The following is a 57,671-nucleotide window of genomic DNA, read 5'->3' as shown; positions in this document are numbered from 1 at the left end:
GTGCCCGTCGACGGCCGCGGTGCCAACACCGAGGCGTCGGCCGACACCGTCCGCACCTGGCTCGACGCGAAGTCCACCGAGGTGCTGCTCGGCGAGGCCCACAAGGCCTACCGCACGCAGATCAACGACCTGCTGCTGGCCGCGCTCGTCCGGACGCTGGGCGAGTGGGCGGGCACCGGCGACGTGACGATCGACCTCGAGAGCCACGGCCGCGAGGCGATCGCCGACGGGGTCGACCTGTCCCGCACCGTCGGCTGGTTCACGTCGATCTTCCCGGTGCGCCTGCGCCACCAGCGGTTCGGCGACACCGGTGAGCTGATCAAGACGGTCAAGGAACAGCTGCGCACCGTGCCGCGCCGCGGTGTCGGCTACGGAATCCTCCGCTATCTGGAACGCGACGACAATGTTGTCGAAGCGCCCGCGCGGCCTGTTTTGTTCAACTATCTTGGAGCGTTCGACGCTGCGGGCGACGACGCGGTCGGCCTGATTCGTGAAGAACTTTCAGCCGACCTGTGCGGACCGACGGAGAACGAACAGGGGAACCGTTCGCACCTGCTGCACATCGAAGCGGAGCAAACGTCGGACGGCCGGCTCCTGGTCGAGTGGTATTTCAGCACCAACGTGCACAGGGAGGCGACCGTGCAACGGCTCGCGACCCGCTACGTGACCGTGCTGAAGGAGCTGGTCGAGCACTGCCAGTCGGGAGCCGGCGGCGTGACTCCGTCCGACTTCCCGCTGGCCAACATCGATCAAGCCAGTCTCGCCGCCGTGCTCAAGCAGATGGGAGGGTGATCAGGTCCAGCACGGGGGCATACAGCGCACCGGGTTCTGCGCATCTGGGGGAATGAATTGAACGGTGATGAACGGTTCTATTCGGCGTGCCATTTTAAATTAATCATGGCCACCGCGAATGACCCTCATGTGAATGTCTTATGACTGCTCGTCGGGAATAGCTTGACCCTGTAAATGAAGATTGTGTAAAAATGACGCCAGGGGAGGGGCTCATCTGTGATCGAAGATATGTATCCGCTGGCGCCTGTTCAGCAGGGCATGCTGTTCCACGTCCTGGAAGCGCAATCGGACAAGGGCGTCTACTGGGCGCAAGGGCTCTACGAGTTCGACGGGGTGCTCGACGTCGACGCCATGCGGCGCGCGTGGGAGCTGGTGGTCGCCCGCCACGCCGTGCTGCGCACCGGATTCGTGTGGGAGGGCGTGCCCGAGCCGCTCCAGGTCGTCATGGGTGATCTCCAGGTGCCCTTCGAGGTGCACGACTGGACCGCCGTGACCGACCAGCAGGCCGCGCTCGACGAGCTGCTCGCCCGCGACCGCGCCCAGGGCTTCGACCTCACCAAGCCGCCGCTGATGCGCGTGCACGTCATCAAAGACGGCACCAGCCACCACCGGATGGTGTGGGCCCTCTACTCCGGCCTGTGCGACGGCTGGAGCGTGCCCGTCGTCCTCGAAGAGGTCGGCGCCACCTACGACGCCCTGTGCCGCGGCACGACCCCCGATCTCGAGCCCGTCCGGCCCTACCGCGACTTCATCGCCTGGCTGGGCAAGCGCGACCGCGCGGAGGCCGAAGCCTTCTGGCGCGACTACCTGGCCGGCTTCGACGCCCCGACGGCGTTGCCCGTCGACCGCTCGGTCCGCGAGCACTGGGCTCAGGGACGCCGCCGCGCCGAACTGCCGGAGGACCTGACCACCTCGATCATGGACCTCGCCCGGCACAGGCGCGTCACGCCGTCCACGGTGATCCAGGCGGCGTGGGTGCTCCTGCTGTCCGCCTACTCGGGTGACGACGAGGTCGTCTACGGCCTCACCGTGTCCGGCCGTCCCGCCGACCTGCCCGGCGTCGAGTCGATGGTGGGCGTCTTCATCAACACGCTGCCCGTGCGCGTGCGGGTGTCGTGGGAACGCTCCTTCGCCGACTGGCTGGGAGAGCTGCAGGCGAACCAGGTCGCGGTGCAGCGCTACGAGTTCACCGCGCTCTCGGACATCAAGCGGTGGTCGGACCTGCCCCGCGGCAGCGGTGTCTTCGACAGCATCGTGGTGTTCGGCAACTACCCGCAGGCGCTGCTGTCCGAAGAGGACGAGGAGGGCGACGGTGACGAGGACCGCTTCGGCGCCCTCGACTCCGTCGAGCAGGTCAACTACCCGATCGCGTTCGCGGTCGACCTGGAGGACACGCTCAAGATCGAGGCCGAGTTCTCCACCGGTGCGTTCGACGAGGCCACCGTTGACAGGCTGCTGGACCAGCTGCAGGCCGTCCTGGCCGCCGCGGTGGCCGGACCTGACCGGCCCGTTCGCGAGGTGACGCCGACGCCGGTGACCGGCTGGGGCACGGGTCCCGCGTTCGACGAGCCGTACGCCGGCCTGGCCGAGCGGTTCCGGTCGGCTGTCAGCGAGTTCGGCGACCGTCCGGCCGTGCGTGACGGTGCCCGCGAGCTGACCTATGCCGAGCTGGGTGAGCTCGTGGCGCGGGTGGCGTCGGGCTTGCGTGCCGCTGGTGTCGCTGAGGAGACGCGGGTCGGGCTGTGGTTCGAGCGGTCCGTGGATCTCGTGGTGGCGGTTCTCGCTGTGACGCAGGCAGGTGGGACGTATGTGCCACTCGATCCCGCGTTGCCGCACGGCCGTCTGCGTGACGTGCAAACAGCTGCCGGGGTCGAGCTGGTGGTGTCCCGTGGTGACTACGCACTCGACGGTCCGCGCGTGGTCGAGTTCACCGAGCTGGTGACCGGGGCGCCCGCATGGCCGGAAATCGTTGCCACGCCCGAACGCCTGGCCTACACGATGTTCACGTCGGGCTCGACCGGTGTGCCGAAGGGCGTCGAGGTCACCGAGCAAGGCGTTGTGCGGGTCGTGCTCGACCCGGCGGTGACCGCCGTGCCCGGTGACGTGGTGGCGCACATGGCCGCGGTGTCGTTCGACGCGTCGACCTGGGAGATCTGGACCGCGTTGCTGAGCGGTGCGACGCTCGCCGTGGCGTCCGCGAACCTCGCCGAGCGGCTGGACGTCGCGAAGCTCTTCACCGAGCACGGCGTGACGTTGTCGTTCATGACCACCGGTCTGTTCCACCAGCTCGCGGACACCGATCCCGGCGTGTTCTCCGGCCATCGCAAGGTGCTGGCCGGCGGCGAGGCGATGTCGCCTCTCCAGGCGCGCAAGGTGCTCGACGCGAACCCGGCCGTGGCGATCTACAACATGTACGGCCCGACCGAGTCCACCGTGTACGCGTCGTTCCACGACATGCACGCCGGACGGCTCGGGCCGTCGTCGGTCCCGATCGGCATCCCGTTGCGGGGCCTGCGCTTCTACGTGCTGGACCGCTGGCTCCAGCCGACCCCTGTCGGCGTGCCCGGCGAGCTGTACATCGGCGGCACGGGCTTGGCACGCGGCTATGCGGGTCGTGCGGACCTCGCCGCCGAACGCTTCGTCGCTGACCCGTACGTACCGGGTGCGCGGATGTACCGCACCGGCGACCTGGTGCGCTGGGGTGCGGACGGCGTGGTCGACTTCGTCGGCCGCACCGACGACCAGGTCAAGATCCGCGGCTTCCGGGTCGAACCGGGCGAGGTCGAGCACGTGCTCGTCGGCCACCCCGACGTCGCCAACGCCGCCGTGGTCGTGAACGACAAGCGCCTGATCGCCTACGTCGTGAGCACCGCCGAGCAGGCGGAACTGAGGCGCTTCCTCGCCGGACGGCTGCCGGAGTTCCTGGTGCCGTCGGCGATCGTGCCGCTCGACGAGCTGCCGTTGAACAGCAACGGAAAGCTCGACGTGCGCGCACTGCCCGACCCCGGCGCACCCGAGACCACCACCGCGTACGAACCGCCCAGCACCGAAGCCGAGCGCACGCTCGCCGAGGTGTGGTCGCAGGTCCTCGGCGTCGAACGGGTCGGTGTCCACGACAACTTCTTCGAACTGGGTGGCGACTCGATCGTCAGCCTCCAGATCGTCTCGCGGTCCCGTGCCGCGGGACTGCGGCTGGAGATCGCCGACCTCTTCACCCACCAGACGGTCCACGAGCTCGCCGCCCGCGCCGGCACGTCCGAGCCCAGCTCGGCCGACCAGGGCACCGTCAGCGGACCTGTGGCCTTCACGCCCATCCAGAGCTGGTTCCTCCGCGAGAACCTGCCGCACCGCGACCACTTCAACTGGTCCGGCATGTTCGAGCTGGCACAGGGAACCGACGCGGGCACGATGCGGGCCGCGCTCGCCACCGTCGTCGCCCACCACGACGCCCTGCGCCTGCGCCTGAACCGCGACACCCAGGAGAACGCGCCCGCCGAGACGGCCGAACTCCTGACCGTGCTCAGGACCGACCTCGACGGCACGGCCCTGGACGAGGCCGTCACCGCGGCCATGACCACGGCGCAGACGTCGCTGAGCCTCGCGGACGGGCCGCTGCTGCGTGCCGTGTACGTGGACCGCGGCGACAAGCCGGCTTGGTTCGGCCTCACCGCGCACCACTACGTCGTGGACGCGGTCTCCTGGAACGTCCTGCTGGAAGACCTCGACACCGCGTACTCCGCGGGCGCGCTGGCGCCGAAGACCACGTCGTACCAGGAGTGGGCCGCCGCGCTGGAGGCGTTCGACCCCCAGGACGAGCTGCCCTGGTGGCGTGAAGTCGTCCGGACGGCGACGCCCGTGCCGACCGACCTCGACGGTCCGAACACGGAGGACTCGACCGAGTCCGTTTGCGTGACCCTCGACGCGGCCCGCACCTCGGTGCTGCTCACCCAGGCCCACCGCGCCTACCGCACCCAGGGCCACGAACTGCTCCTCGCCGCACTGCTGCAGGTCCTCGGGCGGTGGACCGGCACCGGCGCCGCCGCCATCGACCTGGAGAGCCACGGCCGCGAGGCGATCGCCGACGGCATCGACCTCAGCCGCACCGTCGGCTGGTTCACCGCCATCCACCCCGTTGGCCTGCACCACGACGACCTCGAGGACGTCGCCGGTCTCATCAAGAGCGTCAAGGAGCAGCTGCGGGCCGTGCCGCGCCGCGGTGTCGGCTACACCGTGCTGCGCGAACGGGACGAGCAGCTCCGCGACGCCCCGGCGCGCCCGGTCGTCTTCAACTACCTCGGTGGTGTCGACGCCGCGGAGGACGAGGCCGTGGGCCTGTTCGCCCGCGAGCTGCCCGAGGACCTGTGCGGTCCCGCCGAGGGGGACGGCGGCCTGCGCTCGCACGTGCTCGGCGTCGAGGTCGTCCAGGCCGCCGACGGGACACTGGCCGTGGAGTTGCAGTACAGCACCAACCTCCACCTGCGCTCGACCGTCGAACAGCTCGCCGAGGCCTACGTGGCCGCGCTGGCCGGCATCGTCGACCACTGCCGGTCCGGCGCGCACGGCCTGACACCGTCCGACGTTCCGCTGGCCGCCCTCGACCAGTCCTCTGTGGACGCCCTGGTCGCCGGGACGCCCGGACTGACCGACGCCTACCCGTTGTCGCCGTTGCAGCAGGGCATGCTCTTCCACGCCGTCGAGTCACCGGACAGCGGCGTCTACTGGACGCAGGACGTGCGGGAGCTGACTGGCGAGCTCGACGTCGACGCCATGCGCGCGGCCTGGCAGCTCGTGCTCGACCGGCACCCCGCGCTGCGCACCGGCTTCGTCTGGTCGGGTGTGCGCGAGCCGCTCCAGGTCGTCGTGGGTGACGTCGAGGTGCCGTTCGAGGTGCACGACTGGTCCGACGTCACGGATCCCGACGCCGCCGTCGAGCAGCTGCTGGCCGACGACCGCGCTCGCGGGTGCGACCTCACCACCGCGCCACTGCTGCGCGTGCACGTCGCCCAGGGCCGCGGCCGCCACTGGATCCTGCTGGCCTTCCACCACCTCTACGCCGACGGCTGGAGCATCCCGCTGCTGTGGGACGAGGTCACCGCCGCCTACCAGGGCGAGCCGCTGCCGCCGGTCCGGCCGTACCGGGACTTCATCGCGTGGCTGGCGCAGCGCGACTCCGCCGAGGCCGAGGCGTTCTGGCGCGAGTACCTCGCCGGGTTCGACTCGGCGACGCCGTTGCCGGTCGACCGGGTGGTGCGCGAGCACTGGGCCCAGGACCGCCGGGAACTGGGGCTGCCCCGCGACGTCACGACGGCGCTCGTCGCCCTGGCCCGCGACCGGCGGATCACCCTGTCGACGGTCGTGCAGGCGGCGTGGGCCGTGCTGCTGTCGGCCTACTCGGGCGAGGACGACGTCGTGTTCGGCCTGACCGTGTCCGGCCGTCCGGCCGACCTGCCCGGGGTGGAGTCGATCGTCGGCCTGTTCATCAACACCCTGCCGGTGCGGGTGGAGGTGGCGTGGGAGCGGTCGTTCGCGGACTGGCTCGGAGACCTGCAGGAGAACCAGGTCGCCGTGCAGCGGCACGAGCACACACCGCTCGCCGACATCCAGCGCGTGGCCACCGGTGGCCTGTTCGACAGCATGCTCGTCTTCGGCAACTACCCGCAGGGCGAGGCGCCGGAGGAGGGTGAGGAGGACCCAGGGGAGCTGTTCGCCTCGACCGACTCGGTCGAGCAGATGCACTACCCGATGATCCTCGCCGTCGACCTCGAGGCGACGCTGAAGGTCGAGGCCAACTTCTCCACCGGCGCGTTCGATCCATCCACTGTGGAGCGCCTGCTCGGTCAGCTGGCCGAGGTGCTCACCGCCGCCGCCCGCCGGCCTGCCGCCGCCGTGCGCGAGGTGACTCCCGAGCCCGTGACCGGCTGGGGCCTGGGGCCCGCGGTGGACGAACCCTTCATCGGGCTGGCCGAGCGGTTCCGCCTCGCTGTCGCCCGCTACCCCGGTGAAGTCGCCGTGCGTGACGGTGACCGCGAGCTGACCTATGCCGAGCTGGGTGAGCGGGTAGCTCGAGTGGATTCGGGTCTGCGTGCCGCTGGTGTCGGTGTGGAGACGCGGGTCGGGCTGTGGTTCGAGCGGTCCGTGGATCTCGTGGTCGCGATTCTCGCTGTGACGCAAGCGGGTGGGACGTACGTTCCGCTTGATCCCGCGTTGCCGCACGGTCGGTTGCGTGACGTGCAGACGGCCGCCGGGGTCGAGCTGGTGGTGTCCCGTGGCGACTACGCCCTGGACGCGCCGATCCTCGGCGTGGCCGAGCTGGCCGATCTCGCCGCGGAGCCCGACGACCGGCTGGTGCCGTCGTTGCCCGAGCGGCTCGTCTACACGATGTTCACGTCGGGCTCGACCGGTGTGCCGAAGGGCGTCGAGGTCACCGAGGAAGGTGTCGTGCGGGTCGTGCTCGACCCGGCGGTCGCCGCTCGCCCCGGTGATGTCGTGGCGCACATGGCCGCGGTGTCGTTCGACGCGTCGACCTGGGAGATCTGGACCGCGTTGCTGAACGGTGCGACGCTCGCCGTGGCTCCCGCGAACCTCGCCGAACGCCTGGACGTCGCCACGTTCTACCCGGCACACGGCGTCACGTTGTCGTTCATGACCACCGGTCTGTTCCACCAGCTGGCGGACACCGACCCCGGCGTGTTCTCCGGGCACCGCAAGGTCCTCGCCGGGGGCGAGGGCATGTCTCCGGTCCAGGCGCGCAAGGTGCTCGACGCGAACCCGGCCGTGGCGATCTACAACATGTACGGCCCGACCGAGTCCACTGCGTACGCGTCGTTCCACGACATGCACACCGGCCGGCTCGGCCCGGCGACAGTGCCCATCGGCGACGCCTTGCGCGGCTTGCGCTTCTCGGTGCTGGACCGCTGGCTCCAGCCGACTCCGGTCGGCGTGCCCGGAGAGCTGTACATCGGCGGCACCGGTCTGGCCCGCGGCTATGCGGGTCGAGCGGACCTGACCGCCGAGCGGTTCGTTCCCGACCCGTCCGTGCCGGGCGCTCGCCTGTACCGCACCGGTGACCTGGTGCGGTGGGGCGCGGACGGCGCTGTCGACTTCGTCGGCCGCACCGACGACCAGGTCAAGATCCGCGGCTTCCGGGTGGAACCGGGCGAGGTCGAGCACGTGCTCGCCGGCCACCCCGACGTCGCCAACGCCGCTGTCGTCGTGCGCGAGCTGCCGCAGGGCAAGCGCCTCGTCGCCTACGTCGTGAGCACCGCCGAACCGGCGGACCTGCGGGCGTTCCTCGGTGAACGGCTGCCCGAGTTCCTGGTGCCGTCGGCGATCGTGCCGCTCGACGAGTTGCCGTTGAACAGCAACGGAAAGCTCGACAAGCGCGCACTGCCGCTGCCCGAGGCGCCGGACTCCGCGAGCCACGAGGCACCCTCCACCGACGTCGAACAAGCCCTCGCCGCCGTGTGGTCGGAGGTGCTCGGGGTCGAACGAGTCGGCGTCCACGACAACTACTTCGAACTGGGCGGCGACTCGATCGTCAGCCTCAAGATCGTCGCCAGGGCCCGGGAAGCGGGTCTGGAGCTGAAGATCGCCGACATCTTCACGCACCAGACCATCCGGCAGATCGCCGCCCACACGGGCGTCGCCACCGTCTCGCAGGCCACCGCGAAGCCGTTGGCGGACTTGGAGCCCCTGCGGGCACGGGTGCCGGACCTGGTGGACGCGTACCCGTTGTCGCCGATGCAGCAGGGCATGCTCTTCCACGTCCTGGAGGCGCCCGCCGACACCGCCGTGTACTGGGCGCAGGACGTGCGCGAGCTGCGCGGACCGCTCGACGTGGCGGCCATGCGGGAAGCCTGGCGCACCGTCGTCGGCCGCCATCCCGCGCTGCGCAGCGCGTTCGTGTGGGAGGGCGTCGAGGAACCGCTGCAGGTCGTCGTGGGCGGCGTCGACGTGCCGTTCGAGGTGCTCGACTGGACCTCCGTCGCCGACCCCGCCGCCGCACTGGACGAGCTGCTCGACGCCGACCAGCGGCGCGGGTTCGACGTCACCACGGCGCCGTTGCTGCGGGTGTACGTGGCCGACCGGGGCGACCGCCAGTGGGTCGTGTTCACGTTCCACCACCTGTACCTCGACGGCTGGAGCATCCCGCTGGTCTGGGACGAGGTGTTCGCGGCCTACCGGGGGCGGTCGCTGCCGCCGGTGCGTCCTTACCGCGACTACATCGCCTGGCTTCAGGAACAGCCCTCCGCCGACGAGTTCTGGCGCGAGTACCTCGACGGCTTCACCTCGCCCACGGCACTGCCGGTCGACCGCACCACCCGTGTGCACTGGGAGCAGGGCAGGCGCCACCGCGAACTGCCCGAGAGCGTGGCCCTGGCACTGGAAGGGCTCGCACGGACCGAGCGCGTCACGATCAGTGCCGTCGTGCAGGCCGCGTGGGCGTTGCTGCTGGCTGCGCACAGCGGTGACGACGACGTGGTCTTCGGCCTCACCGTGTCGGGGCGGCCCGCCGAGCTGGCCGGTGTCGAGTCGATCGTCGGACTGTTCATCAACACGCTGCCCGTGCGGGTCCAGGTCCCCGGCGACCGCACCCCGTTCGACCGGTGGCTGCGGACCGTCCAGGACGGACAGGTCGCCGCGCAGCGGTTCGAGCACTCGCCGCTGGTCGACATCCAGCGGGTGGCCGGTGTGCCGAGGCTGTTCGAGAGCATCGTCGCGGTCCAGAACCTGCCCGGCGGGTTCGACGACGGTGACGGTGACGACGCCGACGAGTTCGACTCGCCCGCGTTGCTGGAGCAGGGACGCTATCCGCTGAAGCTCGTCGTCGACGTCGACGGTCAGCTGGCCCTGTTGTGCGAGTACTCCACCGGCGCGTTCGACGACGCCACCGTCGAGGCGCTGCTGGACCAGCTCGAACGCATCCTCGTCACGGTCGCCGCGCGGCCCGGCACGCCCGTGCGGGAGATCGCCCTGCTCGACGCCGCCCAGCGCGCTGAGGTGCTCGGGTGGAGCTCGTCCGAGGCCCGCCAGATGCCGTCGGCCCACCTGGCCGAGCTGTTCGGCCGGCAGGTCGCGGCGCATCCGGACCGTCCTGCTTTGCGCGGCGGCACCGACCTCACCTACGCCCAGCTCGACCGCAGGGCCGCGGGTGTCGCCGAGTGGTTGCGCGCCAACGGCGTCGGCACGGGCACCAGGGTCGGACTCCACCTCGACCGCGGCCCTGAGCTGATCATCGCCATGCTCGGTGTGATCGGCGCCGGAGGCAGCTACGTCCCGCTCGACCCGGCGCAGGGCACCGCCCGGCTCGCCCAGATGATCGGCACGGCCGGGGTCGGAGTCGTCGTCACGGCAGGGGAGTGGCCTCTCGACATCCCTCGGGTGCGCGTGCTCGACGCGACCGTGCTCGACCTGCCCGAGGCCAAGGGGTCCCTGCCGGTCGTCGGGGGTGCTGGCAGCGAGCTGTACGTGCTGTTCACCTCGGGTTCGACAGGCGTGCCCAAGGGCGTGTCACTGACCCACGAGGGCGTGGCCAGGGTGTGCACCGATCCCGCCGTGCGGGTCGGACCCGGTGACGTCGTCTCACACCTCGCCGGCATCGGCTTCGACACCGGAGCGTTCGAGATCTGGCTGGCGCTGCTCAACGGCGCCACCCTCGTCGTCGGCCCCGCGGACATCGCCGAACGGATGGACGTCGGGAAGTTCCTGCGCGAGAACGGCATCACGGCCTCCCTGCTCACCACCGGCCTCTTCCACCAGCTGGTCGAGACCTCGCCCGACGTCCTCGACGGCCTGCGCCTGCTCGTGGTCGGCGGTGACGCCCTGCAGGCCCAGCACGCCCGCACGGCCCGCGAACGCCGTCCGGACCTGCGCATCGTGAACGCCTACGGGCCCACCGAGACCACCATGACATGCACGATCCACACCCTCGGCGACATCGGCGCGCAGGTGCCCATCGGCAGGCCGTTCGCGGGCATGCGGGCCCTGGTCCTCGACCCGTGGCTGCAGATCGTGCCGGCGGGCGTGGCGGGCGAGCTGTTCGTCGGCGGCCCTGGTGTGGCCCGCGGCTACGTCGGCCGCGCGGATCTCACGGCGGAGCGGTTCGTCCCCGACCCCACGGGATCCGGGGAACGCCTGTACCGCACCGGTGACCGCGCTCGCTGGCGCTCCGACGGCATGCTGGAGTTCCTCGGCAGGGCCGACGAGCAGGTCAAGATCCGGGGCTTCCGGGTCGAGCCCGGCGAGGTCGAGGCGCTGCTGGGCACGCACGAGGACGTGCGGGCCGCGGCTGTCGTGGCCACGTCGTCCGGAACCGGGAAGCGCCTCGTCGCCTACGTGGTCACGAGCACGGGCACGGCAGAACTGCGCGCGTTCCTGCGCGAGCGGCTGCCCGACCACCTGGTGCCGTCGGCGTTCGTCGAACTCGACGCGCTGCCCCTGACGCCCAACGGCAAGCTCGACCGCCGTGCACTGCCGGAACCGGCGGCACCGGAGTCGGAGGGCGCGTACCTCGCCCCGCGCACCGACGCGGAACGAGCGCTGGCGGGCATCTGGACGAAGCTGCTGGGTGCCGACCGCGTCGGCGTGCACGACAACTTCTTCGACCTGGGCGGCGACTCGATCGCCTGCCTCCAGGTCGTGGCACGGGCGCGTGCCGCGGGCCTCGGCCTCGCGGTCGCCGACCTGTTCACGCACCAGACGGTCGCCGAGCTGGCCGCCGTGGCCACCGCCCCCGTGCTGGTCGAGGAGGGCCCGGTCACCGGACCCGTGCCGCTGACGCCCATCCAGCGGTGGTTCACCAAGGCCGCCATCGACGACCGGAACCACTGGAACTGGTCGGGGCTCTTCGAGCTCGCGCCGGACGTCGACGCCGGCAGGTTTTCCGCCGCGCTCGACGCGCTGGTGACCCACCACGACGCCCTGCGCACCCGCCTGCACCACGGGCCCGACGGCTGGCGGCAGCACGTCGCCGAGCCGGGCGAGGCCGCGGCGTTCAGGGTCGTCCAGGGCGATGTCCGGGAGCACATGGACGCGCTGCAACGTTCGCTGGACCTCGCGAACGGCCCTCTCGTGGCCGCAGTTCTGTTCGACCGCGGCGACGAGCCCGCGTTGCTCGGCCTCGTCGTGCACCACCTGGTGGTCGACGGCGTCTCCTGGAACATCCTGCTGGAGGACCTCGACTCGGCCTACCGGGGCGAACCCCTCGGGGCGAAGACCACGTCGTTCCGGAGGTGGGCCGAGTCCGTCACGGCCTTCGCGGACAGCGCCGAGGTCCGCGACGAGCTGCCGTACTGGCTTGAGCGGGTGGAGACCGGCTTCACGCTGCCGGTCGACGCGACGGGGGCCAACACCGAGGACTCCGCCGCCGTCGAGGAGGTCACCGTCGGCGCCGCGGGGCTGCCGAACGCGAAGGTCCTCGACGTGGTCCTGGCCGCGCTGCTGCAGACGCTGGGGGAGTGGGCCGGCACCGGCACCGTCGTCGTCGACCTCGAACACCACGGCCGCGAAAGCCTGGCACCGGGCACGGACCTGTCCCGCACGGTCGGCTGGTTCACCTCGGTGCACCCGGTGGTGCTCCGGCACGACGACCTGGGCGACGCCGCCGGAGTCGTCGCCGCGGTGAGCGAAAGCCTGAAAGCCGTGCCACGGCACGGAGTCGGCTACGGCGCGTTGCGCCACCTGACGGCCGAAGACCCGGAGGTGCTCCGCCTCCGTGCCGCGCCGGACCGTCAGATCAACATCAACTTCACGGGCGGAACGGACTCCGTGAACGACGACGAGGTCAGGGGCCTCATCGTCGACGAACTACCGGGTGACCTGTGCGGCGAGAGCACCAGCCGCGGACTGCGTCCGTACGCGCTGCACCTCGAGATCGAGCGCACCGGCGAGGGAGAGCTCCTCGTCGAATGGCACCACAGCACCAACCTGCACCGCACCGAGACCGTGCGACGGGTCGCATCCCGCTTCCGGGAAGCCGCAGAGGCCCTGATCGCACACCTGAACCGGAATTAGGGGGAGCAGTCCTTGTCCACATCCAAGCGGATCTACGCCCTGTCGGCCGAAGAAGCCGCCGAGGCCGAGAACCTGACACTGCGCATCGCCAAGGAGTACTCGGGCCCGGCGGACGAGCAGCTGCTGCGCGACCTGCCGCTGCTCGCCGCCGAACTGCCCGTGGGCCAGCGCCGCTTCCTGCGCGACTTCGCGCTGGAGGACGAGCTGGGCTACGCCGTCGTCCGCGGTCACAACATCGACGACTCGCGCATCGGCCCGACGCCGCAGCACTGGCGTGGCCGGCCGACGCCGACCCCGGAGTTCGCCGAGGAGATCCTCCTGCTGCTGCACGGCTCCCTGCTCGGTGAGCCGTTCGGCTGGAAGACCCAGCAGGACGCCCGGCTCGTGCACGACATCTTCCCCATCAAGGGCTTCGAGACCGAGCAGATGGGGATCGGCAGCACCGACACGCTCACGCTGCACACCGAGGACGCGTTCCACCCGTGGCGCGCCGACTACCTGCTGCTGGAGTGCCTGCGCAACCCCGACGGGGTCGCGACGATCGTCTCCGAGCCCGACCTGCGGTCGCTCGACGCCAAGCACCTCGAGCTCCTGCACGAGCCGAACTTCCTGATCCGGCCGGACGACTCGCACCTGGCCAAGCACAACGAGACCAAGGGCGTCGACGCCGAGTTCTCGGAGATCGACCAGATGAAGGCCGACGACAACCGCGTCGCCGTCCTTTACGGATCGCGCGAGCACCCGTACATCCGCATCGACCCGTACTTCATGGAGACGCCCGCGGACCCCGCCGCGCGCGAGGCCCTGCAGGCGGTCAGCGACCTGCTGGAGGCGTCCTGCCTGGACGTCGCCCTGGAGCCGGGTGACGTCCTCATCATCAACAACCACCGCCTCGCGCACGGCAGGCAGGCGTTCCAGGCGCGCTACGACGGCACGGACCGCTGGCTCAAGCGGGTCAGCATCACGACCGACCTGCGCAAGTCCCACGAGCGTCGCGCCTCGGCGACCGCCCGCCTGATCTGACGGATACGGAAGTCATGCCGAACCCGCTCCACAGCCTCCCGCCCACCGCCAAGGGCATCCTCGCCGTTCTCCGGGTCCTGCCACGGGTCAGCCGGCCTCGCACGGTGCTCCTGGCCGGCGGCGTGGTGGTGGGCGCGGTCCTGCCCATCGGGATCGCCGTCCTCACCGGTCTGCTGATCGGTGCCATCCCCGACGCCGCGCGCGACGGTGCCGGCTCGCCCGCCGCGGGCCGGGTGGGCACCCTGCTGGTCGCGGTCGCGATCACGATCCTCCTCGAGCGCCTGACGTCCCCGCTGCTGCGGGCGGCGGTGTCCACGCTCGGCCGCGACCTCGACCGGTACCTGCAGGAGGTCGTGCTCACCGCGCTGGGCAAGCCCAGGGGCATCGCTCACCTCGAGGACTCCGACGTGCTCGACGAGGTCCGCATCGTGCGGGGTCTCGGCATGAGCGCGCACCGGCCGGGCCAGACCGTCGAGGCCCTGCCCGAGGTGCTCACGTCGTGGCTGCGGGCGATCGGCTCGGCGGCCGTGCTCACCTGGTTCCACTGGTGGCTCGGCCTGGCATGGCTCGTGATCTGGCCGATCATCGTCTACCGGATGCAGCGCGACTACCTGCGGGTCGGCGAGGAGGGGTTCGGGCAGAGCGCCCAGCTCCGCCAGGCCGAGTACGCCAGGGACCTCGCGCTCGATCCGGGCCCGGCCAAGGAGGTGCGCCTCTGGGGCGCCCTCGACTGGCTCGTCACGCGGTTCGACGCGTTGTGGCAGGCGGGGATCGGCCCGATCCGCAGGGCGCGCCGCCCGCGGGCCGGCATGGTGCTCGGCTCCGCGTCCGCGATCCTGGTCATCAACGTGCTGTCGTACGGCCTGCTGGCCTACGCGGCGGTGCAGGGCGACCTGACGCTCGCCGCCCTCGCCGTCTTCGTGGAGGCGCTGGCCAACGCCAACGAGTACGCCGTCGGCGACGAGCACCTGTACCTGTCCAACGCCGCCGTCACCGTGCCGAAGCTCCTCTCCCTGGAGAAGCGGCTCGCCGACGGTGCGCCGCCGCAGACGGGGCTCCCGGTCAGCGCGGACGTGCCCTCGCAGGAGATCCGCTGCGAAGGGGTGTCGTTCCGCTATCCCGGCGGCGAACGCGACGTCCTGAACGGTCTGGACCTGGTGATCCCGGCCGGGCGGTCGCTGGCGATCGTCGGTGACAACGGGGCGGGCAAGACCTCGCTCGTGAAGCTGCTCGCCGGTTTCTACGAACCCACCGGCGGCAAGATCAGCATCGACGGCGCGGACCTCGCCAGCCTCGATCCCGAGGAGTGGCGCAGGCGGGTGGCGGTGCTGTTCCAGGACTTCACGCGCTACCACCTGCCCGTGCGCGACAACATCGGCCTCGGTGCCGTCGAGCACGCCGGTGACGAGGAGATGCTGCGCCGCGCCGCCGAACGGGCCGGGATCGGCGACCTGATCGAGTCGTTGCCGAACGGCTGGGACACGGTCCTGTCGCAGACCTACTCCGACGGCGTCGACCTCTCCGGCGGGCAGTGGCAGCGCGTCGCGCTGGCGCGTGCGATGTTCGCCGTCGAGGCGGGCGCCAAGGTCCTCGTGCTCGACGAGCCCGCGGCCGCGCTCGACGTGCGGGCGGAAGCCGAGCTGTACGAACGGTTCCTGGATCTCACCCAGGGCCTCACCACGATCATCATCTCGCACCGCTTCTCCACCGTGCGGCGCGCGGACCGGATCGTGGTCGTGTCCGACGGCCGCGTCATCGAGGCCGGCGGCCACGACGAGCTGATCGATCGCGACGGCCGTTACGCCCACCTGTTCCGCCTGCAGGCGGAGCGCTTCCAGCCGACGGGAGGAGGCACCGATGCGTGACACCTGGCGGGCATTCCTCACCACCATCAGCTTCGGGTTCCGCGCGGCGCGCTGGCACGCGGTCTTCCAGATCCTCACCGAGATCGCGCTCGCGCTCACCGGGCCCCTGATCGCCTACAGCGCCGGCGTTCTCGTCGACGCCGCGAGCGATCGCGACCTGGACCGGGCGCTCACGGCCGGGTTCGGCATCGCCGCCGCCACCGGGCTGCTCATCGTGGCCCAGTACTACAACGCCCACTGCGTGTTCGCGGTCCTCGAACGCACCCAGGCGCTGTCCGACCGGACGCTGATGCGCCTGCTCGGCGGGATCGGAAGCCTTGCCCCGCACGAGAACCCGAAGTACCTCGACCAGATCCAGCTGCTGCGCGAGGAGCGCGAGAGCCTCGCCGAGATGACCAACGCGACGGCTGGGCTGATCAGCGCGTTCGTCGGCTTCGGCACGACGGCGCTGTTGCTCGCCGACGTCCACCCGGCGCTGATCTCGCTGGCGCTGCTGGCGTTCATCTCGTTGTGGATCACCAGCCGGGCCAACGACCTCGCGGTCGACGCCCAGGAGGACACCGGCGAACCCGAGCGGCTGCGCCGCCACCTGTTCGACATCGGCACGACCGCCGGTGCGGGCAAGGAGCTGCGCGTCTTCGGGCTCACCCGCGAGCTGGTCCGCCGGCACCACGAGGTCTCCGACGAGGTGCTCGACACCCGCAACCGCGCCGCCTGGCGCGGCGCCGTGCTCAAGAGCATCGACGCGGTGATCAACGCGGCGGGGTTCTTCGGCGCCATCGCACTGGTGGTCTGGCTCGCGATCCAGGGCAGGGCCACCCCCGGCGACGTCGTCATGGTCGTCGCGCTCACCATCGAGATGGCCGCGGTCGTCGCCTCCTCCGTGGGCTACAGCGGCGACTTCCTGTGGTGCCTCAAGCAAGCGCGGCGCTACGTCTGGCTCGAGCGGTTCGCCGAGACCGAGGTCAAGCGCACGGAAGAGCCGGCCGCGCCGCCGGCGTCGCTGAGCCACGGCATCGACCTCGTCGACGTGACCTACCGCTACCCGGCCAGCGAGCGGGCCGTCCTCGACGGCGTGTCCCTGCACCTGCCGGCCGGGTCCGTGGTCGCGCTGGTGGGGGAGAACGGCGCCGGCAAGTCGACGCTCGTGAAACTGCTGTGCGACTTCTGCGAACCGGACGGCGGCGAGATCCAGGTCGACGGAGTCGACCTGCGCCGCATTCCCAGTGCCGACTGGCGGACCCGGCTCACCGGCGCCTTCCAGGACTTCGTCGAACTGCAGTTCGCGGCCCGCGAAACCGTCGGTGTGGCGGACATCGGCCGGATCGACGACGACGCCGCGTTGCACGGGGCGCTGGAACGGGCCGGTGCGAGGTCCGTTGTGGACGGTCTGCCGCGGGGTCTCGACACCCAGCTCGGCCGGTCCTGGGAGGGCGGCGCCGAGCTGTCCGGAGGGCAGTGGCAGAAGCTGGCACTTGCCCGCGGACTGCTGCGGACCGACCCGTTGCTCGCGGTCTTCGACGAGCCCACCGCCGCGCTCGACCCGCAGACCGAGCACGCGCTGTTCGAGCGCTTCGCCCAGGCCGCCCGGGAAGGGAAGCAACGGGGAACGGTCACCCTCCTCGTGTCGCACCGCTTCTCGACGGTGCGCATGGCCGATCTGATCGTGGTCCTCGACGGCGGGCGCGTCCGCGAGGTGGGCAGCCACGAGCACCTCATGGCCCACCCCGACCTCTACGCCGAGCTGTACGACCTGCAGTCCTCGGCCTACCGCTGAAAGGAGTCGCCCTGATGAAGTTCGAACCAGCGCCCCTCGAGGACTGGATGCGTCTGTACTACTTCGCGGTGGACGACGACATCGGCAGCAGCGGGGTCGAGGACTACTCGCTCGCGGAGCTGCGCGCGTTGCTCGGCATCGGCAACGACGAGCTCGACGCCGTCGTGTTCCGCGACAGCACGTCGTTCGGCGGCGAGGAAGTGCGCACCGCCATCGCCGCGCAGTGGGGGACCGGTGACCCCGACAAGGTCATGGTCACGCACGGCGGCAGCGAGGCGATCTACCTCGTGCTCAGCACGTTGCTCGAGCCGAGCGACGCCGTCGTCGTCACCGAGCCGACCTACCACACGCACACGTCGATCGCCCGGACCATGGGCTGCGATCTGCGCGTGTGGCCGTTGCGCCCGGAGAACGGCTTCCGCCCGGACCTCGACGACCTGCGTGCGGTCATCGACGGCGCCAAGGCCGTCGTCGTGAACTTCCCGCACAACCCGACCGGCGCGTCGCTCACCCCGGAGCAGCGCGACGAGTTCGTCGCCATCTGCGCGGAGGCGGGTGCGTACCTGGTGTGGGACCAGGCCTTCCGCGAGATGGTCATCGAGGGCGAGCCCTTGACCGACCCGGTGCACGACTACGACAGGGCCATCTCCATCGGCACCCTGTCGAAGGGCTACGGCCTGCCGGGTCTGCGCGTCGGCTGGGCGATCGGGCCCGAGGACGTCCTGCGGGGCACCCTCGACCTGCGCGACCGCATGACGTTGCACCTCTCGCCGCTGGTCGAGCTGCTCGCCACCCGCGTCGCCCGGCACGCCGGCCTGCTGGTCGGCCCGCGCATGGAGCAGGCCCGCCGCAACCTCGGCCTGCTGCGCCAGTGGGCCGCCGACCACCCGGACCTGATCGACCTGCCGGTGCCGATGGGCAGCGCCAGCACGTTCCCGCGGCTGCTCGGCCACACCGACACCACCGGCTTCTGCCACGACCTGGCGAGGGAACACCGCACGCTCCTCGTCCCGGGGTCGTGCTTCGGGGACCCGACCCGCGTCCGGCTGGGCTACGGCGGCCCCACCGCCTCGTTCACCCGAGGCCTCGACACGCTCGCACTCGCAGGGGAGAAGGCCCGTGTTCAGAATTGACCTGTCCGAATCCGACGTCGCCGAGGCCGGCGCGCTCGTGGAGTCGCTGGCCGAGCGGTACCGCACGGTCGAGGACCCCGCGTTCGTGCGCGAGGCCACGGTCATCGCCCACGAACTGCCGCGCGCCCTGCGCGCCGGCCTGCTGGAGTTCCGCCTCACCGAGCCCCACCCGTTGTGCGTGGTCGGCGGCTACCCGATCGACGACGACCGCATCGGCCTCACGCCCGCGCACTGGAAGGACTGCGGCGGCGAGGGCAGGCCGACGCTCGCGGAGGACCTGTTCTTCTACCTCTGCGCGTCGTTGCTGGGCGACCCGATCGCCTGGTCCACCCAGCAGGACGGCCGGCTGCTGCACGACGTGTTCCCCATCGAGGAACACCAGTACGAGCAGCTCGGCTCGGGCAGCGAGGAGCTGCTCACGTGGCACATCGAGGACGCGTTCCACCCGATGCGCACGGACTACGTGGGCCTCATGTGCCTGCGCAACCCCGACGGCGTCAACACCACCTACGGCTCGCTGGAAGGCATCGACCTGCCCGCCGACGTCGTCGAGGTGCTGCGCCAGGAGCGCTTCCCGATCCGCCCGGACCGCTCGCACCTCGCAGCCAACCGCCAGAACGACGGCGACGAGCAGCTGCGCCGCCTGCGCGACCGCAGCTACGAGTGGATCTCCGGCCTGGACGCGAACCCGGAGCCCATCGCCGTGCTGTTCGGCCCGCAGGAGAACCCGTACCTGCGCCTCGACCCGTACTTCATGGAGGTCCCGGCCTCCGACCCCGAGGCCGCCGCCGCGCTGGACACGATCGTCAAGGCGATCGACGCGAACATCGCGGGCTACGCCCTGAAGCCCGGCGAGGTCCTGTTCCTGGACAACTACCGCGGCACCCACGGCCGCGAGCCGTTCACCGCCCGCTTCGACGGCACCGACCGCTGGCTCACCCGCCTGAACATCGCCCGCGACCTCCGCAAGTCGCGGGCACACCGCCGCACCGCCGACGACCGCACCATCTACTAGTCAGGAATTGTTGATGCGCACGAGCCCATTTGATGACGAGGACGGCCGCTTCTTCGTGGTCGTCAACGACGAGGGTCAGCACGCCCTCTGGCCGGCCACGCTGGCCGCCGTTCCCGACGGCTGGACCGTCGCGCACGGCGAGGACACCCGCCAGGCCTGCCTCGACTACGTGAACCAGCACTGGACGGACATGCGGCCGCGCAGCGTGCGGGAGCAGCTGGACCGGCAGGCTGCCGGGAGGTGACCGTGTGGCGCAGCCCTGCCGGACTTCGGTGAGGCTGCGCCCGGCTTGCCCGGGGTGAGCGGGCGTGGGCATGTCCGGCGTGCCAGGGGAGTGGGCATGGCGGGCGGGCTGCCTTCGGGCGTGCTCGCCGTGTCACGCGTGCTCCTGCCCGGCGCTTGAGCGTGCTGTGTTCCGCTGGGGCCTGGTGCGGCTGCGCCCGGAATGGCTGGGATGCGCGTGTGTGGCCGGTGAGGCCGCCTCCGCCGTGCTCGCGTTGGTCGTGTCCGGCGTGGCTCTGCCGGTGCTGGGGAACGTGGGGCTGTGTCCTGTCGGATTCCCGATGGGATGCGCTGGGCGTGCCTGCCGGGGCCCTGCCCGGCGCTTGAAGCGTGAGGTCGTGTCCTGCCGGATTCCCGGTGGGCGTGCCCGCTGTGTTCGGCGCGGCCCTGCCCGGCGCCTGGGACATACAGGCCACGTCCGCCGGACCCCGGCGCAACCTGCACCTGAGGTCCGCGAGGCATGTCCGGCCCGCCCGCCGCACCCACGCCGTCTCAGTCCCAGTCCCGCCGCCCCCGGTGAGGCCGAGCCCGCCCTGTCCGGGAGTGCCCCCACGTGTCCGGGTTGGACGTTCTAGGCTGTCGCGGTGATCACCGGGTGGCGGCATCCCGCCCGCCTAGTCGTACTCGCCTTCCTGGCGGCCACCGCGGCCGGCACGGCGCTGCTGATGCTGCCGGTCTCGTCCGAGTCGGGTCAGGCCACGGGGTTCATGGCCGCGCTGTTCACCGCGACCTCCGGCATCAGCGGCACGGGGCTCGCGGTGGTCGACACCGGCTCGCACTGGTCGGTGTTCGGCGAGGTCCTGCTGCTGGTCCTGTGGCAGGTCGGCGGTTTCGGCATCATGACGCTCGCGTCGGTGCTGGCGCTGCTGATCTCGCACCGGCTGAACCTGCAGATGCAGCTCACCGTGAAGACCGAGACCAACACGCTGAACCTCGGGCACGTCCGCGGGGTCGTCGCGGGGGTGGTGACGATCAGCCTGGTCGTGGAGGCGATCGGCGCGGTCGTGCTGGCCCTGCGGTTCTGGCTCGGCTACGGCGAGCCGTTCGGGCGGGCGGTGTACTCCGGGGTGTTCCACTCCATCTCGGCGTTCAACAGCGTCGGTCTCTCGCTCCACCCCGACAACCTCGTGCGGTACGCGACCGATCCGTGGGTGTGCCTGCCGGTCGTGGCGCTCGCGGTGACGGGCGGGCTGGGGTTCCCGGTGCTGTTCGAGTTCCTGCGCCGCCGGCGCAAGCGGTGGTCGCTGCACACCAAGATCACCGTGCCGGTGTACCTGGGCCTGATGGCGTTCGGCACCCTGGTCGTGCTCGCCGTCGAGTGGACCCGCGCGGGCACGCTCGGCCCGTACGGCTTCGGCGACAAGCTCCTGATCGGACTGTTCCACGGCGTCATGCCCGGCACGGCCGGGTTCAACACCCTCGAGGTCGCCCAGCTGCAGCCCGCCACGCTGCTCGTCAACGACGTGCTGATGTTCATCGGCGGCGGGAGCGCGGGGACGACGGGCGGCATCAAGGTCACGACGTTCGCGCTGCTCGCGTTCGTGCTGCTGGCGGAGGTCCGCGCCGAGCCCAGCGTGCACGTCATGGGCCGCCGGCTGAGCGCGGAGGTGCAGCGCCAGGCGGTCACGGTCGCACTGCTGGGCGTCGGCGTGGTGATGGTCGCGACGATGGTCATGCTCGCCACCACCTCGTTCCGCCTCGACGCCGTGCTGGTCGAGACCACGTCGGCGTTCGGCGGCGTCGGCATGTCCACCGGCATCACTCCCCAGCTGCCCCTCTCCGGGCAGCTCGTCATCATCGTGCTCATGTTCATCGGCAGGGTCGGTCCGATCACGCTGGTCTCGTCCCTGGCGCTGCGGGAACGCCGCCGGCGCTACGAACTACCCGAGGAGCGACCCATTGTCGGATAAGCAGACACCCCGCGTCGTCGTGCTCGGACTGGGCCGCTTCGGCAGTTCGGTCGCGGTCGAACTGATCGGTCTGGGCACCGAGGTCATGGCGATCGACTCGGACTCGAAGCTGATCCAGCGCCACGCCGACGACGTCACCCACGCGGTCGTCGCCGACAGCACCGACGCCGAGGTCATGCGCCAGCTGGGCGTCGACGAGTTCGAGCGCGCGGTCGTCGGCATCGGCAACAACCTCGAAGCCAGCATCCTGACCACCGCCGTGCTGGTCGACTTCGGCATCCCCGACATCTGGGCCAAGGCGATCAGCCGCGAGCACGGCCGCATCCTCGAGCGCATCGGCGCCCACCACGTCGTGCTCCCCGAACACGAGATGGGCGAACGCGTCGCGCACGTCGTGGCCGGCCGGGTCCTCGACTACATCGAGATCGAGAACGACTACGCGATGATCAAGGCCCGGCCGCCGGAGGAGGCGATCGGCAAGCCGCTCGGCACGAGCAAGCTGCGGGCCAAGTACGGCGTGACCGTCGTGGGGGTGAAGCGTCCGGGCGACGAATTCACCTACGCCACCGCGGAAACAGTGATCGAGAGCGGTGACGTGCTGATCCTCGCCGGGAAGGTCGCCGACGTGGAGCGCCTCACGGACCGGAAGTGACCGGCTCGTTCTGGTGGGACCTGCTGATCGGAGTGGCGGCCGCGCTGGCGCTGACCTGGCTGGCGTTGATCATCGCTCTGGTGGTCGTCCGCCCGCGCGGAGGCCTGCTGCGCGAGGCGTTGCGCCTGCTGCCCGACGTGCTGCGCCTCGTGCGCAGGCTCGCCGCGGACAAGTCCCTGCCGCGTGGCGTCCGGGTCCGGCTGTGGTTGCTGATGGTCTACCTCGCCATGCCGATCGACCTGATCCCCGACTTCATCCCGGTGCTCGGGTACGCCGACGACGCGATCGTCGTGACGGCCGTGCTGCGCGGTGTGGTCCGCCGCGCGGGCATCGACGCGGTCCGCGCGCACTGGCCCGGCACCGATGACGGCTTCGCCGCGGTCGTCCGCCTCACCGGGCTGTGACGGGGGACCGTCACCAGGGAACGACGCCGTCGTCGTCGAAGAAGCCGCCGCGCGGCCCGTCGTCCGGCAGGGTGGCGAGCCGGATCGCGATCGCGGCACCCTGCTCCGCCGTGCGCGGCGCGGCGAAGCCGGTGAAGTCGGTGGCGACGTAGCCGGGACAGGCGGCGTTCACGATGACGTTCGTGTCCGCGAGTTCGCGCGCGTACTGCGCGGTGATGCTGTTGAGCATCGACTTCGACGGCGCGTAGGCGGCGAGCGGCGGCCCGGTCTGCAGCGCGAGCGACCCCATGTTGCTCGACATGTTGACGATGCGCGGTGACTCCGCTTCGCGCAGCAACGGCAACATCGCGTTCGTCACGCGCACGACGCCGAACACGTTGGTGTCCAGCACGGTGCGGACGACGTCCAGATCCAATGTGGACGGGTTCTGCGCACCGCCGTCGGTGCGTCCGGCGATGCCCGCGTTGTTGACGAGCACGTCGAGCCGGCCCGTCGTCTGCTCGATGGTCTTCGCCGCGGCGGCGGCGCTGTCGTCGGAGGTCACGTCGAGCGCGACCCCGAACGCGTCGACGCCGTCGGCGCGCAGGCGTTCGACGGCGTCCGCGCGCCGGACGTCGTCGCGTGCCCCGACCGCGACCGTGAACCCGATCGTCCCGAGGCCGCGGGCGATGGCGAAACCGATTCCCTTGTTCGCGCCGGTGATCAGCGCGGTCTTCTTGTCGCTCACGTGCTCCATGCTCGGTGCGGGGAGCACGGGCTGTCCAAGATCGATCCAGTACCCTGTGATACTCCACGGGTATCAGTACGCTGAGGTGCGTGCACGATCTCGAAACGCGCGAACTCCGCTACTTCGTCGCCGTCGCGGAGGAGCTGCACTTCGGCCGCGCCGCCGAACGGCTCGGGATCGCCCAGCCGCCGCTGTCCCGCGCGATCCGGCAGCTGGAACACCGGCTCGGCGTCCAGCTCCTCGACCGCGACCGCCGGGGCGTGGCGCTCACCGAGGCGGGCCGGGTGCTGCTGCACGAGGCCCGCCCGGCGCTCGACGCGGTCGCGGCCGCCGCCCGCCGGACGCGCCGCGCGGGAGACCCCCGCCGGCCACTGGTGCTCGTGACCAAGGCGGGGGCGTCCCACGAACTGCTGCGACGGCTGCTCGGCGCGGCCGAGGCCGAGACGCCGGTCGAGGTGTTGCTGTGCGAGGTCGGCGAGCAGGCGGGGTTGCTGCGCGACGGGAGCGCCGACGTGGCGATCATGCACCGCCCGGTCGACGACCTCGCCGGGTTCGACACCGAGGACCTCCTGACGGAGGGCCAGGTCGCGATCCTGCCCGCGGCGCACCCCCTGGCGGCACGTGATCAGCTCACGCTCGCCGAGGTCCGCGACGTCCCGGACCTGCCGATGGCCCGGTGGCCGCGGCTCGACGGGTCCTATCCGGACGGACCCGGCCCGGAGGTGCGCACGCAGTCGAAGCTCGCTCAGCTGGTGGCGCTCGGCAGGACGTTGCTCGTCATCCCCGCCTCCAGCCGTGCCTGGCAGTGGCCGGAGCACGTCGCCGTGCCCGTCCTCGACGCTCCCGACATCACCACGGTGCTCGCGTGGCAGCCGGGCAACCGGTCGCCGGCCCTGGCGTCGTTCGTCCGCACGGCGGCAGCGCTCCGGCCGTGACGGTCACTCGGTGCCCTCGAAGGTCACCGCCGAGTCGGTGCGGGCGGGCGTGCCCCAGACGAAGTCACGCGCCGCCGCGTCACCGGAGAGGTAGTGGCGGAACCACGACGTGATCACCCGTTTCGCCGCCACGAGCTGAGCGGCCCTGGTGATGGAACCGTTGTCGCAGAACAGTCCCGAGGAGTCCATGAAGCCGCAGTGGAAGCCGCCGGTGACGGTGCGGAGCTGCTTCGACGGCGGCTTGGCCGCGAACATCGGCCGCTGGTGCTCGCCGACCGGGGTGATCGTGTCCTGGGAGCCGGCGAGGAACTGCGCCGGCACCCCCAGCGTCGCGGCCGCCGCCTTCGCGGAGGGGTTCGTCTCCGCCGCCGCGTAGGTCGAGACGGTCGTGATCTTCGGGTTGCGCGCGGCGGCGAGGACGGCGGCGCCTCCGCCCATGGAGTGCCCCGAGACGCCCAGCGCCGTGGTGGTGATGTGCTCGCGGAAACGGGAACCCGCCGTGCCGTCCTGGGCGACGAGCCACGTCAGCCCGGTGTTGAGGTCGTCGGCGAAGGCGCTGTGACTGGGGCTCAGGCCGCCCTGGGGCGTGGGCACCACGACGACGAAGCCCCAGGAGGCGAGGTGCGTGCTCGTGCTGGTGTACTTCGACGTGGCCTGGAAGAAGCCGTGCCCGAAGGCGATCGCGGGGAACCTGCCGGTGGCGACAGGCTGGTTCACGCCCGCGGCCGTCGCCGGGTAGTGCACCCGCGCCGGGACGGACCTGCCGCCCGCCACGGCCGTGACATCGCTGTACGCCACCGGGTACGTGCCGGGCAGGCCGTAGTCCGGTGGCGCCGCTAACGCAGGTGTGGCCAGCGTCGAGGCCACCAGGGCGAGTGTGATCGCGAGAACGCGCATGTGCTTCTCCTCATGAGATCGTCAGGGAGATCCGAATCGCATGTGCAGGGTGGAGACGGCCAGGTGCAGGCGTGGCCGCGCCGCGTCGAGCCAGCCGAGTTCGCCGTCCGGTGTGATGCGCCAGTGCAGGCGGGTGGGGCTGACACGAGCGGACGTGCGTAGTTCCGTGCGATGCGTCTTGCCGTTCAGGGTCTGCCAGATCGACGTGGTCAACCGGACGGGAAGCGCTCGCGACGACCTGCGGGTCTCGGTCGCGGAAGCGATGACGTCGCCGTCGTCGTGAGCTGTCGCGTCGAGGTGCGGCGTGGCGGAGAAGGTGAAGCCCGCCAGCAGTTTCGGGATGCCCCACAGTGCTCGCGCACCCTCTTGAGAGGTGCTGTCGTCCACCATGATGTCCAGAATGGACAGACCGATGCGTGCTTTCCGGCGTACCACCACCGCGGCCATCACCTCGTGGTAGGCCAGGACACCGGGTGGCTGGTAGTCGACGAACGCCGACACCACCAGCACGCGGCCGAACAGGCTCAACGGCACCACGTCCGGCGGTGGCAGGGGCACGGCCGAACGTGGTGCCGTCCACAGGGTGAGCCAGCCCTGCCCGTGCAGGTTCCACGGCTCGGTGGGCCACTCACTGGGCATCGCGCACCTCCACGTCGTGACGCAACGCGGCGGGCGCGCCGTCCGGGACCGCCGGACTGCGCGGTGCCACGGCGTTCAGGCGCAAGTATGCGGCGCCGGGCTGCGGGCGCGGGTCCGGCTCGCCCTTGTTGGGCCACAACGACATCGCCCGCTCCGCTAGCGCGGTGATGGTCAGCGCCGGGTTCACGCCGAGGTTCGCCGGGATCGCGGACCCGTCGACGACGTGCAGGCCGGGACAGCCGTACACCCGCTGGTACGGGTCGACCACGCCCGTAGCGGGGGAGTCGCCGATCACGCAGCCGCCGATGAGGTGCCCGGTCAGCGGGATGTCCGCCAGGTCCGTCCACGCTCCTCTGGCCACCCCGCCCGCCTTGGCCGCGAGCCGCCGCGCCACGTCGTGCCCGGCGGGGATCCAGGACGGGTTCGGAGCGCCCTCGCCCTGCGTGGTGGTCATCCGCCCGCGCCGGGACACGGTGGTGAGCGAGTTGTCGAGGCTTTGCATGACCAGCAGGGCGATCGTCTCCTCGGACCACGCGCGTGGCGTGTGCATCCGCAGCACCGAGCCGCGTTCGCGGAACAGCTGGGCGAGTCCGCGCCGCAACCGCGCGGGACCGCCGTCGACCAGCGTCGTCATCAGCAGCCCCATCAGGTTGCTGCCTCTGCCGTACCGGACCACCTCGACGTGCGTGTCGGCGTTCGGGTGGATGGACGACGTGATGGCGAGACCGCGGGAGTGGTCCACCACGCCGCCGGGTGTCCGCACGGCCACGACGGCCTCGGAGTTGGTGCGGCACAGGAACCCGAGCCGTGGCGAGAGACCGGGCAGGCCACCGCGGTCGCGGATGCGGTGGAGCAGCCGCTGCGTGCCCAGCGACGCCGCGGCGAACACGACCTGGGCGCTGGTGAACGTGCGCGTCGCCCGTCCTCCGGTGCGTCGTGCCATCACCTTGTACCCGCTCAGATGCGGCCGCACGTCGACGACGGTGGTCAGCGGCCACACGTGCGCGCCCGCTCGCTCGGCGAGGTGCAGGTAGTTCTTCGGCAGCGTGTTCTTCGCGTTGTGGCGGCAGCCCGTCATGCAGGAGCCGCAGCCGACGCAGGTGTTCCGCCGGGGTCCGGCGCCGCCGAAGTACGGGTCCGCGCCGCCGGGTCCGAAGTGGACTCCGACCCGGGAGGCGCGGAACGTGGGTTCGACACCGAGGTCGATCGCCACGTCCCGCAGGAACCGGTCACCGGCGGTGCGGTACGGGTTGTCGGCCACCCCGAGCATCCGGGAGGCCTGGTCGTAGTGCGGGGCGAGCTCGGCCTCCCAGTCGGTGATGTGGCCCCAGCGGGAGTCGCGGAAGAAGGACGCCGGTGGCCGGTACAGGGTGTTGGCGTACACCAGTGATCCGCCGCCGACACCCGCTCCGCTGAGCACGGCGACGTCGCGCAGCGCGGTGATCCGCTGGATGCCGGTGCAGCCGAGGGCAGGGGCGAACAGGTAGTCGCGCACCTGCCAGGACGTCCCGGGCAGCTCGTGGTCGGCGAAGCGCCGTCCCGCCTCCAGGACGCCGACGCGGTAGCCCTTCTCCGTCAGCCGCAACGCCGTCACCGCGCCGCCGAACCCCGACCCGATGACCAGCACGTCGTAGTCCACGGGTCACACCTCCACGGCGCTGTGAACGGGTTCGAAGTCCGCTGTCCGCAGCCGCGCGGTGCGGCGCAGGTACTCCCGCGTCCCTCCCGGCCAGTTGGTCGTGATCGACCCGTCGGCGGCGCGGTACCACGACGAGCACGTGCTCCACACGCCCCTGGCCAGCCTGGCGGTCATCTCGCGGTCGAACGCCGCCGCGACGTCGCGCCGCACCTCCAGCACCGTTCCCGTCTCCGCGAGGTGGCGCACGGCGGACACCACGTACCGGCACTGCGCCTCGATCATGGTGATCACCGAGTTGCCCCCGAGGTTGGTGTTCGGGCCGTAGATCAAGAAGAGGTTCGGGAAGCCGGGCACGGTCAGGCCCAGGTGGGCGCGGGGACGCCCGGCCCACGCCTCGGCGAGGTCCTGACCGCCGCGCCCGGCGACCCGCAGGGGGAGGCCGAAGCCGGCGACCGTGAACCCGGTGCCCCAGATCAGCACGTCCGCGGCGTGGTGGCGGCCGTCGCCCGTGCGCAGGCCGTTCTCGGTGACCTCGGTGATCGGCTCGGTCACCACGCCGACGTCCGGCCTGCTGAGGGTCGGATACCAGTCGTTGCTGAACAGCACCCGCTTGCAGCCCGGCTGCGTGGTGGGCCGCAGCGCCGCCCTCAGCTCGGGGTCGCGGACCTGGAGTCGCCGGTGCGCGGCGGCGACGGCCCCGACGAGCGAGCGGGACAGCCGCCCGGCGTTGAGCAGCCCGGTCAGGGCCTCGCCCGCGAGCCACACCCCGCCTCGCGCGGCACGCAGCCTCGACGGGTGCGACCGGCCGGTCAGCCGCGCGTCGGGCTTCGGCAGCACGTGCGGGGCCGACCGCTGGAACACCGTCAGGTGGCCCGTGACCGGCGCGATCTCCGGCACGAACTGGGCCGCGCTCGCACCCGTGCCGACCACGGCCACCCGCCGGCCGCGCAGGTCGACGTCATGGCGCCACGCGGCGCTGTGGAAGACCTCTCCGGTGAAGCGGCCGAGGCCGGGCAGCGCCGGGATCGACGGCGTGCTGAGCTGTCCCACCGCGCAGACCACCACGTCGGCCTCGACGGTGCCGCCGTCCGCGAGGTCGACCCGCCACCGGTTGCGGGTCTCGTCGAACGACGCCGCGACCACCTCGGCGCCGAACCTGATGCGGTCGCGCACCACCGCCGCCGTGGTGCGCAGGTAGCGCAGGATGTCCGGCTGGGCCGAGTACCGGCGTGGCCACGAGGTGCTGGGGGCGAAGGAGTACGAGTAGAGCGAGGACGGCACGTCGCAGGCGGCGCCGGGATAGGTGTTGTCCCGCCACACGCCGCCGGCGTCGCTCGCCCGCTCCAGCACCGTGAAGCGGTCGAACCCGGCTCTGTGCAACGACAACGCGACACCCAGCCCGCCGAACCCGGCACCGATGACGACCACCTCGGGTTGTGCTCTCACGTGATCGACGCTAGGAACAACCACCCGTTCGCACCAGGACAACACCGGCCGCGCAGTTGACAATCGCGGCCATGAGGTCGTTGGCCGAGCCGGTCGTCCGGCACTGGGACTTCCCCCGCGGCGTTGCGAGCGTCGCGCTTCTCCTGCGCTTCGGCGCCGAGCACGGGCTGCGCGCGGACAGCCTGCTCGACGGCAGCGAGATCGACCCCGCGCTGCTCGCCGACCCGGTCGCGGAGATCGAGGCCCGCCAGGAGCTCGCGGTCGTGCGCAACCTCGCCGGCCTGCTGCCGCACGCGGGGGTCGCCGCCGGACGCCGGTACCACGCCACCACGTTCGGCGTGCTGGGCTACGCGTTCCTCAGCGCGGCCACGCTGCAGGACGCGATCACCACCGCCCTGCGGTACCTCGACCTCAGCTTCGCGTTCACCGCCCCCACCGCCGTGATCGACGGCGATCGGCTCGTGCTGGCCCTCGACAGCGCCGCGCTGCCGGACGACGTGGCGTCGTTCCTCGTCGAACGCGACCTCGCCGCCATCCACACCGTCGTCGGCGAGCTGCTGACCGGTGCCGTGCCGGTCCTGGGCGTCGACTTCGCCCACGCCGAACCTGCGGACGTCCGCGAGCACGAAGAGGTCTTCGGTGTCCGGCCGCGCTTCTCAGCGGGCGCGGACCAGTCCGTTGTGGACGTCTCCGTGCTGGCCGAGGCCCTGCGCCTGGCCAGTCCGGAGACGACGGCGTTGTGCGAGGAGCAGTGCCGGACCCTCGCCGAGCGCCGCAGGGAGAGTCCGGGAGTCACCCAGGAGGTGCGCCGCCTGCTCGAGTCCTCGGTGAGGTTCGAGGAGAGCATGCCGTCGGTGGCGCGGGCGCTGGGCATCAGTCCGCGTACGTTGCGCCGTCGCCTGGCCACGTCCGGCACGAGCTACCAGGCCCTGCTGGACGAGGTCCGCGCGAAACGAGCCGTGCGGCTCCTGGCCGACGGTGACCTGTCGGTCGAGGCCGTCGCCGAACGGCTCGGGTTCGCCGAGGCCGCGAGCTTCATCCACGCGTTCCGCCGCTGGTTCGGCGTGACTCCGAGCAGGTACGGCCGGCTTCGGCCCTGACCGTGAACGCCTGCCGGACGAGACCGATCCACCAGAGGAACGTGAGCGCCACGACCGTCGGGTTCTTCAGGAACAGCAGAACGGCCAGGTAGGTCTGCCGGGCCGACGCGGGCAGCAACGCGGACACGACGTGCTCGGCGAGCACCTCGAACACGGCGAACGCCACGCCGAGGAACAGGACCTGCCACAGCAGGCTGCGCCAGTGCCGGCCTGCGAACTCGCGCCCGGCGCTCCACCGCAGCGTCCGCCCGCTCATCGCGATCCGCCAGACCAGCACCACCAGGGCGATCCGGGCGGCGAGCACGACGAACTCGGAGGCCGTCGCAAGGCCGGGGCTGATCTCGTCCGTCCAGTTCACGGTGACCAGCCGCTGGACCGAGGCGACCGAGGACAGTCCCACCACCAGTCCCAGATGACGGGTGTAGCACCACCAGGTCCACCTCGGCACTTCCAGCGCCAGCTTCAGCTCGCTCACGGTTCCCCCTGATGTTTCAGTTGACTGAACAATTTAGTTCAGCATACTGAAATGTCGCCTGAGGTAAAGTGGTGGGGTGGAAGGTCGAGATGCCGGACGTGAGCTCAGCACCGCCGTGGTGGCGTTCCACGAGGCGGTGGGCGCGAGCCTCGGGGTCACGGCCGTCGACCAGCGCGCGCTGGCCGTGATCATGGGAGCAGGATCGGTGTCCGCGGGGGAGCTGGCCCGGGAGATCGGCCTGACCCCCGGCGCGGTCACGGGGGTGGTCGACCGCCTGGTGCGGGCCGGGCTCGCCCGCCGCGAGCCGGACCTGGAGGACCGCCGCCGTTTGGTGATCACGGCGGTCCCCGGCGCGTTCGGTGACACCTTCGCCGGGCTGAGCAAGGCGATGGCCGAGCTGACCGATCGCTACACGCCCGCCGAGCAGGCGGTGATCGCCGACTGGGTGGCGAACACGATCGGCGTGCTGCGCGAGCAGACGCGCATCCTCACCGGGGAGCGAGCGTCACCTCCCAGTCGCCGGTGACGCGCTCGGGGATGACGGTGATCTTGACGGCCTGCCCCTCCGCGACGTCGAGCCCGTAGGACTTCTTCCAGTCGTCGGGGAAGATCAGCGAGCTGCCCGCGCTGTAGGACCAGTGCGAGAAGTCGATGACGACGACGTCGTCGACGAGCACCCGGATCCTGCCGGGTGTGTTCGACCGCACCTCCATGAAGTTGATGCCCGGCCATTCGACCGTGAACTCCCTCTGCTCAGCCGGAGCCGCCGGATCGGCCCGCAGCACGATCGTCGGCTCCGGTGAGACGGCGGGGAACGTCGCCAGCGTCTGGGGGCGCGGGGGGAACGGGTACTCGCTCACCGGTACCGCCTCACCGATGCCGATGGCGAACGTGCCCTTCGTCGTCGTGTGCTGGGGTTCCACGGTCAGCGTGATGACGGACGGCTGTCCCACCACGACGTCGAAAGCGCCCCAGTCGCGCACCCTGCGCGAGCCGCTGCATCCGTTGCGTTCGGTGTAGGTGTGGCCGTTGACGACCACGGTGACGAGCAGGCTGTCGCCCTGCCCGGTCTCGCAGTGGGTGAACAGCAAGAGGTCCAGCGACTTGGGCACGAACCGCACGGTGGCGCTCGTGGAGGGGAGGTCGCTCCACGCCTGGGCGATGAGCCGGGTGCCCTCCTGGTACTCCGGCAGGCTGCGCGGCGGCACGGCGGGTTCGGGCTGCTCGGCGCGGGGGAGCACCGCGAAGACGATGCCGACGAGCGCGAGCACCACGCCGGCGACGCCCAGGACGGCACGGCGGCGCTTGCCCGCGGACACCCTCGCCCGCACGCCCGCCATGCGTGCCTCGTGGGAGGAGTCGGTGAGTTCGGCGCGCTCGCGCAGCACCTCGGTGAGGTCGCTCAGGTTCATCGCCACACACCTTCGAACGTGATCGTGTCGTCGAGCCGCAGCTTCGCGAGCGCCTTGCTCGCCTGGCTCTTGACCGTGCCGACGGAACAGCCGAGCAGCCCGGCCACCTGCGCCTCGCTGAGGTCCTCGTAGAACCGCAGCACCAGCACGGCGCGTTGCCTGCGCGGCAGCCGGCCCAGCGCCTGCCAGAGCCACTCGCGCTCGCCGACCGCGTCCTGCGGCGACTCGCCCGCCCGTTCCGGCAGCTCACCTGTCGACTCCTCGCCTCTCCACCGGCGCCTCCACCAGGTCGCGTGGGAGGTCACGATGATCCGCCGCACGTAGGGCTCGGGATCGCCGTCCACGCGATGCCACGCGCGCCACGCCTTGGCCAGCGCCGTCTGCAGCAGGTCCTCCGCGTGGCCCGCGTCCCGCGTCAGCAGAAAAGCCGTTCGCAGCAGCCGTGGCGACGCGACCGCCACGAACTCCTCGAATCCCTCAGGTGAGTGCAGCAACTGTCACGGCCCTTCCGCTGTGTCCGTCACTGCTACTACCAGTCGGGTGGCGCGAACGGTTGCCTCGCTCGAGCACGCCCCGAGCCCCCTCTGCTGAAGTGTCCAAACGACTACTGACTGATGATCCGAATCGAGAAGCAATGGACAAGGCATCCGTCGCGCGCTTCCTGCTGCTGGCGCTGCTGTGGGGAAGCAGCTTCACGTTCATCAAGGTGTCCCTCGAAGGTCTGACACCGGGACAGCTCGTGCTGAGCAGACTCATCCTGGGCGCGGCCGTGCTCCTCTCGATCGCGGCCATCCGCAAGGTCGCCCTCCCGAGGTCCGTCCAGGTCTGGGGCCACATCGCGGCCGCCGGCCTGTTCGGCAACGTGATCCCGTTCCTGTTGTTGTCCTACGGCGAGAAGACCACCGGCGCCGGCATCGCGGGCGTCCTGATCGGCGCCACCCCGCTGCTGACGCTGGCACTCGCCACGGCCGCGCTGCCGACCGAGCGGGCGACCTCGCGCAAGGCCATCGGCCTGGCGCTGGGCTTCGTCGGCGTGGTGCTGCTGATCGGCCCGTGGCACGAGTCGCTGGGCTCGCTCAGCGGGCGCCTGGCCTGCTTCGGCGCGGCCGTCAGCTACGCGATCGGCTTCGTGTACGTGCGGAAGTACCTCTCACCGCTCGGCCTGGCCCCGTTGTCGCTGGCCGCGTCGCAGCTCGTGTCGGCGGCCGTGCTGCAAGCGGTCGTCACACCGTTCCTGGGCTGGCGGACGCCCGACTTCACCGGCCCGGTGACGCTGAGCATCGTGCTGCTCGGACTGTTCAGCACCGGTCTGGCGTACGTGCTCTACTTCCGCCTCATCGGCGACGTCGGCGCCACTACGGCATCCGCGGTGAACTACGTGGTGCCGGTGTTCGCGGTGCTCGTCAGCGTGCTGTTCCTCGGTGAACACGTGACGTGGAACCTCCTGGCCGGCGGCCTGGTCGTGCTCGTCGGCGTGGCCTACGCGGAGAACAGGATGGGCCAGCTCCGCAAGGAGAAGGAGACCGCGGGGGCGGTCCGGTGAACGCGAGGGCGCTGCTCCGCGTGATCACCGCCGACCTCGACATGGTCATGGACCGCGACCCGTCGATCCTGTCGCGCAGCGAGGCGTTGCTGCACCCGACGGTCATCGCGATCTGGGGCCACCGCGTGTCGCACTGGTTGCACCTGCGGGGACATCGGCGCGGCGCCCGGCTGGTCATGGTCATCGCGAGACTGCTGACCGGGGGGATCGAGATCCACCCCGGAGCGACGATCGGCCGCGGTTTCTTCATCGACCACGGCGCGGGCGTGGTGATCGGAGAGACCGTCGTCATCGGGGACGACGTCACGATCTTCCACCAGGTGACGCTCGGCGCGGTCGGGTGGTGGCACGACAACCAGCGGCCGGAGGGCTCGCGGCGGCACCCGAAGCTCGGCGACCGGGTCGTCGTCGGGGCCAACGCGACGATCCTCGGCCCCGTCACCATTGGCCACGACTCCGTGGTGGGCGCCCAGGCGCTCGTCATCCGGGACGTGCCGGCGGACTCGCGGGTCCTCGCGCCGTTCTCCATCCCGAACCTGAGGTCGAGCCGCAGCGTCGCGAAGGCGGCCAGGCCTCGCCAGTCCGTCGTGGTCGCGGGGCAGAAGCACAAGGGTGCGGCCGTGTTCCCCAGCTGGTGACACCGAACCGATCGGAGAACTCGTGAACGTCCGGCTCAGTCAGCCGCTCACCAAACGACCACCCGCCGAGTCGCTCGTGGACCTCATCGGCGGCACGCCCACCGTGAAGCTCGACCTCGGTGTGACGACCGCGAACCTCTACGCCAAGCTGGAGATGGCCAACCCGCTGTCCAGCGTGAAGGACCGCGCCGCGCTCTACATGATCAACGGTGCGGAGGAGCGCGGGCAGCTCACCAGGGGCTCGGGCACGATCGTCGAGGCGACGTCCGGCAACACCGGCATCTCCATGGCGGCGATCGCCGCCGCGCGGGGCTACCGGTGTGTGATCGTGCTGCCGGACAGCGCGACCAGCGAGCGCATCCAGCTGCTGCGGGCGTTCGGCGCGGAGATCGTGCTGACGCCGTACCAGGAGGGATACGTCGCGGCCATCGCCAAGGCCGAGGAGATCTACCGCGAACGGCCGGGGTCGTGGTTCGCCTGCCAGCACGAGAACCCCGACAACGTGGCCGCGCACCACGCCACCACCGGCCCGGAGATCTGGAACGACACCGACGGCGAGGTGGACGTCTTCGTCTGCGGTGTGGGTACCGGCGGAACGCTCAGCGGCACCGCGAAGTACCTGAAGGAGCGCAACCCCGCGATCCGCGTGGTCGCCGTGGAGCCCGAGGGATCACCGGTGCTCAGCCGGGGATGGGGCGGCCTGCACCGCATCCCCGGCCTCAACGGCGGTTTCGTCGCGGCGACGACCGACGTCGACCTGATCGACGAGGTCGTGGCGGTGTCCAATGAGGACGCTTACGCCACGGCGCGGGAACTGGCCAGGACGGCGGGACTTCTGGTCGGCGTCTCCTCCGGCGCGGCGGCGCACGCCTGCCGGGTGCTGGCGGCACGGCCCGAGCACGCGGGCAAGAACTTGATCACCGTGTTCCCGGACACGGGCGAGCGTTACCTCTCGTGGTTCAACCAGGACGACATCGCCAGCAACGAGGAGTGAACAGACATGACGCAAGTCTCCAACATCCTGCTTCCCGGCGAAGGCGAGTCGGTGCAGATCGGCACGACCACCCACACGACCTTCAAGGCCAGGGGCAGTGAGACGGACGGCAGGCTCGGTCTGTACGAGCACCGGATGGCCCCCGGAGCGCCCGGCGCCTCGCCGCACGTCCACAACGAACAGCTCGAGGCGTTCTACGTCCTGCACGGCATGGTCGAGCTGCACCTCGACGGCAAGTCGTTCGCCGCGCCGCCCGGCACCTACGTCAACGTGCCGATGGGCGTCTCGCACGGGTTCCACAACCCGTACGAGGACCAGGCGACGATGCTGATCATCTTCACCCCCGCGCTCAACCGCGAGGAGTACTTCAGGGGACTCGCCGAGATGTACGCCGACGGCAACAAGCCCTCCGAGGACGAACTGCTGAACCTCATGGCGAAGTACGACCAGTTCGAGGTGACGATGAACGGCTACGACGTCCCCAACTGGGGCCGGCACTGAGGTGGGTGACGGGCGCCCGGACCGGGCGCCCGTTCGCTCGCCGGGGTCCCGCCGCGTCTCAGCTGGTGGTTTGACGGTTGACAGTCTGGCCAGGAGTGGAATATTCCAACCCTTGCAGAGTGTCCGGCGCGGTCGGGTGGGCGGGGCCACCCGACCGGCGCCGCCGGCCAAGAGGTGGCGAATGACAGAGGAGTTACCGGAGATCCCCGGCTTCCGGTACGCCCGACCGCTAGGCAGGACCGTTCATCTGTACCGCGCCGCGGACGGTGAGATCGCGGTGAAGCTGCTCGTCGACCCGCCGCGGGTCGACGAGATCAGGACGGTGGCCGGTCTGCGGCACCCCGGTATCGCGAGCGTCGATCGCGCCGGACGGACCCGCGCCGGCCTGCCGTACGTGGTGATGAGGTACTTCCCGGACGGTGATCTCGCCGCCGCGGCACCGCTGCCGTTCGCACGGGTCCTGGAGATCGGTGTCAGCGTCGCGGACGCCCTGCACGCCGCGCACCAGGCGGGTGTCCTGCACCGCGACGTGAAGCCCGCCAACGTGCTGCGCGACGAGCACGGGCAGGTGTACCTGACCGACTTCGGCACCACCGGCGGAGACCACCTGCTGTGGACGGCGCCCGAGGTGCTCAGCAGCGGTGCGCACAGCATCCGTTCGGACGTCTTCTCTCTCGGCGCGACGCTCTGGCACCTGCTCGCGGGCCACTCGCCGTTCGTGGTGCCGCGCGGCGACAACTCCCGGGTGGCGATCGCGCAGCGCATCCTGCTCAGCGCCGCACCGCCGTCGGGCAGGGCGCCGGCATCGCTGGAAGTGCTGCTGCGCCAGGCGATGTCCGCCGATCCCGCCGCACGACCGGCGTCGGCGGGCGAGTTCGCCGAGCGGCTGCGGCAGATCCACGACGAGTCGGCTCCGACCGCCGCGCTGGAGGCGGTCGTGGTCCCCGCCGAACCGCCCGCGCGCCGGAAGACCCGCTGGCCGCTGTACGCCGGAGTGGCCGGGGCCGTCGCCTTGGTCGGCATCACCAGCGCTCTTCTCCTGCAGGACAAGGGTTCCCTGCAACTGCCAGCCGGAGCGCAGCCCGAGAGCGCGGCCGAGGGCGGTTCGGCGGGCCAGGTCGTGGTCACGGCGACCCGCGTGAACCCGCAGACGCTCCGCTTCTCGTGGACCTACCCGTCACCGCAGCCCGGGGACGAGTTCGTGTGGCGCACCAACGACGAGCTCAAGACGGGCACCGTCAGCGAGCCGTCGGTCGAGCTGACCGCGTCGGGCACGCTGTGCGTCGAGGTGCGGGTCGTCCGGGCCGACGGGACCGGCGGGAGCTCCCGGGACTGGTCGCCGGAGGGCTGCGGCTTCTGACCGGCCGACCGGGCCGGGCAACGTCCTCAGAGGACGCCGCCCGGCCCGGCGGACCTACCTCGCCGCCACGACGGTCGTTTCGGCCTGGCGCTCGTTGTCGCCCGGGTTGTTGTCGTCACGGCCGTCGAGGCGGACCCGCGCCTTCAACGTCACCTTGCCGAGCGCCGCGTCCTGCGCGGAGTAGGTGTACGAGAACGGCAACACCACCGTGCCGTCCTTCGCCACCTGCCCGCGCACCGTGCCGACGACGTCGTGGTAGCCGTCCGGCCTGCGGCGGAGCAGATCGACGACGATGCCCTCGGCGTAGCGGGTGCTGGTCACCGACACCTCGACCCGTCCGGTCTCACCGGCCGTCGCGGTCGCGGGCGCGACGACGTTCGACACGGTCACGTCGTGCGTCTCGACCTTCAGCGTCTGCGTGGAAGAGCCGGAACGGCCGTCCGCCGTGTGACCGGTGATCGTGACCTCGTACTCGCCGTCGGCGGCGTACCGGTGCGAGACCTCCGCCGTGCCGGGCACCGCCGGGATCGCGGCGGACGCGCCGTCCCCGAACCGCACCTCGCCGCCCGCGAGCCAGCGTCCCGCGGGATCACCCGGATCGATGCTGAACCGGACGTCGTCGAAGACACCGGGCTGCCGCGGTGACACCCACCAGGCGGTGGGCTTGATCTGCGGCGCCTCGGCCAGCCGCAACGTCAGTGGCCCCGCGCCGTACACGTCGTCGGCGACCCGGACGTAGTACGTCTCACCGGGCGTCGCGGCGAAGATCGCCGGGTTGTGCGCGCTCGGCCGGCAGTCGACCTCGGCCAGAGCGCTGCCGCGGAACACGGCGACACCCGCGTGGCTCCGGCTGTCGCTGACCTGCGCCGAAACGAAGAGCGCGCGATCGGCCGTGTAGCGGAACCACAGCGAACGGCTGGAATGCAGGTCGCAACTCGGCCTGGTCTCGCCGGCCTCGATCGTGGCCGGCCCGGTGTCACCGGTGACGCCGGTGTCCAGCCGGATGTCGGCGGCGGACGCGAGGTCGTCGTGGGCCGCCCGAGGCACGAGCTCGAGCCCGAACGTCACAGGCCCGGCGAACCTCGTGTCCTGGGCCAGGAAGTGGTAGGTGGTGCCGGCGGTCACCGCGAACGTGTTCGAGCCGCCGCCGTGCGGGAACTGGCAGGCCCCCGGCGTCCAGGTCAGCGCGCCGCGCTCACCCGTGTAGGCGGAGACGGCCGGCTTCTGGTCGTCCGGCCGGTCCGTCGTCATCCGGACGAAACCGTCGGATGGTGCCGTGTAGCGGAACCAGACGCTGCTGGTGCTCCACCAGCAGGTGGAAGGGTCGTCCGCCGCGGCGGTGCCCTCCCGTGTGTCCACAGTGGACGAGAACGGGAGTGAGGTGACAACGGTGGCGCCGGCGAAGTCGTCGTTGGACGGAGGTGCCGCGTGGGCGGCACCGGGCGCCAGTGCCGCGGTCAGCACGACCGCGGCACCGATGATCAAAGCACGCAAGTGAGAACCCCAGTGTCCACAGGCCGCTCGTCGCGGCCTCTCATGTGTGGAGACGCGCCGGGAAGCGCCGGGGATGTCAGCTGCGGGAAGTTGCTCCTTCTGCCGCAACGACTTGCGGCCACCAGGTCACTTGCGCTGCTCGGCCACCAGCCAGCACAGGCAGAAGGGGTGACCGGCGGGATCGGCGTACACCTGGAAGTCGTCCCCGGTGGTGTTCCCGATCGCCGGCTTCAGCACCCTGGCGCCCAGGGCCATGACCTGTTCGTGCGCCTCGGCGAAGTCCTCGACCCACAGGTCGAGGTGGACCTGCTGCTTGGTCGGGCCGTCCGGCCACTGCGGCGGTGCGTGGTCGGGTGCGAGCTGCACACCGACCCGCGGCACGCCGTCGACGACCACCATGTGCCAGTCGTCGTCCTCCTGCACCTCCCCGCCGAGCACACCCGCCCAGAAACGGCTCTCCTCGGCGATGTCGGCGGCGTCGAAGGCGACGACCTGGAATTTGATCCGCATCACCGCATTCTGCCCACGGCCGCGGCGTCCCGCACCTGGCGCTGCGGACTACTCCCGGCCGGCGCTTCGGCGGCTGACCAGCCGCAGCACCACCGCGAGCACCAGCGCGAGGCAGACCAGGCCGATCGTGCGATCGCTGCGGGGACGTGCGGTTCGCTGGTCGGGTCGTTCGGTCTGAGCGCGCCTGCGTCCCGCGGCGGTCACCTCCACGCGGGCCTCCGCCAGCACCACGAGACCGATGACGCCGAGCATGGTGTTCGACACGATCCCGGCCACGTCCGCGTCCTTCGTCGCCCGCGCCGACTGCTGTGCCAGGGAGTCCCAGTCCCGTTGCCCGGAGACGAGCGCTGCGGCCAGGCCGGCCTCGATCCCGTCCGCCGGTGCGGGTGCCCGTGCCATCGCGACGGCCACCCCGTCACTCCGGGCGGCGGCGCCCTCCTCCGCGCGTGCCAGTTCGCGGGCTGCGGCCGCGGTTCGTGCGTCCGCGTAGGCGGCGTCGATCTCTCTGCCGGTCGCGGCCACGTCGCCTTCCCGGGCGATCTGGCGGGCGGTGTTCACGAACTCCGTGCGGGTCGTGCTGATGCTCTCGGCACTCCTGGCCTGAACGGCATACCTGGCCGCCTCGGCCTGGAGCCGCTGCTCCTGCGAGCTGAAGGTGAGCTGCACCAGCGGGAAGAGGATGCCCGCGGCCCAGACGGCGAGCGCCAGGTACGCGAACCGCCGCTCCGGCTCGTCCGCCGCGCCCGGCTGAGCGAAGAGCTCGACCTCCTGGCTCCGGGCGGATCCGCGCAGGGAGGCGCCGGCCACGGCCAAGCCGGTCACGAGCACCGTGATCACGGAGATCCACCGCGCGAACCGGGCGAAGTCATCGCCCCTCCGGTCGGAGACCTCGGGGTCGGGCAAGGGCTTCGCGCGCTGCGCGGCGACGTCGGCGAGCCGGTGGACGAGGTCCGAGCCGCCACCGGGCAGGTCGTAGCGCCGCTGGCCGAGCAGCGTCGTGGGGCCGGAGGCCTGCCGCAAGGAGAAGGCGGCGTTCTCGGCGATCGTCCGCTCCGCGGCGGCGGACGGGTTCACGCCCTCCAGCGGTGCCAGCGCCTCGGCGCGGATCTGCAGCGCGGCGACGCGGAAGGCGAACGGGCCCTCGTTCGCGTAGACCCGCCTGACCTCGTCCTGACGGACACCGGCCCGGTCCACCTCGACCCTGATCGCCTCCTGCCACGCGCTGGACGCGTCGCTGTACTTCCACCCGGCGAGGAACGTGAACGCCGCGCCGGCCAGGATCGCGACGACCTGGACGACCCGTGCCCTCACGAGTCCCGCAGCAGCACGAGGGCGTGGCCGCCGGACTCGTGCAGGTGCAACGAGTCCAGATCGGCCCGGAAGGTGAAGGTCCGGCGCTCCAGCGGTTCGGGAACCTCCACGTAGTCGCCCGCCGCGTCCTCCGGCATCTTGCGGGTCCTGGTGGACCGGTCCGGTCTCAGTTCGAGCCGGTCGGCGGCCGCGGTGTAGGTGCCCTCCTGGTCGCGGTGGAACACGAATCGGCCCGATGGAACGTTGTACTCCAGTGCCTCGCGGGATTTGTACCTGCCGTCGGACGAGAACCGAAAGCGTTTCTCGGTGGTCGATGCCGTGCAGACCCACTCGCCGACGATCCGTGCAGGGCTCGGATCGCCGGCGGGCGGAGGAGCGGCGCACTCCGGGCCCGCGACCGGCTGCGGTGCAACGGAGTTCGCGGAGGGCGGCGGCGGAGGCGGCGGTGCGACAGGTCCTGCGCACCCTGCCTGGGGAAAGGCCGCGAAAATCACGAGAAGTGCGGCTGGGAATGTTTTCGGCGCCGCTGCTGCCATGGCGGCGACTATACGTTCACCCTGATGCTGACGGCATAGAAGAAATCAATGCGGACAGCACACCTGGAATATGAATCGTCAGCCGATGGTGACGACCCGCGCCCAGGAGGGCGGGAGGTCCGGGACGTAGTCGGGATCGTCCTCGTCGTCCTCGCCGGACGAACTCGGTCGCGGGAACAGGCCCACCACCGTCCGGCAGGGCGGTGCCGCGCCGGGCCACGGGGTCTGGCCGTCGGTCAGGGCCACGACGACGTCCGGGCGGGTGCGCAGGGCTTTGGTGAAGCCCTGGCGCAGATCCGTGCCACCGCCGCCCACCAGCGGGATTCCCTCCGCCTGGCACAGCGGACCGGTGATGTGGGCGGCGGCGTCGCAGGACAGCACCGAGACGAGATCACGATGCCCGCCCACCGCGCGGACGATCGCGGCGATCTCGACGAGCGCGCTGCCCAGCTCGGCGTCGCTCACGGACCCGGACGTGTCGACGATGACGACGACCTTGGGCGGTCTGCGGCGCAGGCTCGGCAGGACCACCCCCGGCACGCCGGCCGACCTGCGGGCGGGTCTGCCGTACGTGTAGTCCTCGCCCACGCCGGGGCCGGAGACCGCGGAACGCACCGCCGATCCCAGCAGTTCGCGCCACGGCTGCGGCGGGTGGAACACCTCCTCCGCCCACCGTCGCCACCCCCGCGGGAGGGAACCGGGGTGGCCCGTGATGCTCTGCGCCACGCGGAACCGGACGGCGTCCTGCTCGTGCGCGGTGAGCCCGTGCGCACCGCCCGAACCGAGGTCCCACTCCCGTTCCAGACCGTCCGCGCCGCTGCCGCAGTCGAGCCAGGCGAACGCGGCGGTGTACGGGCCGAGCCGGAACTGCCGCAGGTAGTCCTCCATCAGCTCGCCCGGCGACAACCGGAGCGCCGTCGGCAGCACGGCGTCGTCCGGGCACACCAGGCCGTCGCCGAAGACGTCGTCGTTGATCTCGCAGTCCGCCGCGATGTTCATCCGCAGCCGTTCGCCGGGCCCGGTCAGCTCGTGGCGCGCCGCGAACCGGTCGCCGCGCCCGTGGTGGTCGCGGATCAGGTGGGACACCTCGTGCACCCAGATCCCGGCGAGCTCCTCCACGGGTCTGGCGTCGACGAACGCCGGCGAGACGTAGCAGCGCCAGTGCCGGTCCACGGCCATCGTCGGCACCTGGCGCGACTCCACGACCTTCAGCGCGAACAACGCCGTCGCCAGGTACGGCCGGCACCGCACCGCGTACAGGCGGGCGGCGAACAGCTTCTCCTCGTCCAGGGACGTCATCGGCGGGCCACCGCAACGGTCCTGGCGCGCGCCCCGGCCCGGTCCGCCCGCTGCGCCAGCGACACCGCTCCGGCCAGCTGCTCGATCGCCGCGGGAACCTGCCAGTCGTCCTGCCGCAGCGTGGCGAGCGTGGTCGCCGGGACGACGACCAGGTCCGGCGCGCCGGTCTCGACGGCGAGGGTCAGCAGTGCCCACGCGGCGTTCCAGCGGGCCTCGTCCGGCCGGTTGCGCACCGCCGCGACGACTCCGTCGAGCACCACCTGCCGCAGGTCGCCGCGTTCGGGCAGCACGGCGTTCGCCGGATCGGCGAGCAGGTCCTCGGGGTCCGGCAGGTCCATCCGGTCGAGGCTCGCCAGCAGCTCGAGCCCGGGACCGTCTCCCACGGTGCCCCGCACCAGCATGGACAGCACCTCCCGCGAGGTGCCGGCCGCCGTCGCGAAGGCGATCAGGCGCAGCGCCATCTCCCAGCTGCGCGGTGAGGGCCAGGCGCCGCCGCGGAGCGTCTCGTTCTTGGGCATCTGGTGCACGAGGTTCGGCCGCGCGGCCAGGAGAGCGCACACCGCCCGGCGCGCGAACGCCACCGCGTCGGGCACCAGGTCCGGTGCCAGCCGCGGCAGTGCGGAGGTGGGCCAGGTCCCGCCCAGTCCGCGCACCACGACCTCGTGGTCGAACGTCCACTTGAGATGGACGAACCGGTTGGCCAGCGGCGGGCTCAGCTCCCAGCCGTCGGCGGCCGAGGAACGGGGGTTGGCGGCCGCGACGATCCGGACGCCCGGCGGCAGGCGCAGGGCGCCGACCCGGCGTTCCAGCACGACCCGCAGCAACGCGGCCTGGACGGCGGGCGGCGCGGTGGACAGCTCGTCGAGGAACAGCAGTCCGCGCCCGGCCCTGACCAGCCGGACCGCCCAGTCGGGCGGCGCCATCGGCACGCCCTGCGTCGCCGGGTCGTCGCCGACCACCGGCAGGCCGGAGAAGTCGGAGGGTTCGTGCACGCTGGCGATCACCGTCGTCAGCGGCAGGCCGAGGGAGTCGGCGAGCTGGGTGAGGGCGGCGGTCTTGCCGATCCCCGGCTCACCCCACAGCAGCACCGGCAGGTCGGCGGACACGGCCAGCGTCAGGGCTTCCAGCTGCGGGTCGGCCCGGTGCTCGGTGGAGGTGTCACCGAGCAGGGCGAGCAGATCCGCGGCCACGTCCAGGGGCCGGGCGTCCGTCGATCCATTGTGGACAGTCGTGGTGGAGGGCATGTGTCGATCACCTTGGTTCAAGTCTGAGGCCGTGCGCCGGCCGGGCGAGGAGAAGGGGAGCTCAGGAGTGGAGGAGAGCCGCGCGCCGCCGACGAGCGCGGAGGGAGTCCCTGGAGGACGGAAGCGGCCGGACGTCGTGGAGTTCCGCCCGGTACAGCCCGTGCAGGACCTTGCGCCGCGCCGCCGCCTCCAACTCGTCGCGCAACGCGCCGCTGAGCAGCAGCGCGTCCGGTCCGAGCAGGCCTTCGACGACGGCGAGGGCACCGGCGACGTCGCCGTGGTCCAGCCGTGCGCGGATGTCCAGGAGATCTTCCGGGTGCCGGTGCGCCGTGTCGATCGCGTGCAGGCAGGGCAGGCTCCGGCCGCCCAGCGCGGCCAGCAGCTCCTCCCGGCGGATCTCGTCCGGGGTGTGGTCGAGCGGGGCGAGCACCCCGTCCACCACGCCGATCCGGTGCACGGCGCCACGACAGTCGACGAGGCGTGAACTCGCTGTGCTGTCAGGACTTCGCGGCGCGTCCGCCGGCGGATGTTCCGGTAGCAGCGCGGACCTGACGAGGGGGTGCAGCCGGTCGGCGTCGATCGCGCCGGCGTGCCACAGCTCCAGGTCGGGCGGTACCCACGTGGCCGCGTCCGGCAGAACCGGCAGCGTGCCGCCGCGCGGGGCGGTCGCGGTGAGCCCCGGCGCGTCCAGGTCGAGCACGACCTGCCGCCGGGAACCGAGCCGCACCACGACGGAGCTGCCCGGCCACCCCTCGGCGCACAGCACCAGCGCGGCTTCGGCCGCCCAGCGATGCGTGGCGCGGTTGTCCGCTCGCTCAGGACCGTCGCCGGTGGGCCACTGCGCGGCCCCGCACCGTTCCGGCAGCTCGGAAGTCCTGCGGGTGTCCCACAGGTGGCGGTGCAGATCGAGCCGGAAGCGCCGATCCGGCCGGGGATGCGGATGGCCGCCGGCCCTGCTCAGGGCCCCGGACCGCTCCCACAGCGCGAGGCTGATCCGTTGCCCCGCACTGGCCCAGGAAGGCGGTGTGCGCGCGACGAGATGCACCTCGGCGCCACCGTCCGGTGGCCGGTACCGGGCGAGGGAGAGGGTGAGACCGGGGCGCAGCACGCCGTCCGGCCTGATCCGCGGGAAGTGCCACCGAAGCAGGTCGGGGGCGAGATGACGCAGATCGGTGCGAACCAGGTCCGCGAACCTCTTCCCGCGCGAGCGACTCAGGGCGGGCAGGGTGAAATCGACATCGACCCGCGCCGCGGCGCAGGCTCCGGACCAGTCACCGGCCAGACGGCGGGCGGTCGCGGACTCGATCATCGACGCCGGCACGGCGAACTCGCGCACGTGCGACCAGAAGGTGAGGCGGGAGTGTCCATTCACGGTCGAGTGGTGCATCAGCACTCACCTTTGGTGAACGGGACCCCCGATCTGCTCGAGTTGGTGATCATCGGGGACACCGTAGCAGAGCCCGCAAGCGCTTGGCGCGGGATTTCGCGTCCACGATCCCGCGCAAGGATGGTCCACAGTGGACGAAATTCCGCAGGGCGGGCGCTGGCTGATCACGCCTGATCAGGTCTCGGTGCCGTTCGACGTCGCGGGCCGCTCGGGAGTGACGGACCTCGAACCCCGACCGGTGACCCATTCGGCGAGCGCGATGAGCGTGGTCTCGGCACTGGCCGCCATGTAGTCCCGCAACGCGACCAGGTCGGCTCGGGTGCTGCCGAGGACGGGGTCCGTGCGGAGCAGCCGCCACGACTGCTCCGCGACGGTGCCCCGCCCCTGGGCCCGCAGCGTCCAGCTCCACTCGACGATGCCGTCCTCGGCGCCGCCGACCACGAAGGCGAAAACGCTGCCGGGTTCGGCTTTCACGACCTGTGAGCGGGTGGTCCACTCCTTGCCGTCCCTGCGGTTGTGGCCGCTGAACCACGCGCCGACCTCGGGGCCGGCGCCGTCGTCGTAGGCGACGTCGCTCGCGTTGGGACTCCAGCGGCCGATCCCGGACACGTCGCTGACGAGCCGGTAGACGTCGGCGGGCGCGGCGTCGACCCACGCACGGCGGGTGAAGGTGAGGTCGGTCAGATCGATGTCGTTCATGGCACCCATCTGACCGGCCGGGCCGCGGGCGGACCACTCCCGGCTCTGCGTATCCCCGGCTGGGACACGTGAAGCGCGCGGACCGGGCACATACTCGAATCCATGAACGACACCGCACGGCTCGGGGAGTTCCTCAAGACACGGCGTTCGCAGCTTCGTCCCGAGGACGTCGGCGTGCGGACGTACGACGAGCGGCGCCGAGTGCCCGGTCTGCGCCGCGACGAACTGGCCCGGCTGGCCGGGGTGAGCAGCTCGTACTACACGAGGCTCGAACAGGGACACTCCACCAGCGCCTCGCCCGGTGTCCTGGACGCGCTCGCGACCGCGTTGCGGCTGGACGAGTCCGAACGGCAGCACCTGCACGTCCTGGCCAGGCCGGTGAAGCGGGCGCGCCCGCGCAGGCCCGCTCCCGAACGCGTCGACGAGGCGACCGGCCAGCTGCTCGCCGCACTGGCGGACGTCCCCGCCGTCGTGCTCGGCCTGCGCAGCGACGTGCTGGCCTGGAACCGGCTGGGCCACGCGTTGTTCGCCGGGCACCTGGACTTCGGCGCGGTGGACGAGCCGGTGCGTCCGAACATGGCACGGCTGGTGTTCCTCGACCCGCACACCCGCGAGCTCTACGCGGACTGGCAGAGCAAGGCCAGGGCGGTCGTGGGGAACCTGCGCCTGGTGGTGGGCCGGCATCCGGACGACGCCGCGCTGCACGAACTGGTCGGGCAGCTGAGCGCGAAGAGCACGGACTTCGCGTCGATGTGGGCAGACCACCGCGTCAAAGCCTGTGCCACAGCCGTTTACGAGATGCGGCACCCGCTGGTCGGTCCGCTGACCGCGACCCAGCAGACCCTGAGCAACGGCCTCGGCCCGAGCGTCGTCGTGGCCACCACGCGACCGGGCTCGTCCTCGCACACAGCGCTGGCGCTGCTCGCCCAAGCCACGGCCTGACACCACAAGCAGTCACATCGGAAGGGTGCGGCGCTGCCGCCTGCCCGAAAACAGTGAGGAAAGCATGTCCGCGAAAACCGCCCGGAAGGCACTCGCCGCCGCCGTTCTGGCCGCGAGTTCCCTCGTCCCGCTCGCAGTCCCCGCCTCGGCCGCGACGTATCCGCTGTGCGCGGCGCGCGTCGTCCAGCACTTCGACCTCGCCCAGGGGCAGACACCGGAGAGCATGGTGTTCGCCCCGGACGGCACGGCGTACGTGACGTTCGCCAAGGCCCGGCAGATCGCCGAGATCACGCCCGGCGGCAGGATCAGGATCCTGGCCACGCTGCCCGCGCCCGCGGACGGCGGGGTGAACACGCCCGCGCTGGGATTCCCGTTGACGGTCGGCATCGACCGGGCCGCCGACGGCACCCTGTACTTCCTGTACGCCACCGGTACCGCCGACCTCACCGGCGTGTGGTCGCTGCGACCTGGCGGCACGCCACGGCGCATCGCCGCGTTGCCGGCCACGAGCCTGCCGAACGGCATCGCGCTGCACCAGCGCACCCTCTACGTCGCCGACTCCACCGGCGCGGTCTGGCGGGTGCCCGCGTCCGGCGGCACCGCCGCGGTCTGGTCGTCCGACGAGGTGCTCGCTCCCGCCGGGTTCCTCGGCGCGAACGGTCTGCGGCTGCGGGACGGCGCGGTGTGGGTGACCAACCTCGACCGCGGGACGATCGTGCGCATCCCGTTGCGCGCCAACGGCTCCGCGGGTGGTGCTGAGGTGGTCGCCACCGGCCTGACCGGCATCGACGACTTCGCGTTCACCGGCCGCGGCACCGAGATCATCGCCGCGCTGGACACCGTCAACCAGGTCGCGCTGGTCAGGCCAGACGGCAGCCACACCGTGGTCCTGACCGTGGCCGACGGACTGCAGGGCCCGACCACGGTCGTGGTGCGCGGTCACGACGTCTACGTGCCGAGCGCCGCCTACCTCACCGGGAAGGACCCCAACCTGTTGCGTGCCCGTCTGATCACTTCGACCCGGCGGCCGCCAGCTTCGCGGTGATCGGTTCGAGCACGGCGATCAGCTCGTCGAGCTCGGCGGGGGAGAGGGCCTCGTAGGGCGCGGCGGCGAGGTCGTCGGTGAGGTCCTCGACGCTCTGCCGGAGCGCGCGACCGGCGTCGGTGAACCGGCCGTCCACGTCGACGATCCCGCGCTCGCGCAGGCCGTTCATGACCGCGGCCAGCCGCTCCTGCGGCAGGTGGTGGATGCGCCCGAACGACTCCGGCGGGTGGATGCCCATGGCTATCGCGGAGAGCACATGTGCCTCGGTGCCGCCGATCCGCGCGCCGACGAGCGCGGCGACGTGTCCGTCGCCGCGGTGTTCGCGGAGCATGGTCGCGGAGTGCCAAAGCCGGGCCACCGGGTCGCCCGGCACTTCGAGAGTGCGCATGCCCGCGTACATCACCCGGCCTTCGGTGGGCGCGCTCGTCGCGGCCTTGGTGGTGAGGTCGGCGGCGCGCAGCAGACCGGGCGAGCCGGCCATCTCGTCGCCGAGGATCCGCCGCAGGGAGGCCGCGCTGCCCCGTTCCCGCGCCGCCAGGGACGCCTCGGGCGGGATCTTCTCCCAGGCGCGCGGGATGTGCCGCGCGGCCTCGCCCTCGGCGAAGCTGTAGAACGCGGCGTGCACGACCTCCGCCGGCACGCGCCCCAAAGGTGCGGCGCGGCTGGCGAAGTACCCGTCCCAGTAGCCGCGGTGGCCGAGGGCGGCCAGCTCTTCGTCGCACTCGGTGGCGAAGAAGGTGACGAGGCAGATCGGCTCCAGGAGCTCGAACATGCGCCGGGCGGTGCGGGTCATGGCGGCCATCGTGCCAGAGACCCGATTCCGGACATCCTGGAATTCGCCTGGTCGCGTAAACATTTCTTCTGATGGCCCGGAAAGGTGCTAACAATGGCGGCGGCGAACGCGAAGGAGGGCAGGGAGGAGGCGAAATGATCGCCACAGCGAGAATTCATCCGCTGTTTTTGGTAATGCTGGGACTGTTCCTCGCGGGGTGCGGTTCGACGGCTGCGCCACCGCAGTCGACCACCACCACTGTCGTCACCATGTCCGCGCCGACCGAGTCACCCGCACCGTCCTCGCCGGTCTCCGAGCCACCGCGACAGGCCACGGCGCTCCCGGCCGCGCTCGTGGGTGAGTGGAACGCGAGCACGAGCAAGTCCGGCGTGCTGGTGCTCGTGCTGACCGCCGACGGCGGCTTCCGCCAGTACAGCGGCACGTTCGACTGGAGCGGCAAGGCGACCATGCGAGGAGCGCGGATCACCTTCTCGGGCAGCGACGGGAAGTCCAGCACCGAGGACTGGTCGATCAGCGGCGGCACCCTCACCCTGGCCGGACAGACCTACCTCAAGGCCGACGCCGGTTCGGGCGGGACCCTCGCGCTGGCCGGTTCGTGGATGGGCATGGACGACATCTTCGAGACGCTGGTCTTCGCCGAGAACGGCACCTACCAGCGTCAGCGCGACGGCGGGAACACGACCAGCGGCACTTTCAAGGTGCAGGGTGACGAACTCACGTTGCAGCCGACCGGCGGTGCGGCGACGACCGCGACGTTCTCCATCGCCGACGCGATCCTGACCCTTCGGACGAGCGCGGGGCCGGTGCAGTACGTGCGCTCTTCCTGAGCACGGCCGCACACTGTGCGGCATGGCGGAGTTCGGGGTGGTGCTCGACGACCGGGAACTGGAAGCCCGCTGGGAGAACGCGTGGCGTCCCGAGGAGATCGCGCGCCTGCTCGCCGGGGTCGGCACGCCCTGGTACGTGGCGGCGGGCTGGGCGCTGGACCTGTTCCGAGGAGAGCAGACCCGTCCGCACGGCGACCTGGAGATCGCGGTGCCCGCCGCGGGTTTCGCGGAGGTGCGCGACCGCTTCCCCGACCACGCCTTCGACGTCGCGTCGGCGGGCCGCGTCTGGTTCGACGCGGGAGCCGACGTGCTGGCGACGACGCACCAGACCTGGTTGCGGGACCCGGCGACCGGCGACTGGCTGTGCGACGTCTTCCGCGAGCCGCACGACGGCGGCACGTGGATCTGCCGTCGCGACGAAAGCATCCGGTCGCCGTACGACGAGATCATCGAGCACACGGCGGACCGGATTCCTTACCTGGTCCCGGAACTGGTGCTTCTCTTCAAGGCCAAGGAGGTGCGGCCGAAGGACCAGCAGGACTTCGACGGCGTGCTGCCCCTGCTCGGCCCGCGGCGCCGTCGTTCGCTGCGGGACTGGCTGGCCCAGGTGCACCCAGGCCACCCCTGGCTGGCTGCGCTCTAGCCGTCACCAGCCTCGATGCCGCGGCCAGACCTCTCCGCTGACGAGGTGGTAACGGTCGTGCTGCGCGGCCGTCGCGCAGGCGTGGTTGGGCAGGATCCGCAGGCGCGTGCCGATCGGCAGGTCGGGCACCGGCGCGCCGTCCCGCGTGCTCAGCACGCCGTGTTCCTGGCTCGCCCCGGTCATGACCAGATCGGGGATGAGCGTGCCGCCGGCGTCGGCGACCAGGCCGTACCCCTGGTCGACCGCCTGCGCCTGCGTGCCGCGGTCCCGCGAGGTCGCCATCCAGCCGCCGTCGGTGATCACCCAGTTCCTGTCGCGCTGGTGACCGATCACCGTCACGGCCACGGTGAGGGCGAGGTCGTCGGTGGTGCAGACGCCGATGCCCGCCATGACGAGGTCGAAGAAGACGTAGTTGCCCGCACGGACCTCGGTGACGCCGGTCAGGTCCGTCGCGGCGTGGGCGGTGGGGGTGGAGCCGACGCTGACGATCTCGCACGGGAGGCCGGCGGCGCGCAGCACGTCGGCCGCGGCGACGGCGGTGTCGCGTTCGTTCTGCGCGGCCTTGTGCAGAGCCTCTGGTGTGTAGGCGAAGTAGGACTCGCCCGCGTGGGTGAGCACACCGGCGAGGTGGTCGCCGAGCACCCGGCCGATCTCGGGCAGGGCGGGGTCGGTGACCGCGACGCCGCCGCGGTGGCCGTCGCAGTCGATCTCGATCAACGCCGGGATGCGGAGGTCCTCCTTGCGTGCGAACGAGGTCACGGCCTCGGCCTGGGTGGGGGAGTCGAGCAGGACGGTCAGTCGTACGCCGCGGCGGAGCAGTGCGGCGACGCGCGGCAGCTTGTGCGGGTCGATGCCGACGGCGTACAGGACGTCCCGGTAGCCCGCGTCGGCGAAGTGCTCGGCCTCGGCGAGCGTCGACACGGTGATCGGCCCGCCGTCGTGCACGCGCCGGGCGACGTCGACGGACTTGGACGTCTTGACGTGCAGGCGGAGCGGGACGCCGAGCGTCGCCAGGCGGTCGCGCAGGCGTGCGGCGTTGCGGTCCAGCCGGTCGGTGTCCAGCACGGCGAACGGGGTGTCCACTGTGGTCATTCGGATGCTCCTGACGAGAGGCGGCGCAGCAGGGCGGCGGCCAGGGTGAGGTCCTGCAGGGCGAAGCCGGAGCTGTCGAACACCGTGATCTCCTCGGGTGCCGTCCGGCCGGGGGCGGCACCGGCGAGCACCGCCCCGAGCGCGACAGGCGCGGCGGACTCGGCGTGCTGGAACTCGCCGATCGCGCGCGACTGGTCAGGCAGGTCGCAGAACAGCGACGCGCGGCCGTACAGCGCGACGGGCAGCTCCTGCTTGCCCGGACCGTCGGCACCCATGGCGGAGACGTGCGTGCCCGGCGAGACCCAGCTCGCGTCGAACAACGCCTGCCGGGCCGTGGTGGCGGTGACGAGCACGTCGGCCGCGGCGACTCCGGCTTCGACGCCGGCGGGCTCGGCCGGCAGGCCGGTCCGCGCGGTCACGGCCGCGGCGAACTGCAGCGCCACCTCGGCGCGGCGGCCGACGACGAGCACCCGCTCGATCGGGCGCACCCGGCTGACGGCCCGCACCTCGTGCAGCGCCTGATGCCCGGTGCCGATGACGGTCAGCGTCCGGGAGTCGGCACGGGCCAGCGCGTCCACGGCGAGCGCGTCGGCGGCGGCCGTGCGGTAGGCGTTGGCGGCCGCCGCCTCGACCACGGCGCTGAGCCGCCCGGTGGCCGGGTCGAGCAGCACGATCGTCGAGCTGTGGCGGGGCAGGTCGGTGTTGTCCGGCCAGAAGCTGCCGATCTTCACGCCCGCGAGCTCGCCCGCGGATCCGGACTTGAGGGTGAACCTGGTGTTCGGCGTGGAGGAATGCCCGATCACGACCGGGAACGTCGATCCCGTCAGGGTGGCGAGGAACGCCTCCCGCGCCGCCTCCAACGCCAGTTCGTCGTCGACGAGTGCCGCCGACTCCGCCTCGCTGATGAACGTCGTCACGGCTTGTCCTTCTTGAGTTCGGCCAGGTCGTTGTAGAGGCCGGTGCGGGAGATGCCGAGCCGCTTCGCGATGCGGGCGGGTGCGCCGCGCAGGCTGAACACACCGGCCTCGTTCAGCGACCGGACGAGCGCCAGCCGCTCCTCGCGCCCCAGCGCCGCCACAGGCACCGCGTGCGCACGTTCCGCCCGCTCGATCAGCGACTCGACCACCTGGTCCAGGTCGCCGGAGAAGTTGGTCGTCGCGCTGGTCTCCTCGACCGACGACAGCCCGAGCAGGTCGGACAGCACGCCGGTGGCGCGGTTGATGGCCGACATGTCGATGTTGATGCACAACGCGCCGATGAGCGTCCCGTCGACGTCGCGCAACGGCAGCGTCGTGCACTTGAGCACCCGCCCGTCCTGTGCGCGGGTGAGGTACCCGACCTCGTTGCGGGCGTCGGCCCCGGCGCCGAGCACCCGCAGGCCGATCTCGCTCATCGCGTCCCCCGGCACGCGGCCGGTGACGGACCCGGCGACCGCGACGACGGACCGTTCCGGGTCGCGGTAGTCGTGCAGCACGACCTCGCAGCTGCGGCCGAAGGTCGCCGCGATGCCGTCGAGCACGGGTGCCAGTGCGGCGAACACGGCGTCCGCAGTGGTGTCCGGCACGCTCGACCTCCTGTTCTGAACGAAGTGTCACGTTCTGAACAAACTGTCTCACGAAGGTGCCGTCAGCGCGGTGTGGTGCTCGCCACGGGAGGATCAGGGAGCGATGTACGGCGGCGCCTCGCCCCAGCCCCACTTCGGCACCGGCGCCCCGTGGAACGGCGTGGCGTCCGCCGCGGAGTTCTGCACGGCGAGCCGCGTGCCCCACTCCAGGTAGGACACGAACGCGGAGCGGAACTCCGGATCGCCCGGCAGTCCCACCTCGTCCGCCGCGTCCATGATCAGGTTCAGCCAGCGGCGGCGCTGCTCCTCGGTGATGGCCCTGCCGAGGTGCTGGGAGAGCATGAACTCGTAGCCGCCGCGTTCCTCGGTGTACGCGGCCGGCCCGCCGAACACCTCGCCCAGCCACAGCGCGACGTACCGCGCGTGGCCGGGGTCCATGCCGGCGAACACCGGCGCGAGCAGTGCGTCGTCCGCGACCTTCCGGTAGAACGCCTCGGTCAGCCGGAGCAGCGCCTCCGCGCCCCCGGCCCACGTGTAGAGAGAAGGTGTTGACTGGTCGTTGATCACGACGCCACTCCAGCAGCACGCGAAATGCCCGGCAAGTACGCACTTTTTGGTGAGGAGCGCCGATGTACAACTGCCCGGTCGAGCTGGCCCTCGACGTCATCGGCGGCAAGTGGCGCGCGGTGATCCTCGCGCACTTGAAACAAGGACCGCACCACTACGGCGACCTGCGCCGCAAGGTCCCCGGCATCAGCGAGAAGATGTTCGTGCAGCGGCTGCGCGAGCTGCAGGAGTCGGGCCTGGTCGCGCGGGCCGAGGTGCCTCCGCACGTCGAGTACTCGCTGACCGACGAGGGCCGGAGCCTGGGACCCGCCCTGCAGGCCCTCTACGACTGGGGTGTCGAGCGCGCCGCCCGCACCGGTGCGAGCATTGTGGGCACATGATCACCACACCGCTGACCGACGAGCTCGTGCGTGGCGCCGCCGAACTGGAGGCCACGGAGCGGGGCGTGCGCCCGCACCGCCTGCCTTCCTGGGTGCGCGAGCGCTTCCCCGACCCGCAGCTGATGACCGCGGAGAGCAGGCCTTCCGGTGTGCGCCTGGTGCTGGCCACCGAGGCGCGGGTGATCGAGCTGGTCCTGCACCCGAGCTCCGTCTCCTACCGCGGCGTCGAGCGGCTGCGGGGCAGCGTCGACCTGGTGGTCGACGGCGAGTTGGTCACCAGCGAGCAGCTGGACGGCGGCGACCACGCCGAGCTCGACGTGCGGACCGGAGCGCGGGAGTTCCGCGAGGGCCCGGCGTTCACCGCGCGGTTCGCCGATCTCGCCCCCGGTGACAAGGTCGTCGAGATCTGGTTGCCGCACAACGAGGTGGTGGACCTGATCGCCCTGCGCACGGACGCGCCGGTGCGTCCGGCAGGCGAGGGCCGCCGAATCTGGTTGCACCACGGCAGTTCGATCAGCAGCGGGTCCAACGCGGCCACACCGGCCCGCATCTGGCCCGCGGTCGCCGCGCGCCGGGGCGGCGTCGAACTGCACAACCTCGGGTTCGGCGGCAGCGCGCTGGTCGACCCGTTCGTCGCGCGGGTGATGCGGGACCGCCCCGCCGACCTGATCAGCGTCAAGTTCGGCATCAACGTCGTGAACTTCGACGTCATGCGGCTGCGGGCGTTCGTGCCGGCCGTGCACGGCTTCCTGGACACGATCCGCGACGGCCATCCCCGCACACCGCTCGTGCTGATGTCACCGATCTTCTGCGGCAGCTACGAGGACACGCCGGGACCGGGCGGCATGGACCTGGAGGCGCTCGCGGCGGGCAAGGTCGTCTTCACCGCCACCGGCCCGCACGGGGATGCACCGCAGCTGACGTTGCGGATCATCCGCGAGGCGCTGGAGTCCCTGGCCGAACGCCGTGCGGACGACCCGAACCTGCACTACCTGGACGGCACGCGCCTCTACGGCGAGCAGGACGCCGTCACGCATCCGTTGCCCGACGCCCTGCACCCCGACACGGCCACGCACGAACTGATCGGTGAGCGCTTCGCGCGGTACGCGTTCGCGGGCGACGGTCCGTTCGCCGTCCGATAGGGACCGTGCCTCCGGACGTGCTGCGGTCAACGATGCGAATGGTGTGCCTTGCGCCGCGAGGCCCGCCCTGCCCGGCCACGTTCACGGTGGGTTTGAGATCTCGTCGACTTCTCCGCGAGCCCGGTCGATGATCGCGCCGATGTCACGGGGCCTGCGTTCCTCCTCCCGCGACGCGTCGACCACCAGTCGCATGTGAGCGGCGACCTCCTCGGGCGTGTGCAGATCGGCATGCAGAACACCGATGTGCGGTGACAGCAGTTCTTCGGGAACCCTCACCTCACCCACGAGCACCGGCAGGATGTAGCGATCCCCGCGCTCGACCGCGCGCACCACGGCGTGAGCGAAGTCGTCGCGGGGAGACGGCCGGCTGAAGTAGCCCGCCGAGATGAACGGAACGAAGTGCAGAGCGAGCTGTCCGTAGATCTTGCGCTTCTCGAAGAGATAGTGGCGGCCCCACCACGCGTTGGTCATGTCTGGCTCGTAGAAGACCTTCAGCGCCAACGCTCGTGCTGCCGTGACGGTACGTCGGACGTACTCACGCTCTTCTTCCGCGAAGGACACCGCGATGTCGTAGGCGTCGGTGACCTCGGCGCACCGCGACCGGACCATGAGCAGGGCGAGTGCGGCTGCTGATGCGGAGTCCCAGTCCTCCTCGAGGATTCCGCTGATCGTGACGGGGTCCGCAACCTGCCCTTGCTTCGCGCTGGCTCGCCATGAGCGGTAGGTGCTGGTGTCCTCAACCTCCTTCCAGAGCCAGCGCGCCTTGTTGGCGAACCATGTCGCCGCACGCCGGCCGTAGCTGTGGAGATCAGACGGGGACACAGCCAGACCTGAGCCGTACAGGTGCACGCCGAGCACACCGAACAAGTCGTCATCGGTGTACTCGGCGAACTTGTCGAGGAGATCGTCAGCCATGCATGTCGTTTCCCACGCCGTCCCGGCCGCGCTCAGGCGCGGCGGTCGTGCGTGCGCTCGATGTAGTCGATGATCTTGTGCCACAGCACCTCGAAGAGGTCCTCGGCCGAAAGCAGCTGCTGCTGTCCGTGCGCGCTGTAGTCGTCGAATCGCAACATCTTCTCGGCTGTTCTCGCGTCCCAGACCGCGGTGGCGTGTGCGTTGATCCCGTTGTGCGAGTGCGCGAGCCGGCCGAAGGACATGTCCAACCTGCCACCGCGAACGGTGTCGGCCAGTCGAACCCTCAGGCCGTACCCGTTGCTGCCCCGTTCCTCGAGATGAACCTGAACGAGGACGTTCGTGACGTGCACGCGGCACGCGTAGCCGAACGGCACCAGCTTCGGGGCCGCCTCCTGGAACAGCTCGCCGATCCGCGCGAGCGCCGATTCGAGGACTACGTGTTCGCTGAAGGCGGCCGCGGCTATGGTCGGCAACCGAATCGGCCTGGCCGCGGACGATGCCGGCGGCGTCGGCGCGGTTCCGTGTGCGGCGACTCTCTCAGCGGTGATCCTCGCAAGTTCCTCCACTGCGTGGTCCTCGGCACGAAGGTAAGCGATCGACGAACTCAGCAGGTTCTCGGGGATCCGCACGCCGCCCACCGTGATCGGCAGGAGGTAGGGGTCGTGACCGCGTTCGAGGGAGTGCACGACGGCGGCGTTGAACTCGTCCATCGGGTAGGGACCGGCGAGGTACTCCTTCGACAGGAACGGCACCACGTACCTGGCGTGTTGCCCTCCGTAGACGCGGCGGAACTCGTAGATGAAGTTCCGGCCCCACATCTGCGTCGTCACGTTCTTGTCGTAGAAGACGTCCAGCCCCAACGCCTCGCAGGCCCGCACGAACCCCTCCGCCAGCGGGCGTTGCGCTCCGGCGAACGAGACCGCCAGATCATAGGGGCGCGAGCGATCGAGCATCCGCACATCGTAGAGCGCGGCAGCCGGGCCTCTGTCATCAGCGCCGTAGACTCCGCGGATGACAGAGGCCCGGCGCTGGCTCGAACGGCTGACGTTGCGAGCGAGCGAGGACGTGGTGGCCCGATCCATCGGGCACGCGGAGACTCTGCACTTCGGCGCTGGATCCCAGGCCGAGCTCCGTGCCGAGTTCGACGCGGCGTCGGCCGCGCTCTTCCAGTTCGGGACCATGAGCGGTGACGTGCACAAAGCGTGGTCCGCGCTCTGCGGTCGAATTGGCGACGACGGCGTGTCGGAACGGCTGAGTGCGATCTCCGAACAGCTTGAGATCGGCGCAACAAGTGGCGGCGAGGTGTGTGCCGAAACGAGGGCGTTCGCGGACGGCTCCTACCTGATCATGGTGGACCACGGGATGGCGAACCTGACCTGGCTCGCCGCGAGCCTTTTCGTCCTCAGCAGACGCACCACGCTGCTGGGCGTTCCGCCGGCGCACGCTCCTCTCGACGCCGAGATCGCGGCGAGAGCACTGCGCCTCTCGGTCGCGAGGATCGCGGCCGGCGGCCGCGCGGGCGTCGTCCCCAGCCTGATCCTTCAGCCGACCGAGCTCTCACTGGCCGGCGCGCTCGTCCGCGAGATGGACGTCTTCTTGCTGGCGCACGAGGCGTCGCACATCCTCCTGGAGCACCTCGGCGGCAGCACTGAGCCGCGTAAGTGGGGCCATGCCGAGGAGATCTCCGCCGATCTGCTCGCCGCGATCCTCGTGTTCGACGACATGTTCACCGCAGGCGAGGCTCAGGAATCGCTGGTGCGCCTGCGGATCATTGCCATCCGGTTGTTGTTCTGCGTGCTCGACCTGCACGAGCGGGACTGCCACCTGACGATGTCCGCCAGCCATCCACCAGCCGGTGAGCGGTGGCACACGCTGATCGAGCGGCGGTTCACCGCGATGTTCACCGATCTCGACGAACTCCTGGAGCCCGCCGAGTTGCTGCCCCGTGCGTTGGCGGGCTTGGCCTCGGACACTCGGCTGGCCGACCCCGGAAAGGTGAAGGCAGGGCTCGGCGAGCGACTCGACTCGACGTTGTGGAGCTATCGCGACTGGAGCACGTCCGCATTGCTCGGACGCCGGCTGTGCACCACCGCGGCGGAAGCGCTCCAGG

49 protein-coding genes (2 of these 49 running past the window's edge) are annotated in these 57,671 nt (G+C 71.2%); 26 read left to right on the top strand and 23 right to left on the bottom strand.

The window, feature by feature from the left end; all coding sequences use genetic code 11:
• The 11 genes from ORI60_RS01995 to ORI60_RS01945 all read left to right on the top strand — a co-directional run.
• Positions 1-792: the 3' end of a non-ribosomal peptide synthase/polyketide synthase gene (locus ORI60_RS01995; RefSeq protein ID WP_266033300.1), read on the top strand. Its footprint begins 30,108 nt before the window's first position; only the last 792 of its 30,900 coding nucleotides appear in the window; its start codon lies off the left edge, out of view; its stop codon occupies positions 790-792.
• Between the two features lie 216 nt (positions 793-1,008).
• On the top strand, positions 1,009-12,804 hold the full coding sequence (locus ORI60_RS01990) for a non-ribosomal peptide synthetase (RefSeq protein ID WP_266033297.1): 11,796 nt from the start codon (positions 1,009-1,011) through the stop codon (positions 12,802-12,804).
• Between the two features lie 12 nt (positions 12,805-12,816).
• On the top strand, positions 12,817-13,827 hold the full coding sequence (gene gntD, locus ORI60_RS01985; protein WP_266033294.1) for a guanitoxin biosynthesis L-enduracididine beta-hydroxylase GntD: 1,011 nt from the start codon (positions 12,817-12,819) through the stop codon (positions 13,825-13,827).
• A 14-nt stretch (positions 13,828-13,841) separates the two neighbouring features.
• Positions 13,842-15,692, top strand: coding sequence for an ABC transporter ATP-binding protein (locus ORI60_RS01980; RefSeq protein WP_266033291.1), 1,851 nt, complete (start codon positions 13,842-13,844; stop codon positions 15,690-15,692).
• A complete protein-coding gene (locus tag ORI60_RS01975) occupies positions 15,685-17,469 on the top strand; it encodes an ABC transporter ATP-binding protein (RefSeq protein WP_266033289.1) in 1,785 nt (594 codons plus the stop codon). The genes ORI60_RS01980 and ORI60_RS01975 overlap by 8 nt, the downstream gene beginning before the upstream one ends.
• 14 nt (positions 17,470-17,483) lie before the next feature.
• Entirely contained in the window at positions 17,484-18,602 is a 1,119-nt protein-coding gene (gene vioD, locus ORI60_RS01970; RefSeq protein WP_266033288.1) for a capreomycidine synthase, read from the top strand.
• On the top strand, positions 18,589-19,617 hold the full coding sequence (gntD, locus tag ORI60_RS01965; protein WP_266033285.1) for a guanitoxin biosynthesis L-enduracididine beta-hydroxylase GntD: 1,029 nt from the start codon (positions 18,589-18,591) through the stop codon (positions 19,615-19,617). The genes vioD and gntD (ORI60_RS01965) overlap by 14 nt, the downstream gene beginning before the upstream one ends.
• A 13-nt stretch (positions 19,618-19,630) precedes the next feature.
• Complete coding sequence (locus tag ORI60_RS01960) at positions 19,631-19,861, top strand: MbtH family protein (protein ID WP_266033282.1); 231 nt, start codon at positions 19,631-19,633, stop codon at positions 19,859-19,861.
• A gap of 622 nt (positions 19,862-20,483) precedes the next feature.
• Positions 20,484-21,809 (top strand): TrkH family potassium uptake protein, encoded by a 1,326-nt coding sequence (locus ORI60_RS01955; protein ID WP_266033281.1) that lies wholly within the window; start codon positions 20,484-20,486, stop codon positions 21,807-21,809.
• Entirely contained in the window at positions 21,799-22,461 is a 663-nt protein-coding gene (locus ORI60_RS01950; RefSeq protein WP_266033278.1) for a potassium channel family protein, read from the top strand. The genes ORI60_RS01955 and ORI60_RS01950 overlap by 11 nt, the downstream gene beginning before the upstream one ends.
• Complete coding sequence (locus ORI60_RS01945; RefSeq protein WP_266033276.1) at positions 22,458-22,865, top strand: YkvA family protein; 408 nt, start codon at positions 22,458-22,460, stop codon at positions 22,863-22,865. Before ORI60_RS01950 ends, ORI60_RS01945 begins: the two co-directional genes overlap by 4 nt.
• A gap of 10 nt (positions 22,866-22,875) precedes the next feature.
• Here ORI60_RS01945 and ORI60_RS01940 read toward each other — a convergent pair whose 3' ends face one another.
• Positions 22,876-23,601, bottom strand: a complete 726-nt coding sequence (locus ORI60_RS01940) for an SDR family oxidoreductase (protein WP_266033919.1) — start codon at positions 23,599-23,601, stop codon at positions 22,876-22,878.
• 80 nt (positions 23,602-23,681) lie between these two features.
• Here ORI60_RS01940 and ORI60_RS01935 point away from each other — a divergent pair, with 80 nt between their 5' ends.
• The gene (locus tag ORI60_RS01935) at positions 23,682-24,527 is read left to right on the top strand and encodes a LysR family transcriptional regulator (RefSeq protein ID WP_266033273.1); all 846 of its coding nucleotides are present in this window, start codon (positions 23,682-23,684) and stop codon (positions 24,525-24,527) included.
• 3 nt (positions 24,528-24,530) lie between these two features.
• Here ORI60_RS01935 and ORI60_RS01930 read toward each other — a convergent pair whose 3' ends face one another.
• Genes ORI60_RS01930 through ORI60_RS01915 form a run of 4 tightly spaced genes read right to left on the bottom strand, consistent with a single transcriptional unit; the run spans position 24,531 to position 29,148 of the window.
• Positions 24,531-25,424 carry an alpha/beta hydrolase family protein gene (locus ORI60_RS01930; RefSeq protein WP_266033270.1) on the bottom strand — a complete coding sequence of 298 codons (894 nt, stop codon included), beginning with the start codon at positions 25,422-25,424 and terminating at the stop codon, positions 24,531-24,533.
• Positions 25,425-25,445: 21 nt separating this feature from the next.
• Positions 25,446-26,063 carry an acetoacetate decarboxylase family protein gene (locus ORI60_RS01925; protein ID WP_266033267.1) on the bottom strand — a complete coding sequence of 206 codons (618 nt, stop codon included), beginning with the start codon at positions 26,061-26,063 and terminating at the stop codon, positions 25,446-25,448.
• The gene (locus ORI60_RS01920; RefSeq protein ID WP_266033264.1) at positions 26,053-27,702 is read right to left on the bottom strand and encodes a GMC oxidoreductase; all 1,650 of its coding nucleotides are present in this window, start codon (positions 27,700-27,702) and stop codon (positions 26,053-26,055) included. The genes ORI60_RS01925 and ORI60_RS01920 overlap by 11 nt, the downstream gene beginning before the upstream one ends.
• A gap of 3 nt (positions 27,703-27,705) precedes the next feature.
• Positions 27,706-29,148, bottom strand: coding sequence for a flavin-containing monooxygenase (locus tag ORI60_RS01915; RefSeq protein ID WP_266033263.1), 1,443 nt, complete (start codon positions 29,146-29,148; stop codon positions 27,706-27,708).
• Between the two features lie 71 nt (positions 29,149-29,219).
• Here ORI60_RS01915 and ORI60_RS01910 point away from each other — a divergent pair, with 71 nt between their 5' ends.
• Complete coding sequence (locus tag ORI60_RS01910) at positions 29,220-30,248, top strand: AraC family transcriptional regulator (protein WP_266033262.1); 1,029 nt, start codon at positions 29,220-29,222, stop codon at positions 30,246-30,248.
• Here the strand turns inward: ORI60_RS01910 and ORI60_RS01905 are convergent.
• Entirely contained in the window at positions 30,184-30,723 is a 540-nt protein-coding gene (locus tag ORI60_RS01905) for a hypothetical protein (protein WP_266033260.1), read from the bottom strand. The two genes, ORI60_RS01910 and ORI60_RS01905, sit on opposite strands and share 65 nt — an antisense overlap.
• A gap of 76 nt (positions 30,724-30,799) precedes the next feature.
• On the opposite strand from ORI60_RS01905, the gene ORI60_RS01900 reads away from it, so the two are divergent.
• Positions 30,800-31,249 carry a MarR family winged helix-turn-helix transcriptional regulator gene (locus ORI60_RS01900; RefSeq protein WP_266033258.1) on the top strand — a complete coding sequence of 150 codons (450 nt, stop codon included), beginning with the start codon at positions 30,800-30,802 and terminating at the stop codon, positions 31,247-31,249.
• On the opposite strand, the gene ORI60_RS01895 is transcribed toward ORI60_RS01900, so the two are convergent.
• Together ORI60_RS01895 and ORI60_RS01890 are read right to left on the bottom strand one after the other, a co-directional pair.
• On the bottom strand, positions 31,212-32,135 hold the full coding sequence (locus ORI60_RS01895; RefSeq protein ID WP_266033255.1) for a hypothetical protein: 924 nt from the start codon (positions 32,133-32,135) through the stop codon (positions 31,212-31,214). The two genes, ORI60_RS01900 and ORI60_RS01895, sit on opposite strands and share 38 nt — an antisense overlap.
• The gene (locus ORI60_RS01890) at positions 32,132-32,629 is read right to left on the bottom strand and encodes a SigE family RNA polymerase sigma factor (RefSeq protein ID WP_266033252.1); all 498 of its coding nucleotides are present in this window, start codon (positions 32,627-32,629) and stop codon (positions 32,132-32,134) included. Before ORI60_RS01890 ends, ORI60_RS01895 begins: the two co-directional genes overlap by 4 nt.
• 140 nt (positions 32,630-32,769) lie before the next feature.
• Between ORI60_RS01890 and ORI60_RS01885 the strand changes: the two genes are divergently transcribed.
• The 5 genes from ORI60_RS01885 (at position 32,770) to ORI60_RS01865 (ending at position 37,171) form a co-directional block, all read left to right on the top strand.
• Entirely contained in the window at positions 32,770-33,678 is a 909-nt protein-coding gene (locus ORI60_RS01885) for a DMT family transporter (RefSeq protein WP_266033250.1), read from the top strand.
• Positions 33,675-34,316: a serine O-acetyltransferase EpsC gene (gene epsC, locus ORI60_RS01880; protein ID WP_266033248.1), complete on the top strand. Its 642-nt coding sequence runs from the start codon at positions 33,675-33,677 to the stop codon at positions 34,314-34,316. Before ORI60_RS01885 ends, epsC begins: the two co-directional genes overlap by 4 nt.
• A gap of 22 nt (positions 34,317-34,338) precedes the next feature.
• Complete coding sequence (gene cysK / locus ORI60_RS01875) at positions 34,339-35,310, top strand: cysteine synthase A (RefSeq protein ID WP_266033245.1); 972 nt, start codon at positions 34,339-34,341, stop codon at positions 35,308-35,310.
• A gap of 6 nt (positions 35,311-35,316) precedes the next feature.
• Complete coding sequence (locus tag ORI60_RS01870) at positions 35,317-35,811, top strand: cupin domain-containing protein (protein WP_266033242.1); 495 nt, start codon at positions 35,317-35,319, stop codon at positions 35,809-35,811.
• Positions 35,812-35,992: 181 nt separating this feature from the next.
• Positions 35,993-37,171: a serine/threonine-protein kinase gene (locus ORI60_RS01865; protein WP_266033239.1), complete on the top strand. Its 1,179-nt coding sequence runs from the start codon at positions 35,993-35,995 to the stop codon at positions 37,169-37,171.
• Between the two features lie 54 nt (positions 37,172-37,225).
• Here the strand turns inward: ORI60_RS01865 and ORI60_RS01860 are convergent, their stop codons facing one another.
• The 8 genes from ORI60_RS01860 to ORI60_RS01825 all read right to left on the bottom strand — a co-directional run bounded on the left by ORI60_RS01860 (position 37,226) and on the right by ORI60_RS01825 (position 45,651).
• Positions 37,226-38,665, bottom strand: coding sequence for a PKD domain-containing protein (locus tag ORI60_RS01860; RefSeq protein ID WP_266033236.1), 1,440 nt, complete (start codon positions 38,663-38,665; stop codon positions 37,226-37,228).
• Positions 38,666-38,791: 126 nt separating this feature from the next.
• Positions 38,792-39,175 (bottom strand): VOC family protein, encoded by a 384-nt coding sequence (locus tag ORI60_RS01855; RefSeq protein WP_266033233.1) that lies wholly within the window; start codon positions 39,173-39,175, stop codon positions 38,792-38,794.
• A gap of 48 nt (positions 39,176-39,223) precedes the next feature.
• Positions 39,224-40,486, bottom strand: a complete 1,263-nt coding sequence (locus tag ORI60_RS01850) for a hypothetical protein (protein WP_266033231.1) — start codon at positions 40,484-40,486, stop codon at positions 39,224-39,226.
• A complete protein-coding gene (locus ORI60_RS01845) occupies positions 40,483-40,710 on the bottom strand; it encodes a hypothetical protein (RefSeq protein ID WP_266033229.1) in 228 nt (75 codons plus the stop codon). Before ORI60_RS01845 ends, ORI60_RS01850 begins: the two co-directional genes overlap by 4 nt.
• Before the next feature lie 390 nt (positions 40,711-41,100).
• Entirely contained in the window at positions 41,101-42,321 is a 1,221-nt protein-coding gene (locus ORI60_RS01840; protein ID WP_266033226.1) for a DUF2201 family putative metallopeptidase, read from the bottom strand.
• Positions 42,318-43,565, bottom strand: coding sequence for an AAA family ATPase (locus ORI60_RS01835; protein WP_266033223.1), 1,248 nt, complete (start codon positions 43,563-43,565; stop codon positions 42,318-42,320). Before ORI60_RS01835 ends, ORI60_RS01840 begins: the two co-directional genes overlap by 4 nt.
• Positions 43,566-43,626: 61 nt before the next feature.
• Positions 43,627-44,952, bottom strand: coding sequence for a hypothetical protein (locus ORI60_RS01830; protein WP_266033220.1), 1,326 nt, complete (start codon positions 44,950-44,952; stop codon positions 43,627-43,629).
• A 174-nt stretch (positions 44,953-45,126) separates the two neighbouring features.
• The gene (locus ORI60_RS01825; RefSeq protein ID WP_266033217.1) at positions 45,127-45,651 is read right to left on the bottom strand and encodes an SRPBCC family protein; all 525 of its coding nucleotides are present in this window, start codon (positions 45,649-45,651) and stop codon (positions 45,127-45,129) included.
• Positions 45,652-45,753: 102 nt separating this feature from the next.
• Here ORI60_RS01825 and ORI60_RS01820 point away from each other — a divergent pair, with 102 nt between their 5' ends.
• Together ORI60_RS01820 and ORI60_RS01815 are read left to right on the top strand one after the other, a co-directional pair.
• Positions 45,754-46,593 (top strand): helix-turn-helix domain-containing protein, encoded by an 840-nt coding sequence (locus tag ORI60_RS01820; RefSeq protein ID WP_266033214.1) that lies wholly within the window; start codon positions 45,754-45,756, stop codon positions 46,591-46,593.
• Positions 46,594-46,657: 64 nt separating this feature from the next.
• Positions 46,658-47,638, top strand: a complete 981-nt coding sequence (locus tag ORI60_RS01815; protein WP_266033211.1) for an SMP-30/gluconolactonase/LRE family protein — start codon at positions 46,658-46,660, stop codon at positions 47,636-47,638.
• Here the strand turns inward: ORI60_RS01815 and ORI60_RS01810 are convergent.
• A complete protein-coding gene (locus tag ORI60_RS01810) occupies positions 47,604-48,431 on the bottom strand; it encodes an SCO6745 family protein (protein WP_266033208.1) in 828 nt (275 codons plus the stop codon). The two genes, ORI60_RS01815 and ORI60_RS01810, sit on opposite strands and share 35 nt — an antisense overlap.
• Before the next feature lie 248 nt (positions 48,432-48,679).
• On the opposite strand from ORI60_RS01810, the gene ORI60_RS01805 reads away from it, so the two are divergent.
• Positions 48,680-49,258, top strand: coding sequence for a hypothetical protein (locus ORI60_RS01805; protein ID WP_266033206.1), 579 nt, complete (start codon positions 48,680-48,682; stop codon positions 49,256-49,258).
• Positions 49,259-49,280: 22 nt separating this feature from the next.
• Positions 49,281-49,901 (top strand): nucleotidyltransferase domain-containing protein, encoded by a 621-nt coding sequence (locus tag ORI60_RS01800; protein ID WP_266033204.1) that lies wholly within the window; start codon positions 49,281-49,283, stop codon positions 49,899-49,901.
• A gap of 3 nt (positions 49,902-49,904) precedes the next feature.
• Here ORI60_RS01800 and ORI60_RS01795 read toward each other — a convergent pair whose 3' ends face one another.
• From ORI60_RS01795 to ORI60_RS01780, 4 genes are all read right to left on the bottom strand, one after another.
• Complete coding sequence (locus ORI60_RS01795; protein WP_266033201.1) at positions 49,905-50,993, bottom strand: alanine racemase; 1,089 nt, start codon at positions 50,991-50,993, stop codon at positions 49,905-49,907.
• The gene (locus tag ORI60_RS01790) at positions 50,990-51,910 is read right to left on the bottom strand and encodes an ornithine cyclodeaminase family protein (RefSeq protein ID WP_266033198.1); all 921 of its coding nucleotides are present in this window, start codon (positions 51,908-51,910) and stop codon (positions 50,990-50,992) included. Before ORI60_RS01790 ends, ORI60_RS01795 begins: the two co-directional genes overlap by 4 nt.
• Positions 51,907-52,557 carry a helix-turn-helix transcriptional regulator gene (locus ORI60_RS01785; RefSeq protein ID WP_266033195.1) on the bottom strand — a complete coding sequence of 217 codons (651 nt, stop codon included), beginning with the start codon at positions 52,555-52,557 and terminating at the stop codon, positions 51,907-51,909. The genes ORI60_RS01790 and ORI60_RS01785 overlap by 4 nt, the downstream gene beginning before the upstream one ends.
• A 93-nt stretch (positions 52,558-52,650) precedes the next feature.
• Positions 52,651-53,124 carry a group II truncated hemoglobin gene (locus tag ORI60_RS01780; protein ID WP_266033192.1) on the bottom strand — a complete coding sequence of 158 codons (474 nt, stop codon included), beginning with the start codon at positions 53,122-53,124 and terminating at the stop codon, positions 52,651-52,653.
• 62 nt (positions 53,125-53,186) lie between these two features.
• Between ORI60_RS01780 and ORI60_RS01775 the strand changes: the two genes are divergently transcribed.
• Positions 53,187-53,504 (top strand): winged helix-turn-helix transcriptional regulator, encoded by a 318-nt coding sequence (locus ORI60_RS01775; RefSeq protein ID WP_266033189.1) that lies wholly within the window; start codon positions 53,187-53,189, stop codon positions 53,502-53,504.
• A complete protein-coding gene (locus tag ORI60_RS01770; RefSeq protein ID WP_266033186.1) occupies positions 53,501-54,646 on the top strand; it encodes a GDSL-type esterase/lipase family protein in 1,146 nt (381 codons plus the stop codon). The genes ORI60_RS01775 and ORI60_RS01770 overlap by 4 nt, the downstream gene beginning before the upstream one ends.
• Positions 54,647-54,727: 81 nt before the next feature.
• Here the strand turns inward: ORI60_RS01770 and ORI60_RS01765 are convergent, their stop codons facing one another.
• Entirely contained in the window at positions 54,728-55,561 is an 834-nt protein-coding gene (locus tag ORI60_RS01765) for a hypothetical protein (RefSeq protein ID WP_266033183.1), read from the bottom strand.
• A 32-nt stretch (positions 55,562-55,593) separates the two neighbouring features.
• Positions 55,594-56,514 carry a toll/interleukin-1 receptor domain-containing protein gene (locus ORI60_RS01760; RefSeq protein WP_266033181.1) on the bottom strand — a complete coding sequence of 307 codons (921 nt, stop codon included), beginning with the start codon at positions 56,512-56,514 and terminating at the stop codon, positions 55,594-55,596.
• 58 nt (positions 56,515-56,572) lie between these two features.
• On the opposite strand from ORI60_RS01760, the gene ORI60_RS01755 reads away from it, so the two are divergent.
• A protein-coding gene (locus tag ORI60_RS01755) for a hypothetical protein (RefSeq protein WP_266033178.1) crosses the window boundary here: on the top strand, positions 56,573-57,671 show its 5' portion. It continues 275 nt past the right edge of the window; the window shows 1,099 of its 1,374 coding nt (coding positions 1-1,099); its start codon is at positions 56,573-56,575; the stop codon falls past the right edge of the window.

It is taken from the genome of Lentzea sp. NEAU-D7 (assembly GCF_026242055.1).
Lineage (GTDB): Bacteria > Actinomycetota > Actinomycetes > Mycobacteriales > Pseudonocardiaceae > Lentzea.
The sequence above is the reverse complement of the archived record's forward strand: the minus strand, read 5'-3'. Positions and strand labels throughout refer to the sequence as shown.

Coding starts and splice junctions, on each gene's coding strand:
- ORI60_RS01980 (WP_266033291.1), top strand. CDS start 13,842: ATGCCGAACCCGCTCCACAGCCTCCCGCCCACCGCCAAGGGCATCCTC.
- ORI60_RS01975 (WP_266033289.1), top strand. CDS start 15,685: ATGCGTGACACCTGGCGGGCATTCCTCACCACCATCAGCTTCGGGTTC.
- vioD (WP_266033288.1), top strand. CDS start 17,484: ATGAAGTTCGAACCAGCGCCCCTCGAGGACTGGATGCGTCTGTACTAC.
- ORI60_RS01960 (WP_266033282.1), top strand. CDS start 19,631: ATGCGCACGAGCCCATTTGATGACGAGGACGGCCGCTTCTTCGTGGTC.
- ORI60_RS01940 (WP_266033919.1), bottom strand. CDS start 23,601: ATGGAGCACGTGAGCGACAAGAAGACCGCGCTGATCACCGGCGCGAAC.
- ORI60_RS01930 (WP_266033270.1), bottom strand. CDS start 25,424: ATGCGCGTTCTCGCGATCACACTCGCCCTGGTGGCCTCGACGCTGGCC.
- ORI60_RS01925 (WP_266033267.1), bottom strand. CDS start 26,063: ATGCCCAGTGAGTGGCCCACCGAGCCGTGGAACCTGCACGGGCAGGGC.
- ORI60_RS01910 (WP_266033262.1), top strand. CDS start 29,220: ATGAGGTCGTTGGCCGAGCCGGTCGTCCGGCACTGGGACTTCCCCCGC.
- ORI60_RS01895 (WP_266033255.1), bottom strand. CDS start 32,135: ATGAACCTGAGCGACCTCACCGAGGTGCTGCGCGAGCGCGCCGAACTC.
- ORI60_RS01885 (WP_266033250.1), top strand. CDS start 32,770: ATGGACAAGGCATCCGTCGCGCGCTTCCTGCTGCTGGCGCTGCTGTGG.
- ORI60_RS01870 (WP_266033242.1), top strand. CDS start 35,317: ATGACGCAAGTCTCCAACATCCTGCTTCCCGGCGAAGGCGAGTCGGTG.
- ORI60_RS01865 (WP_266033239.1), top strand. CDS start 35,993: ATGACAGAGGAGTTACCGGAGATCCCCGGCTTCCGGTACGCCCGACCG.
- ORI60_RS01855 (WP_266033233.1), bottom strand. CDS start 39,175: ATGCGGATCAAATTCCAGGTCGTCGCCTTCGACGCCGCCGACATCGCC.
- ORI60_RS01840 (WP_266033226.1), bottom strand. CDS start 42,321: ATGACGTCCCTGGACGAGGAGAAGCTGTTCGCCGCCCGCCTGTACGCG.
- ORI60_RS01835 (WP_266033223.1), bottom strand. CDS start 43,565: ATGCCCTCCACCACGACTGTCCACAATGGATCGACGGACGCCCGGCCC.
- ORI60_RS01830 (WP_266033220.1), bottom strand. CDS start 44,952: ATGCACCACTCGACCGTGAATGGACACTCCCGCCTCACCTTCTGGTCG.
- ORI60_RS01825 (WP_266033217.1), bottom strand. CDS start 45,651: ATGAACGACATCGATCTGACCGACCTCACCTTCACCCGCCGTGCGTGG.
- ORI60_RS01820 (WP_266033214.1), top strand. CDS start 45,754: ATGAACGACACCGCACGGCTCGGGGAGTTCCTCAAGACACGGCGTTCG.
- ORI60_RS01815 (WP_266033211.1), top strand. CDS start 46,658: ATGTCCGCGAAAACCGCCCGGAAGGCACTCGCCGCCGCCGTTCTGGCC.
- ORI60_RS01810 (WP_266033208.1), bottom strand. CDS start 48,431: ATGACCCGCACCGCCCGGCGCATGTTCGAGCTCCTGGAGCCGATCTGC.
- ORI60_RS01805 (WP_266033206.1), top strand. CDS start 48,680: ATGTCCGCGCCGACCGAGTCACCCGCACCGTCCTCGCCGGTCTCCGAG.
- ORI60_RS01800 (WP_266033204.1), top strand. CDS start 49,281: ATGGCGGAGTTCGGGGTGGTGCTCGACGACCGGGAACTGGAAGCCCGC.
- ORI60_RS01795 (WP_266033201.1), bottom strand. CDS start 50,993: ATGACCACAGTGGACACCCCGTTCGCCGTGCTGGACACCGACCGGCTG.
- ORI60_RS01775 (WP_266033189.1), top strand. CDS start 53,187: ATGTACAACTGCCCGGTCGAGCTGGCCCTCGACGTCATCGGCGGCAAG.
- ORI60_RS01770 (WP_266033186.1), top strand. CDS start 53,501: ATGATCACCACACCGCTGACCGACGAGCTCGTGCGTGGCGCCGCCGAA.
- ORI60_RS01765 (WP_266033183.1), bottom strand. CDS start 55,561: ATGGCTGACGATCTCCTCGACAAGTTCGCCGAGTACACCGATGACGAC.
- ORI60_RS01760 (WP_266033181.1), bottom strand. CDS start 56,514: ATGCTCGATCGCTCGCGCCCCTATGATCTGGCGGTCTCGTTCGCCGGA.